Annotated in this window: 60 protein-coding genes (2 of these 60 only partly in view); 59 read left to right on the top strand and 1 reads right to left on the bottom strand. The window is 64.5% G+C overall.

Features of this window, described 5'->3' with window-relative positions; genetic code table 11:
- The 52 genes from rpoB to glmM all read left to right on the top strand — a co-directional run.
- A protein-coding gene (rpoB, locus tag KKR91_RS13565; RefSeq protein ID WP_210228032.1) for a DNA-directed RNA polymerase subunit beta crosses the window boundary here: on the top strand, positions 1-1,698 show its 3' portion. The gene continues 1,803 nt to the left of window position 1, outside the view; the window shows 1,698 of its 3,501 coding nt (coding positions 1,804-3,501); the start codon falls outside the window, past its left edge; it ends in the stop codon at positions 1,696-1,698.
- 96 nt (positions 1,699-1,794) lie between these two features.
- Entirely contained in the window at positions 1,795-5,685 is a 3,891-nt protein-coding gene (locus tag KKR91_RS13560; RefSeq protein WP_210228034.1) for a DNA-directed RNA polymerase subunit beta', read from the top strand.
- Between the two features lie 159 nt (positions 5,686-5,844).
- Positions 5,845-6,609: an IclR family transcriptional regulator gene (locus KKR91_RS13555; RefSeq protein WP_210228036.1), complete on the top strand. Its 765-nt coding sequence runs from the start codon at positions 5,845-5,847 to the stop codon at positions 6,607-6,609.
- A 75-nt stretch (positions 6,610-6,684) separates the two neighbouring features.
- Positions 6,685-7,881, top strand: a complete 1,197-nt coding sequence (locus KKR91_RS13550) for a 4-hydroxybenzoate 3-monooxygenase (protein ID WP_210228038.1) — start codon at positions 6,685-6,687, stop codon at positions 7,879-7,881.
- A gap of 122 nt (positions 7,882-8,003) precedes the next feature.
- Positions 8,004-8,828 carry a protocatechuate 3,4-dioxygenase subunit beta gene (gene pcaH / locus KKR91_RS13545; protein ID WP_210228040.1) on the top strand — a complete coding sequence of 275 codons (825 nt, stop codon included), beginning with the start codon at positions 8,004-8,006 and terminating at the stop codon, positions 8,826-8,828.
- Positions 8,828-9,394: a protocatechuate 3,4-dioxygenase subunit alpha gene (gene pcaG / locus KKR91_RS13540; protein ID WP_210228042.1), complete on the top strand. Its 567-nt coding sequence runs from the start codon at positions 8,828-8,830 to the stop codon at positions 9,392-9,394. Before pcaH ends, pcaG begins: the two co-directional genes overlap by 1 nt.
- 2 nt (positions 9,395-9,396) lie before the next feature.
- Positions 9,397-10,800, top strand: a complete 1,404-nt coding sequence (locus KKR91_RS13535; RefSeq protein WP_237687383.1) for a lyase family protein — start codon at positions 9,397-9,399, stop codon at positions 10,798-10,800.
- Positions 10,801-10,806: 6 nt separating this feature from the next.
- Entirely contained in the window at positions 10,807-11,631 is an 825-nt protein-coding gene (locus KKR91_RS13530; RefSeq protein WP_210228044.1) for an alpha/beta fold hydrolase, read from the top strand.
- A 5-nt stretch (positions 11,632-11,636) separates the two neighbouring features.
- The gene (gene pcaC, locus KKR91_RS13525; RefSeq protein ID WP_273544899.1) at positions 11,637-12,077 is read left to right on the top strand and encodes a 4-carboxymuconolactone decarboxylase; all 441 of its coding nucleotides are present in this window, start codon (positions 11,637-11,639) and stop codon (positions 12,075-12,077) included.
- Entirely contained in the window at positions 12,074-13,276 is a 1,203-nt protein-coding gene (locus KKR91_RS13520; RefSeq protein ID WP_210228046.1) for a thiolase family protein, read from the top strand. Before pcaC ends, KKR91_RS13520 begins: the two co-directional genes overlap by 4 nt.
- 57 nt (positions 13,277-13,333) lie before the next feature.
- Positions 13,334-14,017 carry a 3-oxoacid CoA-transferase subunit A gene (locus KKR91_RS13515; protein WP_210228048.1) on the top strand — a complete coding sequence of 228 codons (684 nt, stop codon included), beginning with the start codon at positions 13,334-13,336 and terminating at the stop codon, positions 14,015-14,017.
- Positions 14,014-14,673: a 3-oxoacid CoA-transferase subunit B gene (locus KKR91_RS13510; protein ID WP_210228050.1), complete on the top strand. Its 660-nt coding sequence runs from the start codon at positions 14,014-14,016 to the stop codon at positions 14,671-14,673. The genes KKR91_RS13515 and KKR91_RS13510 overlap by 4 nt, the downstream gene beginning before the upstream one ends.
- A 20-nt stretch (positions 14,674-14,693) precedes the next feature.
- Entirely contained in the window at positions 14,694-15,485 is a 792-nt protein-coding gene (locus tag KKR91_RS13505; protein WP_210228052.1) for an IclR family transcriptional regulator domain-containing protein, read from the top strand.
- Positions 15,486-15,840: 355 nt separating this feature from the next.
- Complete coding sequence (rpsL, locus tag KKR91_RS13500; RefSeq protein ID WP_104052742.1) at positions 15,841-16,215, top strand: 30S ribosomal protein S12; 375 nt, start codon at positions 15,841-15,843, stop codon at positions 16,213-16,215.
- Between the two features lies 1 nt (position 16,216).
- Positions 16,217-16,687 carry a 30S ribosomal protein S7 gene (rpsG, locus tag KKR91_RS13495; RefSeq protein WP_104052741.1) on the top strand — a complete coding sequence of 157 codons (471 nt, stop codon included), beginning with the start codon at positions 16,217-16,219 and terminating at the stop codon, positions 16,685-16,687.
- A gap of 116 nt (positions 16,688-16,803) precedes the next feature.
- Positions 16,804-18,918 (top strand): elongation factor G, encoded by a 2,115-nt coding sequence (gene fusA / locus KKR91_RS13490; RefSeq protein WP_210228055.1) that lies wholly within the window; start codon positions 16,804-16,806, stop codon positions 18,916-18,918.
- A 224-nt stretch (positions 18,919-19,142) separates the two neighbouring features.
- A complete protein-coding gene (gene tuf / locus KKR91_RS13485; protein WP_210228057.1) occupies positions 19,143-20,333 on the top strand; it encodes an elongation factor Tu in 1,191 nt (396 codons plus the stop codon).
- A 208-nt stretch (positions 20,334-20,541) separates the two neighbouring features.
- Positions 20,542-24,888 carry a hypothetical protein gene (locus KKR91_RS13480; protein ID WP_210228058.1) on the top strand — a complete coding sequence of 1,449 codons (4,347 nt, stop codon included), beginning with the start codon at positions 20,542-20,544 and terminating at the stop codon, positions 24,886-24,888.
- 32 nt (positions 24,889-24,920) lie between these two features.
- The gene (locus KKR91_RS17130; protein WP_273544678.1) at positions 24,921-25,052 is read left to right on the top strand and encodes a hypothetical protein; all 132 of its coding nucleotides are present in this window, start codon (positions 24,921-24,923) and stop codon (positions 25,050-25,052) included.
- A 473-nt stretch (positions 25,053-25,525) separates the two neighbouring features.
- Entirely contained in the window at positions 25,526-25,834 is a 309-nt protein-coding gene (gene rpsJ / locus KKR91_RS13475) for a 30S ribosomal protein S10 (RefSeq protein WP_003803825.1), read from the top strand.
- A gap of 19 nt (positions 25,835-25,853) precedes the next feature.
- Positions 25,854-26,510, top strand: a complete 657-nt coding sequence (rplC, locus tag KKR91_RS13470; protein ID WP_210228060.1) for a 50S ribosomal protein L3 — start codon at positions 25,854-25,856, stop codon at positions 26,508-26,510.
- Between the two features lie 4 nt (positions 26,511-26,514).
- The gene (gene rplD, locus KKR91_RS13465; protein ID WP_210228061.1) at positions 26,515-27,129 is read left to right on the top strand and encodes a 50S ribosomal protein L4; all 615 of its coding nucleotides are present in this window, start codon (positions 26,515-26,517) and stop codon (positions 27,127-27,129) included.
- Entirely contained in the window at positions 27,126-27,431 is a 306-nt protein-coding gene (rplW, locus tag KKR91_RS13460; protein WP_104052736.1) for a 50S ribosomal protein L23, read from the top strand. Before rplD ends, rplW begins: the two co-directional genes overlap by 4 nt.
- Positions 27,432-27,461: 30 nt before the next feature.
- The gene (gene rplB / locus KKR91_RS13455) at positions 27,462-28,301 is read left to right on the top strand and encodes a 50S ribosomal protein L2 (protein ID WP_210228063.1); all 840 of its coding nucleotides are present in this window, start codon (positions 27,462-27,464) and stop codon (positions 28,299-28,301) included.
- 12 nt (positions 28,302-28,313) lie between these two features.
- Positions 28,314-28,595, top strand: a complete 282-nt coding sequence (gene rpsS, locus KKR91_RS13450; RefSeq protein ID WP_104052734.1) for a 30S ribosomal protein S19 — start codon at positions 28,314-28,316, stop codon at positions 28,593-28,595.
- A gap of 38 nt (positions 28,596-28,633) precedes the next feature.
- Positions 28,634-28,999 (top strand): 50S ribosomal protein L22, encoded by a 366-nt coding sequence (gene rplV / locus KKR91_RS13445; RefSeq protein WP_210228065.1) that lies wholly within the window; start codon positions 28,634-28,636, stop codon positions 28,997-28,999.
- Positions 29,000-29,842, top strand: a complete 843-nt coding sequence (gene rpsC, locus KKR91_RS13440) for a 30S ribosomal protein S3 (RefSeq protein ID WP_210228067.1) — start codon at positions 29,000-29,002, stop codon at positions 29,840-29,842. It abuts the gene before it with no gap.
- Complete coding sequence (gene rplP, locus KKR91_RS13435) at positions 29,843-30,259, top strand: 50S ribosomal protein L16 (protein WP_104052731.1); 417 nt, start codon at positions 29,843-29,845, stop codon at positions 30,257-30,259.
- A gap of 2 nt (positions 30,260-30,261) precedes the next feature.
- Positions 30,262-30,594 carry a 50S ribosomal protein L29 gene (gene rpmC, locus KKR91_RS13430; protein WP_152219777.1) on the top strand — a complete coding sequence of 111 codons (333 nt, stop codon included), beginning with the start codon at positions 30,262-30,264 and terminating at the stop codon, positions 30,592-30,594.
- Positions 30,591-30,896, top strand: coding sequence for a 30S ribosomal protein S17 (gene rpsQ / locus KKR91_RS13425; protein WP_210228069.1), 306 nt, complete (start codon positions 30,591-30,593; stop codon positions 30,894-30,896). Before rpmC ends, rpsQ begins: the two co-directional genes overlap by 4 nt.
- Positions 30,897-31,252: 356 nt before the next feature.
- Positions 31,253-31,621 carry a 50S ribosomal protein L14 gene (gene rplN, locus KKR91_RS13420; RefSeq protein WP_055239356.1) on the top strand — a complete coding sequence of 123 codons (369 nt, stop codon included), beginning with the start codon at positions 31,253-31,255 and terminating at the stop codon, positions 31,619-31,621.
- A 3-nt stretch (positions 31,622-31,624) separates the two neighbouring features.
- A complete protein-coding gene (gene rplX / locus KKR91_RS13415; protein ID WP_210228071.1) occupies positions 31,625-31,984 on the top strand; it encodes a 50S ribosomal protein L24 in 360 nt (119 codons plus the stop codon).
- Positions 31,984-32,553: a 50S ribosomal protein L5 gene (rplE, locus tag KKR91_RS13410; protein WP_210228073.1), complete on the top strand. Its 570-nt coding sequence runs from the start codon at positions 31,984-31,986 to the stop codon at positions 32,551-32,553. Before rplX ends, rplE begins: the two co-directional genes overlap by 1 nt.
- Before the next feature lie 90 nt (positions 32,554-32,643).
- A complete protein-coding gene (gene rpsH / locus KKR91_RS13405) occupies positions 32,644-33,042 on the top strand; it encodes a 30S ribosomal protein S8 (RefSeq protein WP_152219769.1) in 399 nt (132 codons plus the stop codon).
- A gap of 18 nt (positions 33,043-33,060) precedes the next feature.
- A complete protein-coding gene (rplF, locus tag KKR91_RS13400; protein ID WP_210228075.1) occupies positions 33,061-33,597 on the top strand; it encodes a 50S ribosomal protein L6 in 537 nt (178 codons plus the stop codon).
- Between the two features lie 2 nt (positions 33,598-33,599).
- On the top strand, positions 33,600-33,983 hold the full coding sequence (gene rplR / locus KKR91_RS13395) for a 50S ribosomal protein L18 (protein WP_210228077.1): 384 nt from the start codon (positions 33,600-33,602) through the stop codon (positions 33,981-33,983).
- A gap of 29 nt (positions 33,984-34,012) precedes the next feature.
- Complete coding sequence (gene rpsE, locus KKR91_RS13390; protein ID WP_210228079.1) at positions 34,013-34,690, top strand: 30S ribosomal protein S5; 678 nt, start codon at positions 34,013-34,015, stop codon at positions 34,688-34,690.
- A complete protein-coding gene (gene rpmD / locus KKR91_RS13385; RefSeq protein ID WP_210228081.1) occupies positions 34,690-34,902 on the top strand; it encodes a 50S ribosomal protein L30 in 213 nt (70 codons plus the stop codon). Before rpsE ends, rpmD begins: the two co-directional genes overlap by 1 nt.
- A gap of 1 nt (position 34,903) precedes the next feature.
- A complete protein-coding gene (rplO, locus tag KKR91_RS13380) occupies positions 34,904-35,368 on the top strand; it encodes a 50S ribosomal protein L15 (RefSeq protein ID WP_210228083.1) in 465 nt (154 codons plus the stop codon).
- Between the two features lie 254 nt (positions 35,369-35,622).
- Positions 35,623-36,933 carry a preprotein translocase subunit SecY gene (secY, locus tag KKR91_RS13375; protein ID WP_210228086.1) on the top strand — a complete coding sequence of 437 codons (1,311 nt, stop codon included), beginning with the start codon at positions 35,623-35,625 and terminating at the stop codon, positions 36,931-36,933.
- Positions 36,930-37,502 carry an adenylate kinase gene (locus KKR91_RS13370; RefSeq protein WP_210228088.1) on the top strand — a complete coding sequence of 191 codons (573 nt, stop codon included), beginning with the start codon at positions 36,930-36,932 and terminating at the stop codon, positions 37,500-37,502. Before secY ends, KKR91_RS13370 begins: the two co-directional genes overlap by 4 nt.
- A 15-nt stretch (positions 37,503-37,517) precedes the next feature.
- Positions 37,518-38,348, top strand: a complete 831-nt coding sequence (map, locus tag KKR91_RS13365; RefSeq protein WP_210228090.1) for a type I methionyl aminopeptidase — start codon at positions 37,518-37,520, stop codon at positions 38,346-38,348.
- A gap of 222 nt (positions 38,349-38,570) precedes the next feature.
- Positions 38,571-38,792, top strand: coding sequence for a translation initiation factor IF-1 (gene infA, locus KKR91_RS13360; RefSeq protein ID WP_055239372.1), 222 nt, complete (start codon positions 38,571-38,573; stop codon positions 38,790-38,792).
- An 88-nt stretch (positions 38,793-38,880) separates the two neighbouring features.
- Complete coding sequence (rpmJ, locus tag KKR91_RS13355; protein WP_012397712.1) at positions 38,881-38,994, top strand: 50S ribosomal protein L36; 114 nt, start codon at positions 38,881-38,883, stop codon at positions 38,992-38,994.
- A gap of 160 nt (positions 38,995-39,154) precedes the next feature.
- Positions 39,155-39,532 (top strand): 30S ribosomal protein S13, encoded by a 378-nt coding sequence (gene rpsM, locus KKR91_RS13350; RefSeq protein WP_210228092.1) that lies wholly within the window; start codon positions 39,155-39,157, stop codon positions 39,530-39,532.
- A 65-nt stretch (positions 39,533-39,597) separates the two neighbouring features.
- Entirely contained in the window at positions 39,598-39,999 is a 402-nt protein-coding gene (rpsK, locus tag KKR91_RS13345; protein WP_104052715.1) for a 30S ribosomal protein S11, read from the top strand.
- Between the two features lie 182 nt (positions 40,000-40,181).
- Positions 40,182-41,192, top strand: a complete 1,011-nt coding sequence (locus KKR91_RS13340) for a DNA-directed RNA polymerase subunit alpha (protein WP_210228094.1) — start codon at positions 40,182-40,184, stop codon at positions 41,190-41,192.
- A gap of 64 nt (positions 41,193-41,256) precedes the next feature.
- Positions 41,257-41,826, top strand: a complete 570-nt coding sequence (gene rplQ, locus KKR91_RS13335; protein WP_210228096.1) for a 50S ribosomal protein L17 — start codon at positions 41,257-41,259, stop codon at positions 41,824-41,826.
- 37 nt (positions 41,827-41,863) lie between these two features.
- Positions 41,864-42,805, top strand: coding sequence for a tRNA pseudouridine synthase A (locus KKR91_RS13330; RefSeq protein ID WP_210228098.1), 942 nt, complete (start codon positions 41,864-41,866; stop codon positions 42,803-42,805).
- A gap of 242 nt (positions 42,806-43,047) precedes the next feature.
- Positions 43,048-43,491 (top strand): 50S ribosomal protein L13, encoded by a 444-nt coding sequence (rplM, locus tag KKR91_RS13325; RefSeq protein WP_210228100.1) that lies wholly within the window; start codon positions 43,048-43,050, stop codon positions 43,489-43,491.
- A gap of 39 nt (positions 43,492-43,530) precedes the next feature.
- Positions 43,531-44,028 carry a 30S ribosomal protein S9 gene (gene rpsI / locus KKR91_RS13320; RefSeq protein ID WP_210228102.1) on the top strand — a complete coding sequence of 166 codons (498 nt, stop codon included), beginning with the start codon at positions 43,531-43,533 and terminating at the stop codon, positions 44,026-44,028.
- A gap of 341 nt (positions 44,029-44,369) precedes the next feature.
- Positions 44,370-45,734, top strand: a complete 1,365-nt coding sequence (gene glmM / locus KKR91_RS13315) for a phosphoglucosamine mutase (protein ID WP_210228103.1) — start codon at positions 44,370-44,372, stop codon at positions 45,732-45,734.
- A 24-nt stretch (positions 45,735-45,758) separates the two neighbouring features.
- Here glmM and coaA read toward each other — a convergent pair whose 3' ends face one another.
- Positions 45,759-46,736 (bottom strand): type I pantothenate kinase, encoded by a 978-nt coding sequence (gene coaA / locus KKR91_RS13310; protein WP_210228342.1) that lies wholly within the window; start codon positions 46,734-46,736, stop codon positions 45,759-45,761.
- A 146-nt stretch (positions 46,737-46,882) separates the two neighbouring features.
- Between coaA and glmS the strand changes: the two genes are divergently transcribed.
- The 7 genes from glmS to mgrA all read left to right on the top strand — a co-directional run.
- Positions 46,883-48,766 carry a glutamine--fructose-6-phosphate transaminase (isomerizing) gene (glmS, locus tag KKR91_RS13305; protein ID WP_210228105.1) on the top strand — a complete coding sequence of 628 codons (1,884 nt, stop codon included), beginning with the start codon at positions 46,883-46,885 and terminating at the stop codon, positions 48,764-48,766.
- 2 nt (positions 48,767-48,768) lie between these two features.
- Positions 48,769-49,119, top strand: coding sequence for a holo-ACP synthase (locus tag KKR91_RS13300; RefSeq protein ID WP_210228107.1), 351 nt, complete (start codon positions 48,769-48,771; stop codon positions 49,117-49,119).
- 9 nt (positions 49,120-49,128) lie between these two features.
- Complete coding sequence (locus tag KKR91_RS13295) at positions 49,129-50,667, top strand: NAD(P)H-hydrate epimerase (RefSeq protein ID WP_210228109.1); 1,539 nt, start codon at positions 49,129-49,131, stop codon at positions 50,665-50,667.
- 81 nt (positions 50,668-50,748) lie between these two features.
- Positions 50,749-52,938 carry a glycogen debranching protein GlgX gene (glgX, locus tag KKR91_RS13290; protein ID WP_210228111.1) on the top strand — a complete coding sequence of 730 codons (2,190 nt, stop codon included), beginning with the start codon at positions 50,749-50,751 and terminating at the stop codon, positions 52,936-52,938.
- Complete coding sequence (treY, locus tag KKR91_RS13285) at positions 52,935-55,268, top strand: malto-oligosyltrehalose synthase (protein WP_210228113.1); 2,334 nt, start codon at positions 52,935-52,937, stop codon at positions 55,266-55,268. Before glgX ends, treY begins: the two co-directional genes overlap by 4 nt.
- Positions 55,265-57,016 carry a malto-oligosyltrehalose trehalohydrolase gene (gene treZ / locus KKR91_RS13280; RefSeq protein ID WP_210228115.1) on the top strand — a complete coding sequence of 584 codons (1,752 nt, stop codon included), beginning with the start codon at positions 55,265-55,267 and terminating at the stop codon, positions 57,014-57,016. Before treY ends, treZ begins: the two co-directional genes overlap by 4 nt.
- 34 nt (positions 57,017-57,050) lie before the next feature.
- Positions 57,051-57,221, top strand: the beginning of a protein-coding gene (gene mgrA, locus KKR91_RS13275) for an L-glyceraldehyde 3-phosphate reductase (protein ID WP_210228117.1). Its footprint extends 876 nt past the window's final position; the window shows 171 of its 1,047 coding nt (coding positions 1-171); the start codon lies at positions 57,051-57,053; its stop codon lies beyond the right edge, outside the window.

Raw genomic sequence — 57,221 nt, 5'->3', positions numbered from 1 at the left:
GGTGCGAACATGCAGCGCCAGGCCGTGCCGCTGCTCCGTTCCGAGCGCCCCGTTGTGGGTACCGGCATGGAGAAGTACGCCGCAGTCGACGCCGGTGACTCCGTTACCGCGGTCAAGCCCGGTGTTGTCACCGAGGTCTCCGCTGAAATGGTCACCGTCATGAACGACGACGGCACCGACACCAGCTACCCGATCATGAAGTTCGCGCGCTCCAACCAGGGCAACGCGTACAACCAGCGGGTGCTGGTCGACGAAGGCGCACGCGTCGAGGTCAACAGCATCATCGCCGACGGTCCCTCCACGGACCAGGGTGAACTGGCTCTGGGTAAGAACCTGCTCGTGGCATTCATGTCATGGGAAGGCCACAACTACGAAGATGCCATCATCCTCTCGCAGCGCATGGTCTCGGACGACGTCCTGACCTCCATCCACATCGAGGAGCACGAAGTCGATGCCCGCGACACCAAGCTTGGTGCCGAGGAAATCACCCGTGACATCCCCAACGTGTCGGAGGAAGTGCTCTCCCAGCTGGACGAGCGCGGCATCATCCACATTGGTGCCGAGGTAGAAGCCGGCGACATCCTGGTTGGCCGCGTCACCCCCAAGGGTGAAACGGAACTGACTCCGGAAGAGCGCCTGCTGCGCGCCATCTTCGGCGAGAAGAGCCGCGAAGTCCGCGACACTTCCCTGAAGGTGCCCCACGGCGAGTCCGGCACGGTTATCGGTGTCCGCATCTTCGACCGTGACAACGACGACGAGCTGCCCCCGGGCGTGAACCAGCTGGTGCGCGTCTACGTTGCGCACAAGCGCAAGATCACCGACGGCGACAAGCTGGCCGGCCGTCACGGCAACAAGGGCGTCATCTCCAAGATCCTGCCGATCGAGGACATGCCGTTCCTGGAAGACGGAACCCCCGTCGACATCATCCTGAACCCGCTGGGTGTTCCGGGTCGAATGAACGTCGGCCAGGTCCTGGAAATCCACCTCGCCTGGGCTGCCAAGCAGGGCTGGAAGATCGAGGGCGAGCCGGACTGGGTCAAGAACCTGCCGTCCCTGCCGCGTGAATCCGGTCCCACCACGGTTGCCACCCCGGTGTTCGACGGTGCCAGTGAAGACGAAATCACCGGCCTGCTCGATTCCACCAACGTGACCCGTGACGGCAACCGCCTGATCGGCGCCTCGGGTAAGGCGAAGATGTACGACGGCCGCTCCGGCCAGCCGTTCCCGGAGCCCATCTCGGTGGGTTACATGTACATCCTGAAGCTGCACCACCTTGTCGATGACAAGATCCACGCACGCTCCACCGGCCCGTACTCCATGATCACCCAGCAGCCGCTGGGTGGTAAGGCACAGTTCGGTGGCCAGCGCTTCGGTGAAATGGAAGTCTGGGCCCTGGAAGCGTACGGCGCTGCCTACACGCTGCAGGAACTGCTCACGATCAAGTCCGATGACATCCATGGCCGCGTGAAGGTCTACGAAGCCATCGTCAAGGGCGAGAACATCCCGGAGCCCGGCGTTCCGGAGTCCTTCAAGGTGCTCATCAAGGAAATGCAGTCGCTCTGCCTGAATGTGGAAGTACTCTCCACCGAGGGCAACACGATTGAAATGCGTGACTCGGATGAAGAAGTCTTCCGGGCCGCGGAAGAACTGGGTATCGATCTGTCCCGCGCAGAGCCCAGCTCCGTAGAAGAGGTTTAGTCGAGCCGGCCGGCCCGCTGACGCGGGCCGGCCTCCGGCAGCCCCTTCCCGTACCCGAGACATTCAGATTTAGAGAACAAGAGAGAACAGGGACCCATGTCCAACGATTCCACGTTCGGCCTTATGCGAATCGGCCTTGCCACTGCGGATGAAATCCGCGGTTGGTCTTACGGCGAGGTCAAGAAGCCGGAAACCATCAACTACCGAACCCTGAAGCCGGAGAAGGACGGTCTTTTCTGCGAAAAGATCTTCGGTCCTTCCCGCGACTGGGAATGCTACTGCGGTAAGTACAAGCGCGTGCGCTTCAAGGGCATCATCTGTGAGCGCTGCGGCGTCGAGGTCACCCGTGCCAAGGTGCGCCGCGAGCGCATGGGCCACATTGAGCTCGCCGCTCCGGTAACCCACATCTGGTACTTCAAGGGTGTTCCGTCGCGTCTGGGCTACCTGCTGGACCTGGCGCCGAAGGACCTTGAGAAGGTCATTTACTTCGCTGCCTACATGATCACCTCGGTGGACGAAGAGAACCGCCACGCCGAACTGCCGAACCTGCAGGCCGAGCACGACCTGGAGCGCAAGCACCTCGTCGACCAGCGCGACTCCGACATTGCCGCCATCGCCAAGGATCTCGAGGGCGAGATTGCCCGCCTCGAGGGCGAAGGTGCCAAGGCAGCCGACAAGAAGAAGGCGCGCGACTCCGCCGACCGCCAGATGGCCAAGGTCCGCCGCGACGCCGACAACAACATCGAGCGCCTCGAGCAGGTCTGGGACCGCTTCAAGAACCTCAAGGTCGGCGACCTCGAGGGCGACGAAGGCCTGTACCGCGAACTGCGTGACCGCTACGGCCTGTACTTCGAGGGCTCCATGGGTGCCGAAGCCATCAAGCAGCGCCTGATGGACTTCGACATGCAGGCTGAGTCCGAGCTGCTGCGCGACATCATCCAGAACGGCAAGGGCCAGCGCAAGACGCGTGCCCTGAAGCGCCTGAAGGTTGTCAACGCATTCCTGACCACGACCAACAGCCCGCTGGGCATGGTCCTGGACGCCGTGCCGGTCATCCCGCCGGAACTGCGCCCGATGGTCCAGCTCGACGGCGGCCGTTTCGCGACGTCCGACCTCAACGACCTGTACCGCCGCGTGATCAACCGCAACAACCGCCTGAAGCGCCTGCTGGATCTCGGTGCCCCCGAGATCATCGTGAACAACGAAAAGCGCATGCTCCAGGAAGCTGTTGACTCCCTGTTCGACAACGGCCGCCGCGGCCGTCCGGTCACCGGACCGGGCAACCGCCCGCTGAAGTCGCTCTCCGACATGCTCAAGGGCAAGCAGGGACGTTTCCGCCAGAACCTTCTGGGTAAGCGCGTTGACTACTCCGGCCGTTCGGTCATCGTCGTCGGCCCGCAGCTGAAGCTGCACCAGTGTGGTCTGCCCAAGCAGATGGCCCTGGAGCTCTTCAAGCCGTTCGTGATGAAGCGCCTGGTTGACCTCAACCACGCACAGAACATCAAGAGCGCCAAGCGCATGGTCGAGCGTTTCCGCCCGCAGGTCTGGGACGTACTGGAAGAGATCATCACCGAACACCCGGTGCTGCTCAACCGTGCACCCACCCTGCACCGCCTAGGTATCCAGGCATTCGAGCCGCAGCTGGTTGAAGGCAAGGCCCTTCAGCTGCACCCGCTCGTCTGTGGCGCATTCAACGCCGACTTCGACGGTGACCAGATGGCAGTGCACCTGCCGCTGAGCCCGGAGGCCCAGGCCGAGGCACGCATCCTGATGCTGTCCTCGAACAACATCCTGAAGCCCTCGGACGGCCGTCCGGTGACCCTGCCCTCGCAGGATATGATCATCGGCCTGCACCACCTCACCACCAAGAAGGAAGGCGTGGCAGGCGAAGGACGTTTCTTCACCTCACCGTCTGAAGCCTTGATGGCGTACGACCTCGGTGAGCTGGACCTGAACGCCCAGATCAGCATGCGCCTGGATGGCTTCGTGCCCTCCGAAGACCGTCCGGCACCGGAAGGCTGGGTTGAAGGCACTCCTGCCCTCATCCAGACCTCCCTGGGCCAGGTCATCTTCAACCAGACCCTGCCGGCGGATTACCCGTGGGTTGAGAAGGTTGCAGACAAGGGCCAGCTGTCCACCATCGTGAACGACTTGGCTGAGCGCTACCCGAAGGTGATGACGGCGGCAACGCTGGATAACCTGAAGGACGCCGGTTTCTACTGGGCCACCCGCTCGGGCGTTACCGTTGCCATCTCCGATATCTCCGCGCCGATCGACAAGCCGGCCATCATGGAGGTTTACGAAGCACAGGCAGCCAAGGTTGAGGTTCAGTACGGCAAGGGCCTGATCGCCGAAGACGAGCGCCGCCAGGAGCTCATCGACATTTGGAACAAGGCAACCAACGAAGTTGCTGCGGCCATGCGTGCGAACATGCCCAAGGAAAACAACATCAACCGCATGGTGTCTTCCGGTGCCCGTGGTAACTGGCTGCAGGTCCGGCAGATTGCCGGTATCCGTGGCCTGGTGGCCAACCCGAAGGGCGAGATCATCCCCCGCCCGATCAAGTCCTCGTACCGCGAGGGCCTGTCGGTGCTGGAGTACTTCATCGCCACCCACGGTGCCCGTAAGGGTCTGGCCGATACCGCTCTGCGTACCGCCAACTCGGGTTACCTGACCCGTCGTCTGGTAGACGTTTCCCAGGACGTCATCGTCCGCGAGGAAGACTGCGGCACCGAGCGCGGCCTGAACGTCACCATCGCGGTTCCGGACTCCAACGGCGAACTGCAGCTGCACGAAGAGGTCGAGAACTCGGCGTACGCACGTACGCTGGCCACCGACGTCTCCGATGCCCAGGGCAATGTCCTGGCCAAGGGCGGCGACGATGTGGGCGACGTCCTCATCGCCAAGCTGTTCGAAGCCGGCGTTACCGACATCAAGGTCCGCTCCGTACTCACCTGTGAGTCCGCCGTCGGTACCTGTGCACTGTGCTACGGCCGCTCCCTGGCCACGGGTAAGACCGTGGACATCGGCGAGGCCGTGGGCATCATCGCCGCACAGTCCATTGGTGAGCCGGGTACCCAGCTGACCATGCGTACCTTCCACACCGGTGGTGTTGCTTCCGCGGAAGATATCACCCAGGGTCTGCCCCGTATCCAGGAGCTCTTCGAAGCACGTACCCCCAAGGGTGTTGCTCCGATCTCCGAGACCGCGGGCCGGGTCACGTTGGAAGAGTCCGACCGCCAGATGCGTCTGGTTGTCACTCCCGACGACGGCTCCGAGGAAATCGCGTACCCGGTCCTGCGCCGTGCACGCCTCCTGGTTGCCGACGGCGACCACGTCGAGGTTGGCCAGCAGCTGGTCTTCGGTGCGGTGGATCCCAAGCAGATCCTCCGTATCCTCGGCCCGCGCAAGGCACAGGAATTCCTGGTGGACGAAGTCCAGCGCGTGTACCGCAGCCAGGGTGTAGGCATCCACGACAAGCACGTGGAAGTCATCGTCCGGCAGATGCTGCGGCGCGTGACCGTGATCGAATCCGGCGATTCGGATCTCCTCCCGGGTGAGCTGGCCGAGCGCCGCCGCTTCGAGAACGAGAACCGCCGCGTGGTTTCCGAGGGCAAGAAGCCGGCCTCAGGCCGTCCCGAGCTCATGGGTATCACCAAGGCGTCGCTGGCAACCGAGTCCTGGCTGTCCGCAGCTTCCTTCCAGGAAACCACCCGCGTCCTGACGCAGGCGGCCATGGAAGGCAAGAGCGATCCGCTGCTCGGCCTCAAGGAGAACGTCATCATCGGTAAGCTGATCCCGGCCGGAACGGGCCTGCCCCGTTACACCGAGGTCACTGTCGAGCCGACCGAGGAAGCAAAGGCCAACCTGTTCACCGGCCCGAGCGCCTTCAGCGACTTCGACTACGCCGGCGTTGACGGCGGTCTGAGCCCCGAGTTCCACGCCATCCCGCTGGATGACTACGACATGGGCAGCGACTTCCGCTAACCTGCTTCCAGCTCGCAGCCTGAGCAACGCAGGAAGGTCCCGCACCGTTTGGTGCGGGACCTTCCTGCGTTTAACCGCGCCGGCCGTTTAACCGCGCCAGCCGTTTAATCGCGCCGGCCGAATAACCGCGCCGGCACGGGGGTGTGCCAGACTTTCAGAATGGCCAATTCCCGCTCCGGAGACTCGGTGACCGATCGGATCGTGCGCATCATCAGCGCCTTCGACGGCGCCCATCCCTCGTTGCCTGTGGCCACCCTGGCCAGGCGCGCCGATCTTCCGCTTTCCACCGCCCACCGCCTGGTGAGCGAACTCCTGCGCCACGGATTGCTCCAGAAGCAGGCCGGCGGCGACGTCAGGCCGGGGATGCGGCTCTGGGAACTCGCCAGCCGCAGCTCGCCGGCCGGAGATCTCAAGGCCGTGGCCATGCCCTTCATGGAGGACATCCAGGCAGTGGTCCGCCAGCACACCCAGCTCTCGGTGCTCCGCGACGACGAGGTGCTGTTCATCGAACGGCTCTCCAGCCGCGGATCGGTGTTGAACCACGCCAAGGTGGCCGGACGGCTGCCGCTGCACGTCTCGTCCTCCGGGATGGTGATGATGGCGCATTCCCCGCGCCACGTGCAGGAGGCCTACCTGGCCCGGGCCTCCGGCCAGGGTTCCGCCCCGCCGCCCGAGGAGCTGCGCCGGCAATGGGCCGTGATGCGCCAGTACGGAGCGGCGAGCCTGCCGGGCATCGTCGTCGCTGACACCACCGGCATCGCGGTCCCTGTCTTCAACGCTTCGGGGATGGCGCTGGCAGCCATCGGCGTGGTGGTACCCACCGGTGAGGAGAACATTTCCGCCACCGTGCCGGCCCTCATGACGGCGGCGCGCGGCATCTCCCGAGGCCTGGGCATACTGCCACCGGGCTTTCCCATTGAATGAGAACCACGTGGCCGCCGGGCTGTGCCCGTAGTCACACTGGAGGCTAGGTTTCCCTTCCCCCTCTAGGAGTACTACATGGTCGCAGCACGCACAGTCCTGAAAACCAAGGTCGGCATCGTGGGTGGCGGCCCGGCCGGACTGATGCTTTCGCACCTGCTGGCCTCTGCCGGGATCGACAACATCGTCGTGGAAAAGCGGGACCACGAAACAATCCGGACGACGCACCGCGCCGGAATCCTGGAGCACGGCTCCGTCCGGATGCTCACCGAAGGCGGCGTCAGCAACCGGGTCCTGACTGACGGTTACAAGCACGACGGCATCGACCTGCGCTTTGGCGGGCAGAGCCACCGGATCGATTTCGAGGACCTGGTGGGGGAGTCGGTCTGGCTCTATCCGCAGAACGAGGTTTTCGTGGACCTGGCGGCTGCCCGGAAGCGCGACGGCGGCGACGTGCGTTACGCCGTCACCGGCACCGAGGTGCTGGATCAGCTCTCTGACACGCCCAAGATCCGCTTCACTGACGCCGACGGCGCCGACTTCGAGATCCACTGCGACATTCTCGTGGGAGCGGACGGCTCGCAGGGCATCTGCAAGCGCTCCATCCCGAAGGACCGGCGAGTCGATAACTTCATCGAGTATCCGTTTGCCTGGTTCGGCATCCTAACGCAGGCCCCGCCGAGTGCTCCGGAACTGATCTATGCCAACTCGGACCGCGGCTTCGCCCTGATCAGCCAGCGCAACGACAACGTCCAGCGCATGTACTTCCAGGCCGATCCCACCGAGGACCCTGAAGCTTGGAACGAGGAGCAGATCTGGGACGAGCTGCAGCAGCGCGTGGCAGGCCCGGATGGATTTGAGCTCAAGCGTGGCCCCATCTTCGAGAAGACCCTGCTGAAGTTCCGCAGCTACGTCTGCGAACCCCTGCGTTACGGCAACATGTTCCTCGCCGGAGACGCCGGCCATACCGTGCCGCCGACCGGCGCCAAGGGGCTGAACCTGGCCCTGGCCGACGTGCGTGTCCTGTTCGAGGCCATTGATTCCTTCTACGCCGCCCGCAATCCGGACCTGCTGGACGGCTACAGCGAGCTGGCGCTCAAGCGGGTCTGGCGGGCCCAGAATTTCTCCTACTGGATGACCTCAATGCTCCACACCCGTTCCGATGCCAGTCCGTTTGAGCGCAAGCGCGCCCTGGGCGAACTGCAGGGGGTCGTCTCGTCGCGCCACGGCAGTGCCTACCTGGCCGAGGCCTATACCGGGTGGCCCAACGGCTAAAGAGTTCGCATTACGAACACCTGTACACCAAATGAACATTCAATGTAGGGTGGTTCCGACTGGCGGGATGGTCGGACAAGGTCCGGGTGCGCCGCAGGCGCCCCCTCGAAAGGAAGATAGCCATGGAAATGGAACAAGAGAGTTTCCAGGACAGCCACGTGCCGCAGGGCCCCGATTCGGCCCAGAGCACTCAGGACGAAATTACTGCCGAGATCTCCGACGTCCACGCCGGATACCGCAAGGGCGTAAGCGACGGACTGCCGCCCGAAACCCAGCCGCGGCTGGACTTCGCCCCCTACCGCAGCTCCATCCTGCGCCACCCCACCAAGGACCCGCACCACACCGACCCGGAAACGATCGAACTGTGGTCCCCGGCCTTCGGCCACCAGGACGTGCATGCCCTGGAGTCCAACCTGACCATCCAGCACAACGGGGAGCCCCTGGGCGAGCGCATCATCGTGCGCGGCCGGGTGCTCGACGGTGACGGACGCCCGGTCCGCAACCAGCTGATCGAGGTCTGGCAGGCCAACTCGGCCGGCCGCTACATCCACAAGAGGGACCAGCACCCGGCGCCGATCGACCCGAACTTCACCGGCGTCGGCCGTGCCATCACCGGTGATGACGGCTCCTACGAGTTCACCACCATCAAGCCCGGTCCCTACCCGTGGAAGAACCACTTCAATGCCTGGCGCCCGGCGCACATCCATTTCTCGCTGTTCGGCACCGACTTCACCCAGCGCATGATCACCCAGATGTACTTCCCCGGTGATCCGCTCTTCGCCCTGGACCCGATCTACCAGTCCATTACCGATCAGAAGGCCCGGGATGCACTCGTGGCCACCTATGACCACAACATCACCGCGCATGAGTGGGCCACCGGCTACAACTGGGACATCGTGCTCAGCGGCAGCAGCCGCACCTGGATGGAAGACGAGGACGCAGAATAATGAGCGAGCAGAAACTTACAGTCACTCCGGCCCAGACCATCGGCCCCTTCTACGGGTACGCGCTGCCCTATGAAAAGGACAACCAGCTGCTGGCCCCGGGCCTGCCCGGCACCATCCGGCTGCACGGCACCGTGCTGGACGGCGCCGGCGAAACCATCCCGGACGCCCTGCTGGAAATCTGGCAGGCCGACGCCCTGGGCACCATCGTGCAGCAGACCGGGTCCCTGGTCCGCGATGGCTACACCTTCACCGGCTGGGGCCGCACCGCAGTGGACAATGCCGGGAACTACACCTTCACCACGGTGAACCCCGGTCCCGTGAAGCCCGGCAGCGCACCGTTTATCTCACTGGTGGTCTTCGCCCGCGGCCTGCTGAACAAGCTGCACACCCGGATCTACCTGCCCGAGGACACTGAGGCGCTGGCCAATGACAGCCTGCTCGCCTCGCTGCCCGCGGACCGTCGGTCCACACTGATCGCCACACGCGAGGCCGACGGCGGACTGCGGTTCGATATCCGCCTGCAGGGTGAAAACGAGACCGTTTTCCTCGCGTACCCGGAGGCGTAGCCGTGGATGTTCCCAGCGGTGACTTCGGCCTGCTCTCCCCGGCCTGGGCCGGGACCCCGGCCGCGGCACTGACCGGGGACACCGCGGCCCTGCAGGCAATGCTCGACGTCGAACTGGCGTGGCTGCACGTCCTCGCCGAAGCGGGTCTGGTGGCTCCGGAGGTTCCCGCCGCAGCGGCTCCGGCGTGCCAGGCCGCACGCTATGACCTGGGCGGTCTCGCCGCTCGGGCGGCCGGCGGGGGTAACCCCGTGATTCCGCTGCTCGCCGACCTGCGTGCCCTGGTGCGCGAGACCTCGCCCGAGGCAGCTGCCGTCGTGCACAAGGCCGCAACCAGCCAGGACATCCTCGACAGCGCGCTGATGCTGATGGCCTCCCGTGCCCTGCAGGTCATCCTCGCCGATGCCCGCAGCACCGTTGACGCGCTGGCGGCGCTGGCGGATGAACACCGGCACACGCCGGCAGTGGCCCGGACCCTCACCCAGCACTCCCTGCCGACAACCTTCGGGCTGCGCGCCGCCCAGTGGCTGCACGGGATCGGGGCAGCCACCGCCGCCCTTGATTCCGCCGCCGCCCGGCTGCCCCTGCAATGGGGCGGAGCCTCGGGCACCCTGGCCGCCCTCAGCACCGCCGCAGCCCGCGGCGGCCCCGGGACGGCCGGGGCACTGGAGCTGTCCGACATGCTGGCAGCCCGGCTCGGCCTGGCCGCAGCGCCGGCCCCGTGGCAGGCGAACCGGCTGCCGGTCACCGGCCTGGGCGCCGCGCTGGCGGACCTGCTCGCCGCGGCCGGCAAGATGGCCAACGACGTCCTGCTCATGAGCCGCCCCGAAATCGCTGAGGTTTCCGAACCCCGGGCCGCCGGCCGGGGCGGGTCCTCCGCCATGCCGCAGAAACAGAACCCCGTCTTGTCCGTGCTGATCCGCAGCGCCGCGCTGGCCGCCCCCGGCCACGGCGTCCAGCTGCAGACAGCCGCCGCGACAGCCGACGATGACCGCCCGGCCGGCTCCTGGCACGTGGAGTGGCAGGCCCTGCGGTCACTGCTTCGCCTGGCCGGGGGAGCGGCAGCCAAGCTGGCTGAGCTCAGTGCGGGCCTGACCGTCCACACCGATTCCCTGCACCGGAACCTCGAAGCCGCCGGGCCGCTGGTCCTCAGCGAGAAGCTGATGTCCACGGTCGCTCCGCTGCTTGACGACGACGGCGGCCCGGGCAGCGGCAAGGCACGCCTGCAGGAGCTGGTCTCCAAGTCCCTGGCTACCGGCGAAGACTTTGCCGGTCTGCTGCGCGATGCACTTCCGGTTACCGTGCTCTCCGACGAGGCCCTGGCCGCAGAACTGGACCCGGCAAACTACCTGGGCGAATCCAGCGCCCTGATCGACCGCATCATCGCCGCCTACCCCGGAAGGAACTAACTCCCTGTGAGTGTCCCCGTTCTCAAAGCCAGCATGCTCAGCAACGCCGGTGCCCACGCGCCGGTGCTCATCGCAGGCCCGTCGCTGGGCACCTCGGCGGCCGCCCTGTGGTCTTCCACGGCTGCCGCCCTGGAAAATTACACGGTCATCGCGTGGGACCTGCCCGGCCACGGTGCGAGCCCGGCCGCCACGGAGCCCTTCACCATCGCGGAACTGGCCGACGCGGTCGCGGGAATCGTCTCCTCGGCCCGCACTGCGGCGGACATCGGCCCCGGACAGCCCGTGTACTACGCCGGTGTGTCCCTGGGCGGTGCAGTGGGCCTGCAGCTGGGCCTGGACCACGGCGGCGACTTCGACGGGCTGGCCATCATGTGTTCGGGAGCCAAGATCGGCGAGCCCGCCGGCTGGACCGAGCGGGCCGAAACCGTCCGCAGCCAGGGCACGCCGGCGGTGCTGATCGGATCGGCGCAGCGCTGGTTCGCGCCCGGCTTCATTGAACGCAGCCCCGAGGCCTCCGCCGCCCTGCTGCATTCCCTGCAGGATGCCGACCGCTTCTCCTACGCCTACTGCTGCCAGGCCTTGGCCGGCTTCGATGTCCGTGAAAAGCTCGGCGACATCGCCGTGCCGCTGCTGGCGGTCGCCGGAGCAGCCGACGAGGTGACCCCGCCGTCATTCGCGGAGCTCATCGCCGAGGGCGCATCCCACGGGACCAGCGCCGTCGTCGCCGGCGCCGCCCACCTGGTGCCGGCGGAAAAGCCGGCCGAAACCGCAGATCTGCTGGGGAACTTCTTCGGAAGCCTTTCCGGCGCCGCCCACTTGGAAGGGAAGTAACTGAAGTGATCCACGACGGCAGCAAAAGCCGGCAGGATGTCTACGACGAGGGCATGGTGGTCCGCCGCGAAGTGCTCGGTGCCGCCCATGTGGACCGTGCCAACGCGGCCAAAGACGACTTCACCACCGACTTCCAGGACATGATCACGCAATACGCCTGGGGCACCATCTGGACCAGGCCGGGGCTGCCGCGCACCATGCGCAGCGCCATCACACTGACCGCGCTGATTGCCCACGGTCACATGGAGGAATTCGCCATGCACGTGCGGGCTGCCCTGCGGAACGGGCTCACCCGCGACGAGCTCAAGGAAATCATCCTGCAGTCGGCCATCTACTGCGGCGTGCCGTCCGCCAACTCCGCCTTCAAGGTGGCCCAGGACGTCTTCGCCGGTCTGGAACCCGACACCGATTCTGATGCTGACACCGATGCCGAGGAGACACCGTGAACCAGGCCTATATCTTTGATGCAGTCCGCACCCCGTTTGGAAAGTTCGGCGGCGCGCTGGCGGGTGTTCGTCCCGACGACCTCGGCGCCCAGGTGATCCGTGCCGCCGTCAACCGCGCCCCCGGCCTGGACCCGGAGCGGATCGACGAAGTGGTGTTTGGCAACGCCAACGGAGCCGGCGAGGAAAACCGCAACGTGGCCCGCATGTCGTCGCTCCTGGCCGGGCTGCCCACCTCCGTGCCGGGCACCACCGTGAACCGGCTGTGCGGCTCCTCGCTGGACGCCGCACTGATCGCGTCCCGGCAGATCAACACGGGCGAAGCGGACCTGATGCTGATCGGCGGCACCGAGTCCATGACCCGTGCCCCCTGGGTGCTGCCGAAAAACGAGAAGCCCTACCCGGCCGGCAACCAGACCCTGGCGTCCACAACCCTGGGCTGGCGCCTGGTCAATCCGCAGATGCCGGCGCAGTGGACGGTTTCCCTGGGCGAGGCCACTGAGCAGCTGCGCGAGAAGTACGGCATTACGCGCGAACGCCAGGACGAGTTCGCCGCCAACTCCCATCTCCTTGCCGCCAAGGCCTGGGACGAAGGCCGCTACGACAACCTCACAGTGCCGGTCGACGGCGTGGACCTGGCCCGCGATGAATCCATCCGTGCCGGCTCCACCGTTGAGAAGCTGGGCACGCTCAAGACAGTGTTCCGGCCCGTGTCCGACGACGCTTCCGGCGGCACGGTCACGGCCGGCAATGCCTCACCCCTGAACGACGGCGCCTCCGCCGCCTGGCTCGGCAGCGAGGCCGCGGGCGACCTGCTTGGGCTGGCACCGCTGGCCCGGATCGCCGGACGTGGAGCCGCGGCCAACGAGCCGCAGTACTTCGGCTACGCCCCGGTTGAAGCAGCGAACACCGCCCTGAAACGGGCCGGCATCGGCTGGGGCGACGTGGGTGCCGTCGAACTCAACGAAGCCTTCGCCGCGCAGTCCCTGGCCTGCCTGGATGCCTGGGATATCGACCCGGTTATCGTCAACGCCTGGGGCGGCGCGGTGGCCATCGGCCACCCGCTCGGCGCCTCAGGCACCCGGATCCTGGGTACGCTGGCCCGCCGGCTCGAGGCCTCGGGGGAGCGCTGGGGAGTTGCCGCGATCTGCATCGGCGTCGGGCAGGGCCTGGCCGTGGTTTTGGAAAACACCGCCCGGTAAAACACCGCCCTGTAAAAACCCGACGAACCAACACCGCATTCCACGAAGAGGAGAACCGTGCTCAACATTGTGCAGGACGTCGATGAGGCCGTAGCGCCGATCCACGACGGAGCCACCGTCATGATCGGGGGCTTCGGTCAGGCCGGGCAGCCGGTGGAGCTGATCGAGGCGCTGCTGCGGCAGGGCGCCAAGGACCTGACGGTGGTGAACAACAACGCCGGCAACGGCGAGCACGGCCTCGCCGCCCTGATCGGTGCCGGCCGGGTGAAGAAAATCATCTGCTCCTTCCCGCGCCAGTCCGATTCGCAGGTCTTCGACGCCAAGTTCCGGGCCGGGGAAATCGAGCTGGAACTGGTACCGCAGGGCAACCTCGCCGAACGGATCCGCGCCGCGGGTGCGGGCATCGGCGGCTTCTTCACCCCCACCGCCTACGGCACGCCGCTGGCCGAGGGCAAGGAAACCCGGGTCATCGACGGCCGCGGCTACATCTTCGAAACCCCGCTGCAGGCCGACTTCGCCCTGGTGAAGGCACTGCGCGCGGACCGCTCCGGAAACCTGGTCTACCGCAAGACGGCACGGAACTTCGGCCCCATCATGGCAGCAGCCGCCAAGACCGCCATTGTCCAGGTCAGCGAGGTCGTCGACACCGGGTCCCTGGACCCCGAAAACGTTGTCACCCCCGGAATTTACGTCAACACCCTGGTCCGCGTGGCCGGGGAAAAGGAGCCGGCAGCAGCATGAGCACTTCCCGCCTGGACAAGAACCAACTGGCTGAACTCGTGGCCCGGGACATCGCTCCCGGATCCTTCGTGAACCTGGGCATCGGACAGCCAACCCTGGTGTCCAACTTCCTGGCCCCCGAACAGAACATCACCCTGCACACCGAAAACGGCATGCTCGGGATGGGCCCCGAGGCCCACGGCGACGAGGTCGACCCGGACCTCATCAACGCGGGAAAAATCCCGGTGACCGAGCTCCCCGGCGCGGCCTACTTCCACCACGCCGACTCGTTTGCCATCATGCGCGGCGGGCACCTGGATGTCTGTGTCCTGGGCGCCTTCCAGGTCTCGGCCGACGGCGACCTGGCCAACTGGCACACCGGGGCTCCGGACGCCATCCCGGCCGTCGGCGGAGCGATGGACCTGGCCACCGGCGCCAAGGACGTCTACGTCATGATGTCCCTCTTTACCCGGGAGGGCGTCAGCAAGCTGGTGAAGGAATGCACCTACCCGCTCACCGGCGTCGGCTGCGTCACCCGCGTTTACACCAACGAGGCGGTCTTCCTCCTGAAGGATGACGGCGTCCACGTCCGCGAGACCTACGGCACCACCTTTGAGGAACTAGCCGCGCAAATGGACATTCCGCTGATCCGCGACCAGGCCGGGCAGCAGGACTGACCACCACCATGGATGAGCGCATGAACGGCACCACAGCGGCCAGCGGCCAGTACGTCCAGTCCCTGGCCCGGGGGCTGGACGTGATCCGCGCCTTCGACGCAGACCACGTCCGGATGACCCTCAGCGAGGTGTCGCAGCAGACCGGACTCAGCCGCGCCACCGCCCGCCGCTTCCTGCTCACCCTCGTGGAACTGGGCTATGTCCGCACCGACGGCCGGTACTTCGAGCTGACGGCCCTGGTGCTGGCCCTGGGGTACTCCTACCTCTCCGGCCAAACCCTGCCGCAGCTGGCCCAGCCGGTGCTCGAGGATCTCTCGCGCGAGATTTCAGAGTCCACGTCGGCGTCCATCCTGGACGGCACGGAAATCGTCTACATCGCGCGCATCCACACGCGCCGGCTGATGCGGGTGGGCATCGCCGTCGGCACCCGTTTCCCGGCCTACGCGACCTCGATGGGCCGGGTCCTGCTCGCCGGGCTGCCGGATGCACGGCTCGAGGACTACCTGGCGGAGGTGGAGCTGCTCCCGTTGACCGAGCGGACCATCACCGACCGGAACCTCCTGCGCGAGGAAGTGCTCCGGGTCCGCGCTGCCGGCGCGGCGGTCGTCGACCAGGAACTCGAAGCCGGCCTCCGCTCCGTAGCGGTCCCGGTCCGCGGCCCCGGGGGAGATGTGGTTGCTGCATTGAATACCTCCATGCAGGCTTCGCTGGGCACCGGCAGCGGTACGCTGGAAGAGGCGGTTGCGCAGGTACTGCCGCAGCTGCAGGCCGCCTCCGCGAAAATCACGGCAGCGCTGGCAGCCCGCGCCTAGCCGCCGGGATGGCCGGCTGGCGACCAGCGGATGTGAGTTCCGCCGCACCTGCGGGAGGCCAGGATTAAGTCTGCTAGACTGATAACCAATTGTTTGTGTGGCAGTGGATGAAGGACGCTCGCAGAATCCCCCGGGATGCTGGTGAAGCGGGCCTGTTTCCGGGTTGCAGGGTTCCTGTGCAACGAATGCCACACTTTTGCACGCCTACGGTCGCTTCCGCGAGAGTATCGGAACTTCTCGCGGGTACTGCGGCAACGACGACTTAAAGCGCATCGCCTCGGCTGTTCCGACAGCTGACAGCGGGGCGGAGCAACCAAGAGAATTAATCTCTCGAGAAAAAACGGAGAACACGAAAGTGCCTACGATTCAGCAGCTGGTCCGCAAGGGCCGGTCACCCAAGGTCTCCAAGACCAAGGCTCCCGCCCTTCAGGGAAGCCCCATGCGCCGTGGTGTTTGCACCCGCGTTTACACCACCACCCCGAAGAAGCCGAACTCTGCGCTCCGTAAGGTTGCCCGCGTGCGCCTCAACGGCGGCATTGAAGTAACCGCTTACATCCCCGGTGTTGGCCACAACCTGCAGGAACACTCCATCGTCCTCGTTCGCGGCGGTCGAGTGAAGGACCTGCCCGGTGTTCGTTACAAGATTGTTCGCGGCGCACTGGACACCCAGGGTGTCAAGAACCGCAAGCAGGCTCGCAGCCGTTACGGCGCGAAGATGGAGAAGAAGTAATATGCCCCGCAAGGGTCCGGCCCCCAAGCGGCCGCTCGTTCTGGATCCCGTTTACGGTTCCCCGCTGGTCACTCAGCTGATCAACAAGGTTCTGGTAGACGGCAAGAAGTCCACCGCAGAGCGCATCGTTTACGGTGCACTCGCTGGCGCTCAGGAGAAGACCGGGGGAGACCCCGTTGCAGCCCTGAAGAAGGCCATGGACAACATCAAGCCGAGCCTTGAGGTCAAGTCCCGCCGCGTTGGCGGCGCCACCTACCAGGTTCCCGTCGAGGTCAAGCCGGGCCGTGCAACTGCACTGGCTCTGCGCTGGCTCGTCGGTTACTCCAAGGCCCGCCGCGAGAAGACGATGACTGAGCGTCTGCGCAACGAGATCCTGGATGCTTCCAACGGTCTCGGTGCTGCAGTGAAGCGCCGCGAAGACACCCACAAGATGGCCGAATCCAACAAGGCCTTCGCACACTACCGCTGGTAATAAGCCTGGCCGACGGCGGCCCCTCCTTCGAGGCCCTGCATTCCGCTTCGGCGGGGTGCGGGGCCCGAAGCAGATAAACGCAGTCGAACCGGCAAACACCAAATAAGGGAGAAACCGTGGCACTTGACGTGCTTACCGACCTGAACAAGGTCCGCAACATCGGCATCATGGCCCACATTGATGCCGGCAAGACCACCACCACCGAACGCATTCTGTTCTACACCGGTGTCAACCACAAGATCGGCGAGACCCACGACGGTGCCTCCACGATGGACTGGATGGCACAGGAGCAGGAGCGGGGTATCACCATTACCTCCGCAGCAACCACCTGCTACTGGGACAACAACCAGATCAACATCATCGACACCCCGGGTCACGTTGACTTCACTGTCGAAGTTGAGCGGTCCCTGCGCGTCCTCGATGGCGCCGTAGCCGTCTTCGATGGCAAGGAAGGCGTGGAGCCGCAGTCCGAGACTGTCTGGCGCCAGGCTGACAAGTACAACGTTCCGCGTATCTGCTTCGTCAACAAGATGGACAAGCTCGGCGCTGACTTCTACTTCACCGTCGACACCATCATCAACCGCCTTGGTGCCAAGCCGCTGGTTATCCAGCTGCCGATCGGCGCCGAGAGCGACTTCGAAGGCGTCGTCGACCTCGTAGAAATGCGTGCCCTGACCTGGCGCGGCGATTCCAAGGGTGATGTCACCATGGGCGCCAAGTACGAGATCGAGCCCATCCCGGCCGATCTTCAGGAAAAGGCTGAAGAGTACCGTGCCGCGCTGATCGAGGCTGTTGCCGAGGCCAGCGACGAGCTGATGGACAAGTACCTGGAGGGTGTTGAATTCACCCTCGAGGAAATCAAGGCCGGCATCCGCCACCTGACCATCAACTCGCTGGTATACCCGGTGCTTTGCGGCTCCGCGTTCAAGAACCGCGGCGTACAGCCGATGCTTGACGCCGTCGTCGCCTACCTGCCGAACCCGCTTGACGTGCCGAACATCAAGGGCCACGACATCCGCGACGAAGAGATCATTCTCGAACGCGCCGCTGATGCCAACGCTCCGTTCTCGGCCCTGGCGTTCAAGGTTGTGACGCACCCGTTCTTCGGCCGTCTGACCTACATCCGCGTGTACTCCGGTCACGCTGCTTCCGGCGCCCAGGTCATGAATGCGACCAAGCAGAAGAAGGAGCGCATCGGAAAGCTCTTCCAGATGCACGCCAACAAGGAAAACCCGGTCGACGAGATCACGACGGGCCACATCTACGCCGCTATCGGCCTGAAGGACACCACCACGGGCGACACCCTGTGCGACCTTCAGAACCCGATCGTGCTGGAATCCATGAGCTTCCCGGAGCCCGTGATTTCCGTGGCCATCGAGCCGAAGACCAAGGGTGACCAGGAGAAGCTCTCCACGGCCATCCAGAAGCTCTCCGAAGAGGATCCGACCTTCCAGGTCTCCCTCGACGAAGACACCAACCAGACGATCATCGCCGGTATGGGCGAGCTGCACCTGGACATCCTGGTTGACCGCATGCGCCGCGAATTCCGCGTCGAGGCTAACGTGGGCAAGCCCCAGGTTGCCTACCGCGAAACCATCAAGCGCGCTGTGGCCAAGCATGACTACACGCACAAGAAGCAGACCGGTGGTTCGGGCCAGTTCGCAAAGGTCCAGATCGCGATCGAGCCGCTGGATACGTCGGAAGGCGTATTCTACGAGTTCGCCAACAAGGTCACCGGTGGCCGTATTCCTCGCGAATACATCCCCTCCGTTGACCAGGGTATCCAGAGCGCCCTCACCGAAGGTGTGCTCGCCGGTTACCCCGTAGTCGGTATCAAGGCAAGCCTGCTTGACGGTGCCTACCACGATGTTGACTCCTCGGAAATGGCGTTCAAGATCGCCGGACGACAGGCTTTCAAGGAAGCCGCCCGTCTGGCGAACCCTGTACTGCTTGAACCGCTGATGGATGTTGAAGTCCGCACCCCTGAGGAATACATGGGTGAAGTTATCGGTGACATCAACTCCCGCCGCGGCCAGATGCAGTCCATGGAAGACGCCGCAGGCGTCAAGGTCATCCGCGCCCACGTGCCGCTGTCCGGCATGTTCGGGTACATCGGCGACCTGCGTTCAAAGACGCAGGGCCGTGCCGTGTACTCCATGTCGTTCAACAGCTACGCAGAGGTCCCGAAGGCAGTAGCCGACGAGATCATCCAGAAGGTGCGCGGCGAATAAAACCCTGGTTGGTGTTCCGGGGGCAACCCCGGAACACCAACCGTGTGCAGCGGGCCATGGCCCAGGCCGGAAGCCCGCTGCATAGCCAAACTGAGCGGCCTCGCTAGGCTGCTGCGGAAAAACGGCAATTTCATCAAATAAACAGCCCCCAGTAGACTTACATCAGTTTCAGCAGCGAGAAGCGCTGTTGAAGATTGAGTCTTCAACCTTTCTAGGAGGAACCCGTGGCGAAGGCAAAGTTCGAGCGGACTAAGCCGCACGTCAACATCGGCACCATTGGTCACGTTGACCATGGAAAGACGACGTTGACCGCTGCCATTTCGAAGGTACTTGCTGACAAGTACCCTGATCTGAATGAACAGCGCGATTTCGCTGCTATCGACTCTGCACCTGAAGAGCGCCAGCGCGGCATCACCATCAACATCTCTCACATCGAGTACCAGACCGAGAAGCGCCACTACGCACACGTAGACGCCCCCGGTCACGCTGACTACATCAAGAACATGATCACTGGTGCAGCTCAGATGGACGGCGCGATCCTCGTGGTTGCCGCTACCGACGGTCCGATGGCACAGACCCGCGAGCACGTCCTGCTCGCCCGCCAGGTTGGTGTTCCCTACCTGCTGGTCGCACTGAACAAGTCCGACATGGTCGACGACGAGGAACTTCTGGACCTCGTTGAAATGGAAGTTCGCGAACTGCTGAGCTCCCAGGAATTCGACGGCGACAACGTTCCCGTCGTGCGCGTCTCCGGTCTCAAGGCTCTGGAAGGCGACCCCAAGTGGGTTGCTGCCGTTGAAGAGCTCATGGACGCCGTTGACAACAGCGTGCCGGACCCGATCCGCGACAAGGACAAGCCGTTCCTGATGCCGATCGAGGACGTCTTCACGATCACCGGTCGTGGAACCGTTGTCACGGGCCGCGCCGAGCGCGGTACCCTCGCCATCAACTCCGAGGTCGAGATCGTCGGCATCCGTCCGGTCCAGAAGACCACGGTTACCGGTATCGAGATGTTCCACAAGCAGCTTGACGAAGCATGGGCAGGCGAGAACTGTGGTCTCCTGCTCCGCGGCATCAAGCGCGAAGACGTAGAGCGCGGCCAGGTTATCGTGAAGCCGGGTTCCATTACCCCGCACACCGATTTCGAAGCCAACGTCTACATCCTGTCCAAGGATGAAGGCGGACGCCACAACCCGTTCTACTCGAACTACCGCCCGCAGTTCTACTTCCGTACCACGGACGTAACCGGCGTTATCACCCTGCCTGAGGGCACGGAAATGGTTATGCCCGGCGACAACACTGAGATGACCGTTGAGCTCATCCAGCCCATCGCCATGGAAGAAGGCCTCGGCTTCGCTATCCGCGAAGGCGGCCGCACCGTTGGTTCAGGCCGTGTCACCAAGATCATCAAGTAATTTCCTTACTTGCTGAATCTTCGGTGAGTTCCAGGCCCGCGGGCCCGGAAACGAACTGAGGGAAGTCCCCGCTGCTGATGCAGCGGGGACTTCCTGCTTTTAAGGACCCCGCAGTTATCCCCAAACCGCCGCCGCGTCAGTAGAGGCCTCCGACAGCACCTAGGATGTGGAGCAGTTCACAGTCTTGCCGACGGGAAGTTGATGCACCATGGGGACAGTCTTGCTGATATTGCTGCTGGTGGTGCTCATACTGATGGGGATCGGGTTTGGCATCGGCTGGTTCTGCCGTGGGCTGAGAATGCCGCAGGCCGCAGCGGTTACCGCACCGGGGTCCGCGGCGGCGCCCGTGCCCGCGCCAGTACCCGCACCCATGGTGACCGTACCGATGGCACCGGCACCGGCACCGGCACCGGCACCGGCACCTGCACCTGCACCGGCGCCGTCCGGCCCGCCCGCGTTGTTCCCGCCGCCGCAGCCGTCGACTCCGCTCCTGCCCGGACCGCTCCCACCCGGACCGGCTCCGGCCCCGTCCGCCGCCGCGCAGCAGCAACAGCCGGCCTTCCAGGTGCCTGTCCGCCCGTCCCACCAGCCGGAGCTGCCGCCCTTGGCGTGGGCGGCCCTCCCGGCCCAGGCTCCGCCGTCCCCGGAGGAGCTGGCCGCGAGGGCGGCCGCCGAGGACGCCCGAAAGCGCCGCCGCGACCTGCGCAACATCAACATCACGCTCTACGCCGCGTGTCTGCTGCTGGTAGCGGCGGCCGCCCTGTTCATCGGTTTGGCCATACCGGAAACGGCGCGGTTCGCCGGCGTCACAACCGTCGCGGGCCTGTTCTATGCGGGCGGGCTGGCGGTGCACGCCCGCAGTCGGCGGCTGCGCCCTGCGGCCGTGGCGTTTACCGGAACCGGGCTGGCCCTGATTCCGGTGGTGGGGCTGGCCCTGCACAACTTCGTGCTGTCCGATGCGCCGCTGGCCTGGCTGGCCACCTCGGTCGCTGGGACTGCGGCTTTCGCCTACGCGGCCGCGAAGCTCGACAGCAAAGTGGTGGCGTACCTGTCGATCACCTTCCTGCTGTCCACGGCCTTGGCCTCCGGCGCCTCGATGCGCTCCGGAATCATCTGGTACTTCCTGTTCACCGTGGTGCTGGCCACTGCCCTTTCCCTGGCGGCGCTGCGCCGCCCGCGCTGGGTCAGCAACATCTACCTCGATGCCTTCGTCCGGTCCCACCGTTTCCTGGTTCCCGCCGCTGCGGCGGCCGCACTGCTCACGGCGGGGGAAATGGGCGGCTGGCAGTTTTCCTTCCTGTTCCTGGCATTCGCCGGCTACTACGCCGTGGTCTTCCTGCAGGCACGGGGGACCGAGCGGCTGGTCAACAGCTATGGCTCCCGGATCACCGCCACGGTCGGTTTGGCTGCACTGACCTACAAGCTCAGCGACGACGACGGCGGCATGCTGGTGCTGGCCGCGTCGCTGGCAATCGCGCTCCAGGCTGCCGGGCTGCTGGCCTGGCGGGCCCGCTACAACGCGCTGGGCGGCAGGACGTACTTCACGGCGGACATAATCGTCCTTTTGAGTCTGCAGGCGCTGGCCGGAGTGGCAGCAGGGCTGTACGCGACGCTTCCGTTCAACCGGGTGGCGAACGGCACGGGGGTCTTCACCGCTACGGCCGTCCTGGTCCTGCTCACGTTCATGGCCGCGGCGTGGAGGGTCGCCGCCGTACCGGCCGCCGCTCCCGCGGGGGCAGTGCTGCTGGGGTTCATGCCACGGGTGGCTGATCCCCGCGACGGGTCGCTCTGGCCGGCGGCGCTGCTCGGAGCCCTGCTCACGGCCTACTTCGTGGTGCGGGCGGTCCGTTCTGCCGGGATGCCGCGTCACGGCTTCGTCCTTGCGGCCCGGGCTGCGGCCACCGGCCTGGTTCCGGTCCTGGCCGTCGCCGTGTGCGAGACCGCAGGCGCCGGCCCGGCGGAAACCGTGCGCTGGGCGCTCCTGCTGAGCGCCGCGGCCGTGTTGGTGAACCAGTTGGTCTCGCTGTACCTCCTGGCCGCCGGCTGGCCGGTGCGCTTTGCTGAGGCTTCATTGGGTGCTGCTGCGGGGTTGGCGGCGCTGCTGACGCTGTCGCTGCGGTTCACAGAGGCACCGGGGTCGGTGTTGCCGCTGTGGGTGCTGTTCGCGTCGCTGGCGGTCAATGTGTTCACGACGCTGGTTTCGCTCCGGGCTCCGGTGGTGTTGGTTTGGCTGGAGTGGATGGCGCCGGCCGGGTTTGTGGTTGCGGCGGGGCTGGGCGCGGGTCTGCTGGGGGTGCGCGGCTACGAGGTGCTGGCCGGTGCTGCGCTGGCGTATTCCGGGTTTATGGCGGTGCGGGGGGCTCGGCCGGGGCAGCGCGGGGTGTATCTGCTGGCATCCCAGTTACTGCTGGCAGCGCTGGCGGCTTTGATCACCGCGGATCTGGACCAGGCGGTCCACGGGGTGTTCACGGCAATTGCCGTGTCGGTGACGGTTCAACTGGTGCTACGGACACTGCTGCAGGACAAATTCGCAGGGTTCGGGATGAACCAGCTGGTGAGCGTGGCGCAGTGGGGGAGCCTCGGGGTGTTGACGCTCCTGCCGTTGCTTTATGCCGAGGTTGCAGTCCGACCCCTGGCCGGCCTGCAGGCCGCCCTGCTGGCGACGGCTGCCGGTGCCGCGGTGTTCCTGCAGGTATCGATGGTGTTCCGGCGGGCCGGGGCCAGGCCCGTGCCTGTTGCGGATGCTTCGCTGGTCGCCGCCGCCTGCCTGGTGCCGCTGGTGACGGTGGTGCTGCGGTTCACGGAGGATCCGGGCACGGTGCTGACTCTGTGGGTGTTGTTTGCGGGGCTCGGTGCCAACGTTTTGATGACGCTGGTTCCGCCGCGGATCGGTGCGGACCGGTCCGCGCTGGAATCGGCCGGGGCGGCCGGCTTCGCCGTAGCGTCGGTCGTCGGCGCCGGCCTGCTGGGCGTGCGCGGCTACGAGGTGCTCACGGCGGCCGCTCTGGTCTATTGCGGCTTCATGGCCCTCCGCCGGGCGCGGGCCGGATTGCGCGGGCTGTATGGACTGGCTGTCCAGGCGCTGCTGGCGACGTTAACGGCCCTGGCCGCAGCCGACCTGGATCTGGGCGTCCACGGAGGGTTCGTCGCCGTCGCAGTCTGCGTTGCTGTGACGCAGGTGCTGCGGTCGCTGCTGCAGGACCGGTTCGACGTCGTGGGACAGGGCCCGTGGGCGGCGGCCGCGCAGTGGGGGAGCGTGGCGGTGCTGGTGCTGCTGCCGTTCGCCTACGCGGTTACAGCCCATGCAGGCGTACAGCGGCACGTCGTGGCCGTGTCGCTCGTACTGCTTCCTGCCCTGTCCCTGGCTGCCTTCCGGCGCACCCGGGACGGGAGGGAGCTCTACCCTGCGGTCTACGCCCTGGGCCTGTTGCCGGTGGTCCTGACTTCCGTGTTCGGCTTCAGCGATGCCGGGCCGCTCGGCGGCGGTCCAACAGGGGCACCGCTGTCGCTCACCGCAGCATGCAGCATCCTGCTGGCCCTGGCCGCAGCCGGGCTGGCCGCGGAGACGCGTGCGGCCGGGACCGACGTCCGGAACCCGGTCCTGATCGGCGCCGGGCTGGCCTGCGTATTGGTGCTGCCACTGGCCGGACTCGCCGGGAACCAGCTGCTGACCGGACTGGCTGTACTGGTGGCCGCTGCCGGTTTCCTCATCGTCTCCTTCACCCGCAGGCAGCCATGGCTGGCGGCAGTCACCGTCGCCGCAGTTCCGGCCGCCGCCTTCCTGATTCATGCCTGGCTCATCAGCGATGTCCTGGTGATCCGGCCGCAGCCCGGGGCCGCGCAACTGTGGCCCGGATTCGCTGCCGCTGTGGTCCTCTACTGCGCGCGATATGTCATGTCGGTCCTGCCCTCGTCGGCCCCGACGGTGCTGCGCGGGCGGATTCTCGGCTCCGGAGCGTCAGTCCTTGCCGCCGCAGCGGCTGTCGCGGCCATGTCATCCGAGAATGCCTCCGCCGTCTACGGATCCGTGGTGCTGATCGCCGCGCTGGCCGCCGCAGTGTGGGAATTTCCGCGGGCATGGCGCGAAAGTGCCGGAGAAGCAGCGGCCCTGGTGGCAGCCCTGGCCGTCGAACGGATTATCTGGCACTTCGCAGACAGCCTGGGCTGGTTCTGGTCCCTGCAGTACTGGGTTGTGGTGCTGGCCGCGCTGGCCGCCTACGAGTTCCGGCGAAACCGCAGCCTGCGCGGCACCGCCGTGCTGTGTGTGTCGGCGGCGATACTCACCGGATCGGGTCTGAGCAGCATCGTCAGCGCCGATGCCGGAGAGCAGATCTGGGCGCTGCTGGGCCACGCCGGGCTCCTGGCCTTCGGGGTCCTCACCAACAGGCGCCTATTCACCGTCTGGGGAGCTGCCGGCGTCGTCCTCGCGGTGCTCTGGTATCTGCGTGGCTATACATTCCTGCTCCTGGCGCTGCTCGCGGCGGCCCTGATCGCCCTGGCCGTCTGGCGGCTGACCCGGGTGCGGGTGGACGCAGCCGACGACCGGGTCCCCTAGGGAGGGGCACCGGGGTGGACTAGTATCGACAGATGGAAATACTGATAGTCCTCGCCGTCGCCGTGGCCCTCGCCGGCGCAGTGGGGTGGGGAAGGCGGCATTTCCGCCGCGAGATCGACCGCGCAAAGCGGATCCGCCGCGCCAACCGCAACGACCGGCCCTAGCCTCGGCTCTCCGGTTACGGCCGGACCGTGATCCCGGACGGCGTTTCCGGACCGGTCCGGTACTGCGCTAGACTGGTAGGCGTTGGCTTCGGCCCGGTCCGACCGATTGGCGGAACGGCCGTAGTTCTGGCAGACTAGAGAAGTTGTTCAAGCGCTTTAGTGCCCACATGTGCCTCGTCCGGTCCTCACGGTCTGGCAGGCAATGTGATGAGATTGCGTCCCGGTCAGGATAATGCCTGATGCAGGGTCGGATCCTTTAGGGAAAAAGCCCATATATAACCCGCCCCCAATCTAGCCCCGGGCGTCGCAGATCCACGATCCGCGACACGCCCGAGCGCGGGGGTCGGAGCCTCGGCAGGGTGAGGAACCCGGATTTATCCGGATTCAGTCTGTTGGAGGAGTGCCAGGCCGTAAAGGCAGCTAGGTACAAAAACTGTACAGAGAGCAATACTCGAAGAAAGAGGCACGACGCCATGGCGGGACAAAAAATCCGCATCCGGCTGAAGTCGTATGACCACGAGGTCATCGACGTATCAGCACGGAAGATCGTTGAGACGGTCACGCGTGCAGGCGCAACGGTAGTGGGCCCCGTGCCCCTGCCCACGGAAAAGAACGTTTACTGCGTTATCCGTTCGCCGCACAAGTACAAGGACAGCCGCGAGCACTTTGAAATGCGCACGCACAAGCGTCTGATCGACATCATTGACCCCACGCCTAAGGCCGTTGACTCGCTGATGCGTCTTGACCTGCCTGCTGACGTGAACATCGAAATCAAGCTGTAGGGGGGGGGAGCGGATACTTATGTCTACTTCACTTACACGCCAGGTCAAGGGCCTTCTGGGCACCAAGCTGGGCATGACCCAGGTCTGGGACGAGAACAACAAGCTCATCCCCGTCACCGTCGTCAAGGCTGACTCAAACGTCATTACACAGCTGCGCAACGCGGAAAAGGACGGCTACACCGCCGTTCAGATCGGCTACGGCCAGATCGACCCGCGCAAGGTGACCAAGCCGCTGGCCGGCCACTTTGAAAAGGCAGGCGTTACGCCTCGCCGCCACGTTGTCGAACTGCGCACCGCTGACGCCGACACCTACGAGCTGGGCCAGGAACTCTCTGTTGAGATTTTCGAAGCCGGCCAGAAGGTCGACGTCACCGGAACCTCCAAGGGTAAGGGTTTCGCCGGTGTCATGAAGCGTCACGGCTTCCACGGCGTCGGTGCCTCTCACGGTGCACACAAGAACCACCGTAAGCCCGGTTCCATCGGTGGCGCATCCACCCCGGGCCGCGTCTTCAAGGGTATGCGGATGGCTGGCCGTATGGGCGCCGTCCGCCACACCACGATGAACCTCACGGTTCACGGTGTGGACGCCGAGAAGTCGCTGCTGCTGATCAAGGGTGCCGTACCCGGCGCCCGCGGCCAGGTCGTCCTCGTACGCACCGCCGTGAAGGGAGCTTAGTCTCATGGCTAACGAAACCACTGTTGAATTCCCCGCAGCGCTCTTCGACGTTCAGACGAACGTTCCTCTTCTGCACCAGGTAGTAGTTGCTCAGCTTGCAGCTGCACGCCAGGGAACGCACAAGACGAAGACCCGCGCAGAGGTGTCCGGCGCAGGCCGCAAGCCGTTCAAGCAGAAGGGTACCGGCCGCGCCCGTCAGGGTTCCATCCGTGCTCCTCACATGACCGGTGGTGGCGTTGTCCACGGACCGACGCCCCGCGACTACAGCCAGCGCACCCCCAAGAAGATGATTGCCGCCGCCCTGCGCGGAGCACTCTCCGACCGGGCACGCAACGGCCGCATCCACGTGCTGGAAACCCTGGTAGCCGGCGAAACGCCGTCGACCAAGGCTGCACGCGACACGCTGCGTTCACTTTCCGACCGCAAGAACATGCTCGTTGTCATCGAGCGCGCCAATGACGTTGCTGCACTTTCCGTGCGTAACCTCACCGATGTTCACGTGATCTACGTAGATCAGCTGAACACCTACGACGTGCTTGTTGCCGATGACGTGGTCTTCACCAAGGCTGCCTACGACGAGTTCGTCGGCAAGAACACTGTCAAGGAGGACGCCAAGTGAGCGCGACCACCGCAAAGGACCCTCGCGACGTGGTGCTGGCACCCGTCGTTTCGGAAAAGAGCTACGGCCTGATCGACGAAGGTAAGTACACCTTCCTGGTCGACCCCCGCTCCAACAAGACCGAGATCAAGCTGGCCGTGGAGAAAATCTTCTCCGTCAAGGTCGACTCGATCAACACCATCAACCGTGCCGGTAAGCGTAAGCGGACCAAGTTCGGATGGGGACAGCGCAAGAACACCAAGCGCGCCATTGTCACCCTGAAGGACGGCACAATCGACATCTTCGGCGGTCCGCTCAGCTAGGGCGGAGACCACTTTAACGAGGAATAAATAATGGGAATCCGTAAATACAAGCCGACTACACCGGGCCGTCGCGGCTCGAGCGTAGCCGACTTCACCGAAATCACGCGGTCGACGCCGGAAAAGTCGTTGGTACGCCCGCTGCCCAAAAAGGGTGGACGTAACAACACCGGTAAGATCACGACCAGGCACAAGGGTGGTGGACACAAGCGTCAGTACCGTCTGATCGACTTCCGCCGCCACGACAAGGACGGCGTCGACGCTCGCGTTGCCGAGATCGAATACGATCCGAACCGTACCGCTCGCATTGCGCTGCTGCACTACGTTGATGGCACCAAGCGTTACATCATTGCTCCGAACAAGCTCAGCCAGGGCGACCACGTAGAGGCCGGAGCCGGAGCTGACATCAAGCCCGGCAACAACCTGCCCCTGCGCAACATCCCCGTGGGTACCACTATCCACGCCGTTGAGCTGCGTCCGGGTGGCGGCGCCAAGATGGCCCGCTCCGCCGGTGCATCTGTTCAGCTTGTCGCCAAGGAAGGCCGCTTCGCCCAGCTGCGTCTGCCTTCCGGCGAAATCCGCAACGTTGACGCACGCTGCCGCGCCACGATCGGCGAGGTCGGCAACGCCGAGCAGTCGAACATCAACTGGGGTAAGGCCGGCCGTATGCGCTGGAAGGGCGTACGCCCGACCGTCCGCGGTGTCGCCATGAACCCGGTCGACCACCCGCACGGTGGTGGTGAAGGTAAGACCTCCGGTGGACGCCACCCGGTCAACCCGAACGGTAAGCGCGAAGGCCGCACACGCCGCCCCAATAAAGAGAGCGACAACCTCATTGTGCGTCGCCGTCGTTCCGGCAAGAACAAGCGATAGGAGCCTGGAAACATGCCACGCAGCCTGAAGAAAGGCCCCTTCGTCGACCAGCACCTGTTCCTTAAGGTAGCGGCCGAAAACGAAAAGGGCACCAAGAACGTCATCAAGACGTGGTCCCGTCGTTCGATGATCATCCCCGACATGCTCGGGCACACGATCGCCGTACATGACGGACGTAAGCACATTCCGGTGTTTGTCACGGAGTCGATGGTCGGGCACAAGCTCGGCGAATTCGCCCTGACGCGGACATTCCGCGGCCATGTGAAGGACGACCGCAAGGGCAAGCGCCGCTAGGCGCTGCTCTTTCGGCAGAAGACGAGAGAAGGAAAGCAATGGAAGCCAAGGCAATTGCGCGTCATATCCGCGTAACGCCTATGAAGGCCCGGCGCGTCGTCAACCTTGTTCGTGGCAAGCAAGCGAATGAGGCTCTGGCAATTCTGAAGTTTGCCCCCCAGGCAGCATCGGAGCCGGTACTTAAGGTAGTTCAGTCGGCCATGGCCAACGCACGAGTCCTCGCGGACCGTGACGGCCTGGCCTTCGACGAGGGTGACCTCTTCATCAGCGATGCATTCGTTGACGAAGGGCCCACCATGAAGCGGTTCCAGCCCCGTGCACAGGGCCGCGCGTACCGCATCAACAAGCGGACCAGCCACGTCACCGTGGTTGTCGCAACCCCCAAAATCGAGGAGGAACGCTAAGTGGGACAGAAGGTTAACCCGCACGGGTTCCGACTCGGCATCACCACTGACCATGTGTCGCACTGGTTTGCTGACAGCAGCAAGCCGGGCCAGCGCTACAAGGACTTCGTCCGCGAGGACATCAAGATCCGTCAGCTGATGTCCACCGGCATGGACCGTGCCGGTATCGCCAAGGTTGAGATCGAGCGCACCCGTGACCGTGTCCGCGTGGATATCCACACGGCCCGCCCGGGTATCGTTATCGGCCGCCGCGGCGCCGAAGCAGACCGCATCCGCGGCGAGCTGGAGAAGCTCACGGGCAAGCAGGTTCAGCTGAACATCCTCGAGGTCAAGAACCCCGAGATGGAAGCACAGCTTGTTGCCCAGGGCGTTGCTGAGCAGCTCTCTTCCCGCGTGGCTTTCCGCCGTGCGATGAAGAAGGCCATCCAGTCCGCACAGCGTGCCGGCGCCAAGGGTATCCGTATCCAGTGCTCCGGCCGTCTGGGCGGCGCAGAAATGAGCCGTTCGGAGTTCTACCGCGAAGGCCGTGTGCCCCTGCACACCCTCCGCGCGCAGATCGACTACGGCTTCTTCGAAGCCAAGACCACCTTCGGCCGCATCGGCGTGAAGGTCTGGATCTACAAGGGCGACGTCACCGCCAAGGAACTGGCTGCACAGCAGGCTGCTGCACCGTCCCGCGGCCGCTCCAGCGACCGTCCGGGCCGCGGCCCGGCCGACCGTGGAGACCGTGGAGGCGACCGTCGTCGTCGTCCCGAGCGTGCTGACAAGGCCGCCGCGCCTGCTGCTGCAGAGGCTCCGGCCGCTGAGGCAGCTGCCCCCGCAGCAGAAGGAGGACAGGCTTAAATGCTTATCCCACGTCGAGTCAAGTTCCGTAAGCAGCACCACCCGGGTCGTTCCGGCGCTGCAACCGGCGGCACTGCAGTCAGCTTCGGCGAGTGGGGCATCCAGGCTTTGACGCCTGCGTATGTCACCAACCGCCAGATCGAAGCTGCACGTATTGCCATGACGCGCCACATCAAGCGCGGCGGAAAGGTCTGGATCAACATCTACCCGGACCGTCCGCTGACGAAGAAGCCGGCCGAAACCCGCATGGGTTCCGGTAAGGGTTCTCCGGAGTGGTGGGTTGCAAACGTCAAGCCGGGCCGCGTTCTCTTCGAGATCTCCGGTGTTAATGAAGAGGTAGCTCGTGAGGCCCTGCGCCTGGCGATCCATAAGCTGCCGTTGAAGGCACGCATTGTGCGTCGCGAGGGTGGTGAATAGAAATGGCAATTGGTTCAAAGGAACTGGCACCGAAGCAGCTGGACGGCTTCGATAAGGACCGTCTCGTCGAGGAACTTCGCAAGGCCAAGGAAGAGCTGTTCAACCTCCGCTTCCAGTCCGCAACCGGTCAGCTGGAAAGCCACGGCCGTCTGCGCGTTGTAAAGCGCGACATCGCCCGCATCTACACGGTGCTGCGCGAGCGCGAGCTGGGGATTCGTCCCGAGGTCGTTGCTCCCGTCGAGGAAGCAGCTCCTGAAAAGGCAGCGAAGAAGTCCAAGAAGAAGGCTACCGAGTCTGAAGCTCCGGCCGAGGTCGCTGAGGATGATGCCAAATGAGTGAAAACAAGAATGAGGCAGCAGTGACAACTGACGCAAACGGAGCCGATGCCCGCGGGTACCGGAAGACCGCACGCGGCTACGTGGTCTCTGACAAGATGGATAAGACCGTCGTTGTTCAGGTTGAAGACCGCGTCAAGCACGCCCTGTACGGAAAGGTGCTTCGCCGCACCTCGAAGCTCAAGGCCCACGACGAGCAGAATGCTGCCGGAGTCGGTGACCTCGTGCTGATCGCCGAAACCCGGCCGCTCTCCGCTACGAAGCGGTGGCGCCTGGTCGAGATCATCGAGAAGGCCAAGTAACAACAGCAGTACATCCGGCCGGCCGCCGGTGAGCTGATCCCCTCGGGGAGGGCTCGCCGGCAACCGCCCACCGGCGACAGGGCCCCGGCCGCGTTATCATCCGATTTCGCATCCGGGGCCTTTTCGCGATAAACTTGAAATCTTGTCTGTGCGGTGCGGAAGTGTGTCCAGTTTGGATGGCGCCTCCTCACCGCCGTATGAGACAAAAGCCCGATAATCTTGTTCGGCACTTTGCCGCGGTCAGCCGCGGCGCAGCCCCTGGCGGGGGAGTGCTGAGTACCAGTATTACGGGGTCCACCCATATCCGTTCCGCAAGGCTCAATTTACGAGAACCGGCGCGACGACAGGAGTTATAAGTGATTCAGCAGGAGTCGCGGCTTAAGGTCGCCGACAACACTGGTGCCAAGGAAATCTTGACCATCCGTGTTCTCGGTGGATCCGGGCGCCGCTACGCAGGCATTGGCGACACCATTGTTGCCACCGTCAAGGATGCAATTCCCGGCGGCAACGTCAAAAAGGGCGATGTGGTCAAGGCCGTCATCGTTCGCACCAAGAAGGAACGCCGTCGCCAGGACGGTTCCTACATCAAGTTCGATGAGAACGCTGCAGTGATCTTGAAGAATGACGGAGACCCCCGCGGTACCCGCATCTTCGGCCCGGTCGGCCGCGAACTTCGCGACAAGAAGTTCATGAAGATCATTTCGCTGGCTCCGGAGGTGCTGTAGTCCATGGCAAAAATCAAAAAGGGTGACCTCGTTCAGGTCATCAGCGGTGCAACTGCTGCCCGCGGCGGAGACCGCGGCAAGCAGGGCAAGGTTCTGAAGGTTTACACCGACACCAACCGCGTCCTGGTTGAAGGCGTCAACACTGTCAAGAAGCACACCAAGGTTGGCCAGTCCTCCAAGGGCTCGAAGACCGGTGGCATCGAGATTGTCGAAGCTCCCCTCCACGTTTCCAACGTCGCAATCGTTGACCCGGAAACGAAGAAGCCGACCCGTGTTGGCTACCGTCAGGAAATCGTCGAAAAAGACGGCCGTGAGCGCACTGTGCGTATCCGCGTCGCCAAGGGCTCAGGGAAGGACCTCTAATGACTGAGACCGTCACCAAGATCGTTCCCCGTCTGAAGACCCGCTACGCAGCGGAGATCAAGCAGACCCTGCAGGACGAGTTCAACTACACGAACGTCAACCAGGTTCCCCGCCTTGTCAAGGTGGTTGTGAACATGGGTGTTGGAGATGCCGCTAAGGACTCCAAGCTCATTGACGGTGCAGTCAAGGATCTGACCCAGATCACGGGTCAGAAGCCGCAGGTCACGAAGGCCCGCAAGTCGATCGCTCAGTTCAAGCTGCGCGAAGGCATGCCCATCGGCTGCCACGCAACTCTGCGTGGAGACCGTATGTGGGAATTCGTCGACCGCCTGGTAACCCTGGCACTGCCGCGTATCCGCGACTTCCGCGGCCTGAACGGCAAGCAGTTCGACGGCAACGGCAACTACACGTTCGGTCTGACCGAGCAGTCGATGTTCCACGAAATCGATCAGGATAAGATCGACCGCGTACGCGGCATGGACATCACCGTAGTTACCACCGCAAAGACCGATGACGAGGGACGCGCGCTGCTCAAGGCGCTCGGCTTCCCGTTTACATCCGAAGATTAATTACTACGTAACAGGTCCGACGGACTCCCGGCCAGGTGCGCCTGAGCCGGATCTCCGCAGGAAACCGTTACGAGGGAGGGCAAGAGCCCAATGACAATGACAGATCCTGTCGCAGACATGCTTACGCGTCTGCGCAATGCAAACTCGGCATATCACGATACCGTGTCCATGCCTTACAGCAAGCTCAAGGCGCGCGTCGCTGACATCCTGAAGGCCGAGGGCTACATCGCCGGCTGGAAGGAAGAAGAGGCCGTAGTCGGCAAGAAGCTGACCCTTGATCTCAAATTCGGTCCGAACCGCGAGCGTTCCATCGCCGGCGTGCGTCGTATCTCCAAGCCCGGTCTGCGCGTTTACGCAAAGTCCACCAACCTGCCGCGTGTTCTCGGTGGTCTGGGTATCGCAATCCTGTCGACGTCGTCAGGTCTCCTGACCGACCGCCAGGCCGCCAAGAAGGGTGTAGGTGGGGAAGTCCTCGCCTACGTCTGGTAGCAGGGAAGGGAAAGAAAAATGTCACGTATTGGACGTCTGCCCATCCCGGTTCCTGCCGGAGTTGAAATTGCCATCAATGGCAATCTTGTTTCCGTCAAGGGTGCCAAGGGCGAGCTGAGCCACACTGTGCCCAGCCCGATCACTGTCACGCTCGACGACAGCACCATCACCGTTGCCCGCCCCAATGACGAGCGCGAATCCCGTGCCCTCCACGGCCTGACCCGCACCCTGATCGCCAACATGATCACCGGTGTGACCGAAGGTTACAAGAAGGACCTGGAAATCGTTGGTACCGGTTACCGCGTCGTGGCCAAGGGCTCGGACCTCGAGTTCGCCCTGGGCTACAGCCACCCGGTTCCGGTAACGGCACCCGATGGCATCACGCTTACCGTCGTGGGTCCCACGAAGGTCACAGTGTCCGGCATCGACAAGCAGCAGGTGGGCGAGGTTTCGGCCAACATCCGCAAGCTGCGCAAGCCCGATCCCTACAAGGGCAAGGGTATTCGTTATGCCGGCGAGATTGTCCGCCGCAAGGTCGGAAAGGCTGGTAAGTAACCATGGCCATCAGCATTAATAAGAAGCGCAATTCCAAGAGCAAGTCGGCTGCCCGCAGCCGCCGCCAGCTGCGCATCCGCAAGCGGATTTCCGGTACGCAGGCTCGCCCGCGTCTGGTCGTCAACCGCTCGGCCCGCCACGTATTCGTCCAGGTTGTCGATGACACCCGCGGCGTAACCGTAGCTTCGGCTTCCACCATGGAAGCCGACCTGCGCGCACTGGACGGCGACAAGACCGCCAAGTCCAAGCGCGTCGGCGAGCTCGTTGCCGAACGTGCCAAGGCTGCCGGTGTAGAAGCCGTTGTCTTTGACCGCGGTGGCAACCGTTACCACGGCCGCATTGCGGCCGTTGCAGACGGCGCACGTGAAGGTGGGCTGTCACTGTGACCGAGGTTAACAAGGAAAAGGAAAACCAGGTGACTGAAGCTACAGCTGCGCAGGCAACTGAGACCAAGGACGCCGCAGCTCCCGCCACTGACGACCGCCGAGGCGGCCGCAAGGGCGAGCAGCGCTCCGACCGTGGAGGCCGCGGAGAACGCGGTGGCCGCGGTGGCCGCGACGGCGGACGCAACGATGAGAAGGACAAGTTCATTGAACGCGTCGTGACCATCAACCGCGTTGCCAAGGTTGTCAAGGGTGGTCGTCGCTTCAGCTTCACCGCCCTGGTAGTTGTCGGCGACGGCAACGGCATGGTCGGTGTCGGCTACGGCAAGGCCAAGGAAGTTCCCTCCGCAATCGCGAAGGCCGTTGAAGAAGCCAAGAAGACTTTCTTCCGCGTCCCCCGCATCGGTGGAACCATCCCTCACCTGGTCCAGGGTGAAGCTGCTGCAGGCGTCGTCCTGCTGCGTCCGGCTTCCCCGGGTACCGGTGTTATCGCCGGTGGTCCGGTCCGCGCCATTCTCGAATGCGCCGGTATCCATGACGTACTGTCCAAGTCGCTCGGGTCCTCCAACGCCATCAACATCGTGCACGCCACGGTTGATGCGCTGAAGCGCCTCGAAGAGCCTCAGGCAGTGGCTGCCCGCCGCGGCCTGCCGCTGGACGAGGTTGTGCCGGCTGCGATGCTCCGCAACATGCAGAAGGCAGGTGCCTGATGACTACTCCTAAGAACATTGCCGTCAGCACGGCAAAGCTCAAGATCACCCAGATTAAGTCCACCATCGGTGGTAAGCAGAATCAGAAGGACACGCTGCGCTCATTGGGCCTGCGACGCATCGGTGCTACCACCGTTCGCACCGCAGACGCCGTGACTGTTGGCATGATCAACACGGTTCCGCACCTCGTGAAGGTTGAGGAGGCGAATTAACATGGCCGAAGATAATAACAACGAACACGCGCTGAAGGTTCACCACCTGCGTCCGGCACCCGGTGCCAAGACGGCCAAGACCCGTGTTGGCCGCGGTGAAGGTTCCAAGGGTAAGACCGCAGGCCGCGGTATGAAGGGCACCAAGGCCCGCTACCAGGTCAAGGCCGGTTTCGCTGGCGGGCAGCTGCCGCTGCACATGCGCCTGCCGAAGCTGCGCGGCTTCAAGAACCCGTTCCGCGTCGAGTTCCAGGTTGTAAACCTGGACAAGATCTCGGAGCTGTTCCCCGAAGGCGGCGAGATCACTGTTGCTGACCTCGTTGCCAAGGGCGCCGTTCGCAAGAACCAGCCCGTCAAGGTCCTGGGCACCGGCGACATCACCGTCAAGGTGAACGTAACCGCCGATGCATTCTCCGCCAGTGCGGCAGAGAAGATCGCCGCAGCAGGCGGAACGACCACGGCGCTCTAAGCACCGTGTGCGTTCCGTGCAGTGACGCCGTACGGCCGGGAAACCGGCCGCCGGTGTTGCGCTGCGCGGTTGGCAGGACAAGAACTAAACTCTTGGCGGGCCGGTTTACGGCCCGCCGGGAGTTTAGTTTCGTTTAAGGCCACTATCGCGCCGCGGCCTTCGTTAACGTTGTACGGGGCTTGAGCGGATAGACTCTGTTTTTGTTACCGGTCCAATCGGGCCACACCTACTTCAGATCTCATTCAGGAGGACGCTTGCTTAGCGCTATTGGCCGGGCTTTCCGGACGCCAGACCTGCGACGCAAGCTGTTGTTTACGCTGGGAATCATCACTATCTTCCGCATGGGTGCTTTTATCCCGGCCCCGGGTGTTGACTACGGCAATGTGCAGCAGTGCTTGGCTCTGGGTACCACCTCGGGTGGTCTCTACGAATTCGTTAACCTCTTCAGCGGCGGCGCCCTGCTGCAGGTCTCCATCTTTGCCCTGGGCATCATGCCTTACATCACCGCCAGCATCATCGTTCAGCTGCTGCGCGTCGTGATTCCCCACTTCCAGGCACTCCATGACGAAGGCGCGCAGGGCCAGTCCAAGCTGACCCAGTACACGCGGTACCTGACGATCGCCCTGGGCCTGCTCAACGCCACCACCGTCGTCTCGCTGGCCCGCACCGGAGCGCTGTTCAACAACGCCTGCTCCGTGCCGATCATCCCCGACGACAACATCATCACCATCCTGCTCCTGATCATTACTCTGACCGCCGGTACCGGCCTGATCATGTGGATGGGTGAACTGGTCACGGAAAAGGGTGTCGGCAACGGCATGTCCCTGCTCATCTTCACCTCCATCGCCGCCGGCTTCCCGAGCTCGCTCGGTGCCATCCTCAGCGCCCAGGGCTGGACTGTCTTCCTGGCCGTCCTCGGCATCGGCATCCTCGTGGTTGCCCTCGTGATTTTCGTGGAGCAGTCGCAGCGCCGGATCCCGGTGCAGTATGCCAAGCGCATGGTGGGCCGCCGCACCGTCGGCGGAACCAACACCTACATCCCGATCAAGGTCAACATGGCCGGGGTCATCCCCGTCATCTTCGCCTCGTCGATGCTCTACCTGCCGTCCCTGGTGGCACAGTTCAATACCCCCTCCACCGGCACCCCGCCGGAATGGGTTGTATGGATCAACAACTACCTCACAAGCGGCGACCATCCGTTCTACATGGCGCTCTACTTCCTGATGATCGTGTTCTTCACGTACTTCTATGTGTCGATCACGTTCAATCCCGAGGAAGTCTCGGAGAACATGAAGAAGTACGGCGGCTTCATCCCGGGCATCCGGGCAGGCCGGCCTACGGCCGAGTACCTCAACTACGTGCTCCAGCGCATTACTTTGCCTGGCGCGCTTTACCTGGGCTTTGTAGCCCTGATCCCGCTGATCGCACTGGTGCTGGTCGGAGCGAACGCGAACTTCCCGTTCGGCGGGACCTCGATCCTCATCATGGTTGGTGTGGGACTCGAAACAGTCAAACAGATCGACGCGCAACTGCAGCAACGTCACTACGAAGGGTTATTGCGATGACAAGAATGCTCATTATCGGGCCTCCCGGCGCCGGCAAGGGAACACAGGCCGCCCGGATCTCGGACCGGCTTGGAGTCACCGCAATCTCCACCGGCGACATCTTCCGGGCCAACGTGAAGAACGAGACGCCGCTTGGCATTGAAGCCAAGAAGTACATCGACGCCGGCAACTTTGTCCCGGACAGCGTCACCAACGACATGGTCCGGGCCCGGCTGCTGGAAGACGACGTCGCCGAGGGCTTCCTGCTGGACGGCTACCCGCGCACTGCCGCCCAGGTCGCTGAACTGGATGACATCCTGGCCGAGAAGGGCCAGAAGCTCGACGTCGTCCTGCAGCTCACGGCGGACGATGAGGAACTGGTTTCACGGCTCCTGAAGCGTGCCCAGGTCGAAGGCCGGGCCGACGACAACGAGGACGTCATCCGGCACCGCCTGGACCTGTACAAGGCCCAGACCGCCGACGTCGTTGCCAGCTACGACACCCGCGGCATTGTGGCGCGGGTCGACGGGCTCGGCGGCATCGACGATGTGACCGAGCGCGTGATGGAAGCCCTCAAGGATATTCGCTAAAGAGTTAGAAGAGATATGTTCGGCCAGCCCAGGATTCAGTACAAAACCAATGCGCAGATGCGCACCATGCAAAAGGCCGGACTGGTGCTGATCAAGGCACTGGACGCAGCTGTCGACGCAGCAGTGGTGGGGGCAACCACAGCTGACATCGACGCCGTGTTCGCCGCGGTGCTCAAGGAAGCCGGGGCCACCTCGAACTTCCTTGGCTACCACGGCTTCCCGGCAACCATCTGCGTGTCAGTGAACGAGGAAGTCGTTCACGGCATCCCGGGGGAGAAGGTCCTGCGGGACGGCGACATCCTGTCCATCGACGGCGGCGCCGTCGTGGACGGATGGCATTCGGATTCGGCCCGCACGGTCATCGTCGGCACCCCTGATCCCGAGGACCAACGGCTCTCCGACGTCACCGAAGAGGCCATGTGGCGCGGCATCGCCGCAGCCGCCAAGGGCCGTTTCGTCGGTGACATCGGCGCCGCTATCGATGACTACGTCTCGGGCGTTCCGGGCAAGCCGCTCGGAATCCTGGAAGACTATGTCGGCCACGGCATTGGATCCGAGATGCACCAGGCCCCGGACGTACTCAACTACCGGACGTCGCACAACGGTCCCAAGCTGCGTCCGGGCCTGTGCCTGGCCATTGAACCGATGCTGGTCCGGGGCAAGATTGAGACCCTCACACTGGACGACGACTGGACAGTGATCACCACCGACGGTTCACGGGCCTCCCAGTGGGAGCATTCGGTTGCGATCCATGAGAACGGCATCTGGGTGCTGACAGCGCCCGACGGCGGCGCGTCCCGGCTTGCGCCGTTGGGCGTGACTCCGGTTCCGATCCCCGCCGACTAGGTTCCGTGGTGCCGGCTTCGAGCTGTTACGGCCTGGGATTTAACTTATCGGGTCCCATCGAGTAGAGTTATCTGTTGGTTGTCTCTACCTTCGTGCCCTTTTATAAGCATGCAGCCGTGTGAAAACGGCTTCTGCCCGTAGATGCGCAGGAAGTACGGGAGAGAACCAAAGACATAAACCGTCCTGCGTGCATACGCACGGACACAGACGTTAGCGGAGGATATGGCCAAGAAAGACGGCGTCATTGAGATTGAGGGCTCGGTCAACGAAGCCCTGCCCAACGCGATGTTCCGCGTTGAGCTGGCCAATGGCCACATTGTGCTTGCGCACATCTCGGGAAAGATGCGTCAACACTACATTCGCATCCTCCCCGGAGACCGCGTTGTAGTGGAACTTAGCCCGTACGACCTCACTCGGGGCCGTATCGTCTACCGCTACAAGTAAAAACCGCTGCTCGGCAGCAACGCATCCTGGACATCAAAGGATGCTGCCCTGCCCGCAGCTTAACCCTGCAACCACGCAAAGGATAACCATGAAGGTCCAGCCGAGCGTCAAGCAGATCTGCGATAAGTGCAAGGTGATTCGCCGTAACGGTCGAGTCATGGTGATCTGCGAGAACCCGCGCCACAAGCAGCGCCAGGGCTAATTTCCTGCTCTCAGGGACAGTCCACGCGTAGTAGTAGTAACTCAATATGGCAGTGCAGCGTTGATACGCGTAACGCATACCCCCGGCCCGGAGGCCGGGGACCTGGCAACAGGGATGCACTGCTTCAGACCTCCGGTGACACAAAAGGAGAACCGCCAATATGGCACGTCTCGCTGGCGTTGACATTCCCCGCGAAAAGCGGGTTGTGATTGCGCTTACCTATATCTACGGCGTGGGCAAGACCCGTGCAGACCAGACCCTGGCAGAGACCGGCATCAGCCCGGAAACTCGCGTCAAGGACCTCACGGATGCTGAGCTCGTTCAGCTGCGTGACTACATCGAGGGCAACTTCAAGGTTGAGGGTGACCTCCGCCGCGAGGTAGCCGCCGACATTCGCCGCAAGGTTGAAATCGGCAGCTACCAGGGTATCCGCCACCGTCGTGGCATGCCCGTACACGGCCAGCGCACGAAGACCAACGCTCGTACCCGCAAGGGCCCGAAGCGCACGGTTGCCGGTAAGAAGAAGGCCGCCCGCTAAACCTAGCGGTGTGAGGCCACGGCCCCCAGTGGGCCACCTAAACCAAACTCTTTGTAGGAGAAGTAATGCCCCCCAAGACTCGTGGAGCGGTCCGCAAACCGCGTCGCAAGGATAAGAAGAATATTGCGCTTGGCCAGGCGCATATCAAGAGCACCTTTAACAACACCATCGTGTCCATCACGGACCCGTCCGGTGCTGTTATCTCATGGGCTTCCGCCGGTGAGGTTGGCTTCAAGGGCTCGCGTAAGTCCACCCCGTTCGCTGCGCAGATGGCTGCTGAAGCCGCTGCAAAGCGCGCCCAGGAACACGGCGTCCGCAAGGTCGACGTCTTCGTGAAGGGCCCGGGATCCGGCCGCGAAACCGCTATCCGCTCGCTCCAGGCCACCGGCCTGGAGGTTGGCTCCATTTCGGATGTCACCCCGAGCGCGCACAACGGTTGCCGGCCCCCGAAGCGCCGCCGCGTATAAGCAGCACTGCGGTACCGGTGTAGTCCGGCGGGCGGTCCACCCTTGGGGGCGGGCCGCCCATCGGACGCCTCCGGCTCCGGGCTGGCTGCTAGCCGTCCAAGACGCCCGCGGAAGACCCGTCGTCGTCGTTTCCACCATTTGTGTTGCGTCATATAGCGGACGCTCGCTGAAAGGAAATGCAAGTGCTCATTGCACAGCGCCCCACCCTCACTGAAGAAGTCGTAGCCGACAACCGCTCGCGGTTCATCATCGAACCGCTGGAACCCGGTTTCGGCTACACCCTCGGCAACTCCCTCCGCCGTACGCTGCTGTCCTCGATCCCCGGTGCCGCTGTAACCAGCATCCGGCTCGAAGGCGTGCTGCACGAGTTCACCACGGTCCCGGGCGTAAAGGAAGATGTCACTGAGATCATCCTGAACGTCAAGAACCTGTCGGTCTCTTCCGAGCACGACGAACCCGTTGTCGCCTACCTGCGCAAGCAGGGTCCCGGCGTCGTGACGGCCGCGGACATTGCGCCGCCGGCCGGCGTGGAGTTCCACAACCCGGATCTGCACATTGCCACGCTGAATTCGAAGGGCAAGTTCGAACTCGAACTGACCATCGAACGCGGCCGCGGCTACGTCTCTGCAAGCCAGAACAAGTCCGGTGACCAGGAAATCGGCCGTATTCCGGTTGACTCCATCTACTCACCGGTCCTGAAGGTGACCTTCCGCGTGGAGGCCACCCGTGTTGAACAGCGCACCGACTTCGATCGCCTGATCGTTGACGTTGAGACCAAGGATGCCATTGCACCGCGCGACGCCGTCGCCTCTGCCGGCACCACCCTGGTTGAACTGTTCGGCCTGGCCCGCGAGCTGAACAGCGCTGCCGAAGGTATTGAAATCGGTCCGAGCCCCACGGATGCCGCACTGGCAGCCGATATGGCCCTGCCGATCGAAGACCTCGAGCTGACCGTGCGTTCCTACAACTGCCTCAAGCGTGAAGGCATCCACACTGTGGGTGAACTCGTTGCCCGCTCCGAGGCTGACCTGATGGACATTCGCAACTTCGGTGCAAAGTCCATTGATGAGGTAAAGGCAAAGCTGGTTGAGCTGGGTCTGTCCCTGAAGGATTCGCCTCCCGGATTCGACCTGGCCGCACGTGCCGCAGCTATTGAAGAGGACGAGTCCGAATACTCGGACGACGAGCTCTAACACACGCTAAATTTTGCCGTCGGGCCCACGGGCACCGTTCGGCACCGTTTGAGGAGAAAATGTAATGCCTACACCCACCAAGGGTAAGCGCCTCGGAGGCAGCCCTGCCCACCAGCGCCTGATGCTGGCGAACCTGGCTGCCCAGCTGTTCGAGCACAAGCAGATCACCACCACGGTGACCAAGGCCAAGCGCCTTCGTCCCTACGCCGAGCGCCTGATCACGTTCGCAAAGCGCGGAGACCTGTCTTCACGCCGCCGCGTCCTGGGTCTGATCTCGGACAAGGGTATTGTCCACGAGCTCTTCACCGACATTGCTCCGGCAGTCGAGAAGCGCGACGGCGGCTACACCCGTATCACCAAGATCGGCAACCGCAAGGGCGACAACGCCCCCATGGCTGTCATCGAGCTGGTCCTGGAACCGGTTTCCGCCAAGCAGGCCGTTGTGGCCGAGGCTGAGACCGCAGCAGCTGTTGCTGCACCGGCACCGGTTGAGGAATCCGCTGAGTCTGCTGACTCCGCAGAGTCCGCTGAGTCTGCTGACTCCGCAGAGTCCGCTGAGTCTGCCGACTCCGCCGAGTCCGCTGAGTCTGCCGACTCCGCCGACGAAGCAGTGGAGACCGAAGAGAAGAAGTAATTCTTCGCTTTGCCACCGTGTCCCTTAATATTGGGACATGAGCATCGAGAGGCCCGCCGTACCTTCACTGGACGGCGGGCTTTTTCGTGTCCGGATGGATTTGTCCTACGACGGCGCCCCGTTCTACGGCTGGGCTGTCCAGGACGACCTGCCCACGGTGCAGGGGATTCTTGAGGCGGCACTGGCTGTCCTGGTCCGCCGGCCGGTCCGGCTGACCGTCGCCGGCCGGACCGACTCGGGTGTCCACGCCAGAGGCCAGGTGGTCCACTTCGACCTCACCGGGCCGGAGTGGGAGGGGCTGTCCCGCGGGGCCGCGCTCACGCCGGAGGAAGCACTGATCCGCCGCATGCGGGGCATCCTCAACAAGGACCTGACCATGCCGCTGCGCAAGGCAAAGGCCGCAAAGCGTGCCATCCATGCCATGGAAGGGGCCATAACGGTCCATTCCGCGGAGCTGGCGCCGGAAGGCTTCGACGCCCGGTTTTCGGCCCTCTGGCGGCGCTACAGCTACCGGATAGCCGACCGGGAAGCCAGCCGCGACCCGCTGACCAGGAGCGTGACGCTGTGGCATGATTTCGCCTTGGACGAGCACCGGATGAATGCCGCAGCGGACGCAGTCCTGGGCATGAAGGACTTCCTTTCGTTCTGCAAGCCCCGCACTGGGGCAACCACCGTGCGGGAGCTGCAGGAGTTCTCGTTCCTGCGCCGGCCCGACGGTGTGATCGAGGCCCACCTGCAGGCGGATGCGTTCTGCCACAACATGGTCCGCTCGCTCGTGGGCGGGGCGATGCTGGTGGGTGCGGGGGACCGGAGGCCGGAATGGCTCGGCGAACGCCTCCTGGCACGGATCCGCGATTCCAAGTCGCTGCTGGCACCCCCGCACCCCTTGATCCTTGAAGAGGTGCGGTATCCGGCTCTGGCATACATGCGGGAGCGGGCAGAGAGCACACGGGCCCGACGGGCGGTGCCGGGCTTTTGACCTCTCCGGGGAAGCAGGCTATTGTTTATAGTCGTTGTGCGTGTCCTACCTCGATAGGTCTATGCCCACGGGAGCGGCTCGGTTGCAGAGCCACCTGGCCCCGGGGAAATAGCCGAGTACATCAGGACCACTGGTTACATCAGTCCTCACCTGACCATCCGGTAAACGCATAGAGAAGCTGCAGTTCGTGTGGCATCCATATGAGCTGCGCCACCTAAGAAGAAGAAACGAAGGCAAAAACCGTGCGTACGTACACCCCGAAGCCCGGCGACATCAACCGCCAGTGGCACGTCATTGACGCCACCGACGTTGTCCTAGGCCGTCTTGCCAGCCAGACCGCAACACTGCTGCGCGGAAAGCACAAGCCGACCTTCGCTCCCCACATGGACATGGGCGATTTCGTCATCATCATCAACGCCGAGAAGGTAGCCCTCACCGGCGCCAAGCTCGAACAGAAGCGTGCCTACCGCCACTCGGGTTTCCCGGGCGGTCTGTCCTCCGTCAACTACGCAGAACTGCTGGAGTCGAATCCGGTACGTGCAGTTGAGAAGGCCATCCGCGGCATGCTGCCCAAGAACTCCCTGGCTGCCCAGCAGATCAGCAAGCTCAAGGTCTACCGCGGTGCAGAGCACCCGCATGCAGCCCAGCAGCCCAAGACCTTCGAAATCACCCAGGTCGCCCAGTAGTTCTGGCCCGCCAACTAAAGAATTAATTCAAGGAGAATCGTGGCTCAGAACACTGAAGAGCTCAATGAAACAACCGAGGAGCTTTCCAGCTACACCTCGGAGTCCCCTGACGCAGCCGAGGCTGCTGTCAAGGAACGCCCGGCCCTGACCGTCTCCGGCTCCGCCGTTGGCCGCCGCAAGCAGGCAATTGCCCGCGTGCGCGTTGTTCCGGGTTCCGGCAAGTGGCTGGTAAACGGCCGCGAACTGGCCGCTTACTTCCCGAACAAGCTGCACCAGCAGGACGTCAACGAACCCTTCAAGATCCTTGATCTTGACGGCGCCTACGACGTTATCGCCCGCATCCACGGCGGCGGCGCCTCCGGCCAGGCCGGCGCGCTGCGTCTCGGTGTTGCACGTTCACTGAACGAGATCGACCGCGACAACAACCGCGCGACCCTGAAGAAGGCCGGCTTCCTGACTCGTGACGCACGCGTCATCGAGCGCAAGAAGGCTGGTCTCAAGAAGGCTCGCAAGGCACCTCAGTACTCCAAGCGCTAATCCGGCGCTTCCCGTTCTGCTGCCGCTGCGCGTCAGCAGAACGGGGCCCTCGCGCCGTCTTGGTGCTTGGCTCCACGCGCTAGTGCGCTTGGGCCACGCGAGTACGGCGTTATGGGTTCACAGAAAGTGCGTCTCCCGGTTCTGGGAGGCGCACTTTCTGTGTTTCTGCGAGTGGTGCAAGTATCCAAGGCAGAGGAAACGCGCAGGTGTTCTTGGACACGGAAACCACCTACTTGCCTGCCACCGCTTAGTGGGCAACGGCTGCGGGGTGGCACAATAGCCCAGTGGGCTGTCCAGAGCGGTCGCCTGCAGCCCTGACCCGAGTTTGAGGATTATGTGCGATGACTAGATTGTTTGGAACCGACGGCGTCCGTGGTTTGGCCAATGGCCTGATCACAGCTGAAGTGGCCTTGGGCCTGTCCCAGGCGGCCGCGGTGGTGCTGGGACACCGGCGTGTGCAGGACGGCCGGCGACCGGTAGCAGTCGTTGCACGGGACCCTCGTATCAGCGGGCACTTCATCTCCGCAGCCGTTGAAGCGGGCCTTGCCAGCTCCGGCGTGGACGTCTTTGATGCCGGAGTGCTTCCCACCCCGGCCGCTGCCTTCCTTGTCGCGGACCTCGACGCGGATTTCGGGGTCATGATCTCCGCCTCGCATAACGCGGCACCTGACAACGGCATCAAATTCCTGGCCCGCGGTGGACAGAAGCTGGATGACGCGGCCGAAGACGACATCGAGCGTGAAATGGCGCTGCCACGCCTGCGGCCCACCGGCGCAGATGTGGGCAGGATCCACCGCTTCGCCGACGCGGAGGACCGCTACATCATCCACCTGCTGCAGACGCTGCCGAACCGGCTGGAGGGCCTGAAAGTGGTCCTGGACTGCGCGCACGGCGCAGCCAGCGGCTGCTCGCCGCAGGTCTTTGCCGACGCCGGGGCCGAGGTAGTGGTCATCGGCGCCGAACCGGACGGACTGAACATCAACGAGGGCTGCGGCTCCACGCACCTGGAAATGCTGCAGGCAGCCGTGCTGGAGCACGGCGCCGACCTGGGCGTCGCCCACGACGGGGACGCCGACCGCTGCCTCGCCGTTGACCACGAGGGAACCATCGTCGACGGCGACCAGATCATGGCGATCATGGCAGTGGCTATGAAATCGGCCGGGCAGCTCAAGGACGACACCCTTGTTGCCACGGTCATGAGCAACTTGGGCCTGAAGCTTGCCCTGCGTGAGGCCGGCGTCAGTATCCGCGAGACCGGGGTGGGGGACCGGTACGTCCTGGAGGCCATGCGCGAAGGCGCTTACAGCCTGGGTGGCGAGCAGTCAGGCCACGTGATCTTCTCCGAGTACGCCACGACCGGTGACGGCGTCCTGACCGGCCTCCAACTGGCCGCGCAGGTCAAGCGGACCGGGCGCAGCCTCAAGGAACTGGCAGGCATCATGAACAAGCTGCCCCAGGTCCTGATCAATGTGAAGGGCGTCGACAAGGCAGCGGCGGGCACCAACGAGGCCGTCCGGCAGGCCGTTGTTGATGCGCAGGCCATTCTGGGAGAGACCGGCCGGGTGCTGCTGCGTCCCTCGGGCACCGAGCCGCTGGTACGCGTGATGGTGGAGGCAGCGGATATGGAAACCGCTGCCTCGGTTGCTGAGAAGCTCGCCGAGACGGTGGAGAACCATCTCGCGCTGGAGCCCTCCGCCAAGGTCTGATCCTCCCTGGGCCGGGAGGCCGCCCTAGGTCTTGCGCAGCAGCATGCGCGTCACCGAATGATCCGCGTCCTTGGTCAGCACCAGCTGGGCGCGTCCCCGCGTGGGGAGGACATTGGTGACCAGGTTGGGCTCGTTGATGCGCTTCCAGATATCCAGGGCGGTTGCCCGTGCCTGCTCGTCGGTCAGCCCGGCATAGCGGTGGAAGTAGGACTCCGGATCAGCGAATGCGCCGCCGCGGAGTGACATGAAGCGCTGGACATACCATTCCTCAATGTAGGAGGTCCGCGCGTCCACGTAGATGGAGAAGTCGAAGAAGTCACTCAGCGCCAGCCCGGCCCGGCCATCGGCCCGGGTACGGGCTGGTGCCAGCACATTCAGCCCCTCGACGATCAGGACGTCGGGACGCCGGACCACGATTTCGGCGTCCGGCAGAATGTCGTAGGTGAGGTGTGAGTACCGCGGCGCCCGGACTTCCTCGGCCCCGCTCTTCACAGCGCTTACGAAGCGGAGCAGCGCCCGGCGGTCATAGGACTCCGGGAAACCCTTCCGGTCCATCAGCCCGCGGCGCTTCAGTTCGGCATTGGGATAGAGGAATCCGTCAGTCGTGATCAATTCCACGTTCGGGGTGTCCGGCCAGCGGCGCAACATCTCCCTCAGCACGCGCGCCGTCGTCGACTTCCCCACAGCCACCGAACCTGCAACACCGATCACAAACGGTGTGCGGGTGGTTTTCTCGCCCAGGAAGGTGGTGGTGGCACTGTGCAGCTGGCCCGCGGCGGCAACGTAGAGGTTCAGCAGGCGTGAGAGTGGCAGGTAGACCTCGCGCACCTCATCCAGGTTCAGTTTCTCGCCCAGTCCCCTGAGCCGCAGGATGTCGTCCTGGTTCAGTGGGGACCGGATTTCGTTGGAGAGCCGGGACCACGTTTGCCGGTCCAGTTCCACGAACGGGCTGAAGCCGCTGTCGGCTCCGTTTGCCGATGAGCCCTTGGCCACTGGATTCAAGCCTGCCTTTGATGTCCGGTCTGTCACTTTACGATTCTGCCCTGCCGCCCACCCAATCCCAAACGCCGCACCGGAGCGCAAAACAGGCCCTGGGAAGCAAGTGGTGTTTTGGCGGTGGGCCGGTACTTCCCGGTAGTCTTAGCCGTATGTGTGGAATTGTTGGATATGCAGGCCGCCGCCCCAGTGCCGCCGCCGAGAGTCATGAGCATGGTGCGCTGGATGTCGTCATGGAAGGACTGCGCAGGCTGGAATACCGCGGCTACGACTCCGCCGGGGTAGCTGTGCTGACGGACGCGGGCATCGAGTCTCGGAAGAAGTCGGGCAAGCTGGCCAACCTCACCGCAGAACTTGCCGCCGCCCCGCTGCCCGCAGCCACCACCGGAATCGGCCACACCCGATGGGCGACGCACGGCGGCCCCACCGACGAGAACGCCCATCCGCATCTGGCAGACGACGGCCGCCTTGCGGTGATCCATAACGGAATCATCGAGAACTTCGCCGAACTCAAGGCCGAACTCCTTGAAACCGGTGCAGTCTTCATTTCCGAAACGGACACCGAGGTGGCAGCTGCCCTGCTGGCTTCGGTTTACCGCGGCGAAGGCGGGGGAGACCTGGCCGTCTCCATGCAGCTGGCCTGCCGCCGCCTCGAAGGCGCGTTCACGCTGCTGGCCATCCACGCCGATTCCCCCGACGTCGTCGTCGCCGCCCGCCGCAACTCCCCGCTCGTCGTTGGACTGGGCGACGGAGAGAACTTCCTGGGCTCCGACGTCTCCGGGTTCATCGACTTCACCCGGCGCGCAGTTGAACTGGGCCAGGACCAGATCGTCACCATCACCCCCGAGCTGGTCGAGATCACCGACTTCTACGGCAACCCTGCCCAGGGCACCGAGTTCAAGGTCGATTGGGATGCCGCCGCCGCGGAAAAGGGCGGATACCCCTCCTTCATGGAGAAGGAAATCAACGACCAGCCGCAGGCCGTGGGCGATACGTTGCTGGGCCGCTCCGATATTGAGGGCCGGCTGACGCTGGACGAGCTGCGCATTGACCCCGAAGACCTGAAATCGATCAACAAGATCATGGTCCTGGCCTGTGGCACCTCCGCCTACGCCGGCCAGGTTGCCAAGTACGCCATCGAGCACTGGTGCCGGATCCCGGTGGAAGTCGAACTCAGCCACGAGTTCCGCTACCGCGATCCGATCGTCGACGAACACACGCTGATCGTCGCCATTTCCCAGTCCGGCGAGACCATGGACACGCTTATGGCCGTCCGCTACGCCAAGGAGCAGGGCGCCAAGGTCCTGGCGATCTGTAACACCAACGGTTCCACCATCCCGCGTGAATCGGACGCTGTGCTCTACACCCACGCCGGCCCGGAAATCGCAGTGGCCTCCACCAAGGCCTTCCTGGCCCAGATCACCGCCGCCTACCTGCTGGGCCTGTACCTCGCCCAGCTGCGCGGAGACAAGTTCCAGGGCGAGATCAAGGACATGCTGGCCGACCTGGCCAAGGTTCCGGCGAAGATCCAGCAGGTGTTGGATTCCTCGGACCAGATCAAGGAACTGGCCGAGCTCATGGCAGACGCCAAGTCCGTGCTGTTCCTGGGCCGCCATGTCGGTTTCCCGGTGGCCATGGAAGGCGCCCTGAAACTGAAGGAACTGGCCTACATCCATGCCGAGGGCTTCGCAGCCGGCGAGCTCAAGCACGGCCCGATCGCGCTGATCGAGGAAGGCCAGCCCGTCTTTGTGGTGGTTCCTTCGCCGCGCGGCCGTGACTCCCTGCACGCCAAGGTGGTCTCCAACATCCAGGAAATCCGGGCACGCGGCGCCAAGACCATCGTCATCGCCGAAGAGGGCGACGACGCCGTCAAGGCTTACGCCGAGCACGTCTTCTACGTGCCCGAGACGCCCACGCTGCTGGCGCCGCTGCTGACCACGGTTCCGCTGCAGATCTTCGCCTGCGCGCTGGCCACGGCCAAGGGCTTCGACGTTGACCAGCCGCGCAACCTCGCCAAGTCCGTCACCGTCGAATAACGGTGATTATCGGAATCGGCGTCGACGTGGTGGACGTGCCGCGTTTCGGACGCCAGCTGGAGCGGACGCCGGGCCTGCGGGCCCGGCTGTTCGTTCCGGCCGAACGTGAACTGAACCTGCGGTCCCTCGCCGCCCGATTCGCCGCCAAAGAGGCGGTAGCCAAGGCGCTGGGAGCACCGGCAGGCATGAACTGGCAGGACTGCCAGGTGGACCTCGACGCCGCTGGCGCGCCACTGGTGAGCGTGCGCGGCACGGTTGCCGCGGCAGCCGAGGCCAAGGGCGTGCGCACCTGGCACCTGTCGCTGAGCCATGACGGCGACGTCGCCACTGCCATGGTGGTCGCTGAGGGCTAGTCTGAAAGCATGATCAGTGCGTACTCCGGCACCGCTGTGCGGGCCACGGAAAAGCCGTTGCTCGACGCCGGACAGGGTCACGCGCTCATGCAGAAGGCTGCGTACGGACTCTATGCGGGCACTGTCCGCGAACTCCAGTCCCGCCGCGGGTCCCTGTACGGGGCGCGCGTGACGGTGCTGGCCGGTGCCGGCAACAACGGCGGAGACGCACTCTATGCCGCTGCGCGTCTCGCCGGCCGTGGTGCCGGCATTAGCGCCGTCCTTACCTCCGACTCGGCGCACCCCGGTGCCCTGGCCGAGTTCCGGCGCCGGGGCGGCAGGACACTAAGCCTGTCCAACGACATCGATGCCTGCCTGCGGCTGTGCACCACCGCCGACGTGGTCCTGGACGGAATCCTCGGCACCGGCGGAAAGGGCGGGCTGCGCGGTCCCGCTGCCCTGCTGGCGCAAACCCTCGCTGCAGCGGAACACCGCCCGCTGGTCATCGCCTGCGACCTGCCCAGCGGCGTGGATGCCGACACCGGTGAGACTCCCGGAGACCACGTCACCGCGGACCTTACCGTCACCTTCGGCGCGGTAAAGACCGGCCTGATGGCCGGGCCGGGGGCGCTGGCCGCCGGCCGCATCGAGTGCGTCGACATTGGCCTGGGGAACATCCCCGCACCGGCCCTGCGCCGGCTGGAACCAACGGACCTTGCGGCGCTGCTGCCGGTTCCACGCAGTACGGACCACAAGTACACGCGCGGCGTTTTGGGCATAGCCGCCGGATCGGTCACCTATCCCGGAGCAGCTGTCCTGGCGACCGGAGCCGCCCTCAGCACAGGGCTGGGCATGGTCCGGTATCTGGGTCCGGAACCGGTGGGCCGTCTCATCAACTCCGTGCATCCGGAAGCCGTCTGCGGCACCGGCAGCGTCCCCGACACCCAGGTGCAGGCCTGGGTTGCCGGCCCGGGAGCCGGGACCGACGAACACCAGCGCCAGCGGGCCCTGGATGCCATGGCCTCCGGGCTTCCCGCCGTCGTCGACGCCGATGCCATCGCCTACGCGCAACCCGGGCTGGGCCCGCAGGTAGTGCTGACCCCGCATGCGGGCGAGCTCACCGCCCTGCTGTCGCGGCTCGGCGAGGACGTCAGCCGCAGCCGGATCGAAGCAGACCCGCTGCGCTTCGCCCGGCGGGCTGCCGCACTCACGGGCGCTACCGTCCTGCTGAAAGGCTGGGCCACGCTCGCCGCTGCCCCCACCGGGGAAACCTTCAGCCAGGCCGAAGCCACGCCCTGGCTGGCCACTGCCGGCAGCGGCGACACCCTGGCCGGTATCCTCGGGGCGCTGCTGGCAACGGACCGCTGGAACCACGACGCCGGGCAGGCGCCGGTGCCGGGCCACTATGCAGCGCTGGCCGCCGCGGCCGCCAGTCTTCACGGCCGGTCCGGAACACTCGCCGCCCAGGCCGGACCAGTGGAGCCTTCAAGGTTGCCGGCCGCCATCCGCACCGTGATCAGGACGTTGCAGGACGCCCGTAATGCGGGGGTAGCAATCCCCGTCGTTTAATGCTGGAGGAACTCTGAGGTAGAAAAGTAAGTAGACATACTACTTTGCCTGTTGTCATCTGGAACTAGTCAGGAGCTCTACATGGAAGTTTGGCCGGGAGAAGCCTATCCGCTGGGCGCGACCTATGACGGAAACGGCACCAACTTTGCCCTCTACAGCGAAGTTGCGGACTCCGTCACACTGTGCCTGTTCGACGACGAAGGCAACCAGGAATGCGTCCGCCTGACCGAGGTGGATGGCTACGTGTGGCACTGCTACCTGCCGCAGGTCCTGCCGGGCCAGAAGTACGGGTACCGGGTGGATGGACCATCCGATGCCGAGAACGGCAACCGCTGCAATCCCAACAAGCTTCTGCTGGACCCCTACGCCAAGGCAGTCTCCGGTGAAATCGACTGGGACCAGGCGCTGTTCGGCTACAACTTCGGTGACGAGAACTCACGCAATGACGAGGACTCCGCCCCGCACATGATGATGGGTGTGGTCATCAACCCGTTCTTCGACTGGGACGGGGACCGCAAGCCACGGATCCCGTACCACCGGACAGTCATCTACGAGGCCCACGTCAAGGGCCTGACCCAGCAGCACCCGGACGTCCCCAAGGAACAGCGGGGAACCTACGCCGGCGTCGCCCACCCGTCGGTCATTGCGCACCTGCAGAAGCTGGGCATCACGGCGATCGAGCTGATGCCGGTCCACCAGTTCGTCAATGACTCCACGCTCCAGGAAAAAGGGCTCTCCAACTACTGGGGCTACAACACCATCGGGTTCTTCGCCCCGCAGAACACCTACAGCGCCACCGGCGACTCGGGCCAACAGGTTCAGGAGTTCAAGGCGATGGTGCGCGCACTGCACCTGGCTGGTATCGAAGTGATCCTGGACGTGGTCTACAACCACACCGCTGAGGGCAACCACCTGGGCCCCACCCTGTCCTTCCGCGGCATCGACAACCAGGCCTACTACCGGCTGATGGACGACGACAAGCGCTACTACATGGACTACACGGGAACCGGAAACTCCCTGAATGTGGGCAACCCGCACGCCCTGCAGCTGCTCATGGACTCGCTCCGGTACTGGGTCACCGAGATGCACGTAGACGGCTTCCGCTTCGACCTGGCCTCCACGCTGGCGCGTGAGTTCTACGACGTCGACAAGCTCTCCACTTTCTTCGAACTCGTGCAGCAGGATCCGGTGGTCTCCCAGGTGAAACTCATTGCCGAGCCCTGGGACATTGGCCCGGGCGGCTACCAGGTGGGCAACTTCCCGCCCCAGTGGACCGAATGGAACGGCAAGTACCGCGACACCGTGCGCGACTTCTGGCGCGGCGAACCCTCCACCCTGGGCGAATTCGCATCCCGGATCACCGGCTCTGCTGATCTGTATGAGTCCTCGGCCCGCCGGCCGGTGGCGTCCATCAACTTCGTCACGGCCCATGACGGCTTCACGCTGCACGACCTGGTGTCCTACAACGAGAAGCACAACGAAGCCAACGGCGAGGACAACAACGACGGCGAATCGCACAACCGGTCCTGGAACTGTGGCGCGGAAGGCCCCACCGACGACCCGGCGGTCCTCTCGCTGCGCGCCCGCCAGCAGCGGAACTTCCTGGCCACCCTGCTGCTCTCGCAGGGTGTGCCCATGATCGCCCATGGCGACGAACTGGGCCGCACCCAGCAGGGCAACAACAACACCTATGCCCAGGACTCCGAGCTGAGCTGGATCAACTGGGAGGCGATGGACACCCCGCTGATGGAGTTCACCGCCGCAGTCAACACGCTGCGGGCCGAACACCCCACGTTCCGCCGCCGCCGCTTCTTTGACGGCCGCCCGGTACGCCGCGGCGAGGGCGACGCCCTGCCGGACATTGTCTGGCTCACCGAGGACGGAACGCCGATGTCCCAGGACGACTGGGATACCCCGGTCAGCCGCTCGCTGGGCGTGTTCCTGAACGGGCAGGGCATTTCCGGCAAGGACGCCCGCGGGCAGCGGATCACCGACCTGAACTTCCTGCTCTACTTCAACGCCCACGACGAGGACGTGAAGGTGACGGTTCCCTCCAAGGAGTACGCGCCGATGTGGGATGAGGTCATCGACACAGCGGGGGAGTACGCCGACTCTGCCCCGATCTCCGCAGACAGCCAGATCACCGTGGCGGCCAAGTCCATGGTGGTGCTGCGCGCCCACGAGGAGGTAGAGGAGCACGACCACTCCGTGGCTGCGTCCCTCGCGGCGCTCGCAGGGTCCAAGGCGCACAGCCCCGAGGCAGACGGATGAGGGCTCCGCACTCCACCTACCGGCTGCAGATCCGCCCGTCGTTCACTCTCTTCGATGCGGCTGACCTGGTGCCGTACCTAGCGGACCTCGGGGTGGACTGGGTGTACCTCTCACCCATCCTGACCGCGGAGGAAGGCTCGGACCACGGGTACGACGTGACCGATATGTCCACCATCGATCCGGCCCGGGGCGGTGCGGAGGGGCTGCAGGCCCTATCCGCTGCCGCCCACGCTGCCGGCATGGGCGTCCTGGTGGATATCGTGCCGAACCACATGGGGATCGCCACGCCGTCCCGGAACCGGTGGTGGTGGTCCGTCCTGGAGCAGGGCCGCGGCTCCCGGTACGCAGAAGCGTTCGACATTGATTGGGACGCCGGCAACGGAAAGCTGCTGCTTCCGGTCCTGGGCGACGGCGAAAACGAACTGGCGGAACTCAAACTGGCCGACGGCGAACTGCACTACTACGGGCACCGCTTCCCCGTGGCGGCAGGCACCGCTGCCGAGGGTGACTCGGCCCGGGAAGTCCACGCCCGCCAACACTATGAACTGGTGAACTGGCGCCGCGCCGACAACGAGTTGAACTACCGCCGGTTCTTTGGCGTGAACACACTGGCAGGCCTGCGGGTGGAGGAGCCCTGGGTGTTCGAGGAGTCCCATGCCGAGGAGAGACGCTGGTTCGATGAAGGGCTCGTGGACGGGCTGCGGATCGACCATCCGGACGGTCTGGCCGATCCCAAGGGCTACCTGGGCCGGCTACGGAAACTCACCGGCGGGGCGTACCTCCTGGTGGAGAAGATCCTCGAACCGGGCGAAAAGCTGCCTGAAGACTGGGAGACCGAAGGGACCACCGGATACGACGCGCTCGCCGACGTCGACCGGCTCTTCGTGGACCCGGCCGGCGAGCAGGCGCTCACAGACAGTGTCCCCACCGAACCGTTCGGGCACATGATCCACGGCACCAAGCGGAACATCGCCGATCAGCTGCTGCATTCCGAGGTGCTCCGCCTGGTCAGGCTGCTGCCCGCAGACAGCGGCCTGGACGCCGGCACAGCCGCCGACGCGCTGGCGGAACTGCTCGCCTGCTTCCCGGTGTACCGCAGCTATCTGCCGCAGGGGGCCGGATACCTGGCTGACGCCGTCCTGGCCGCGAAGGTCCGCCGGCCGGATCTTGCCGATGCCCTGGACCGGCTGCACCCGCTGCTGAACCCGCTGCTCGACGGCGGGGCCGGGGACCGGGACGGCCTGGGAGAGTTGGCCGTGCGGTTCCAGCAGACCTCGGGCATGGTCATGGCCAAGGGGGTGGAGGACACCGCCTTTTACCGCTACCCGCGCCTGACGTCGCTGAATGAAGTCGGCGCCGATCCCGGGCACTTTGCCGTGGAACCGTTCGAGCTGCACACCCGGCTGCTCCGCCGGCAGCTGGAACAGCCCGCAGCCATGACAGCGCTGACCACCCACGACACCAAGCGCAGCGAGGATACCCGCGCCCGGATTTCCGTCCTCGCGGAGACCCCGGACCAGTGGCGGGAAACGCTCACGCAGCTCTCCGCCCTGGCGCCGATGGGCGACCCCGCCATGGAGTCCCTGCTGTGGCAGGCACTCATCGGAGCGTGGCCGCTGAGCCGGGACCGCGCCCACGGCTATGCCGAGAAGGCCTCGCGGGAAGCGTCAACAAGCACCACCTGGACCGACCCCGATGCCGGGTTCGAAGAGCGGATGCACGCCGCACTGGACGCAGCCTTCGACAATCCAGAGGTCAACGCGCTCATCAGCGGAATGGTGGAGCGTATCCGGGTTGCAGGCTACTCGAATGCCCTCTCGGCCAAGCTGGTGCAGCTGACCATGCCGGGCGTACCGGACGTTTATCAGGGAACGGAGTTCTGGGACCGGTCCCTGGTCGATCCGGACAACCGGCGCGACGTGGACTTTGCCCGCCGCCGGGCAGCCCTTGACGCCATGGCCGACGGCGGAGGGCGCCTCCCCGAGGTCGACGAGGAGGGGAAGGCCAAGCTGCTGCTGGTGACCCGCGCCCTCCAGCTCAAGCGCACCCGCCCGGAACTTTTTTCCGGCTATCTGCCGGTGAAAGCCACGGGGGCGGCAGCGGATCATGTCTTCGCCTTCGACCGCGGCGGTGCCGTCACAGCGGTGACACGGCTGCCGCTGGGACTGGAGCGCTCGGGCCGCTGGCGGGACACCGCCGTCGTACTGGAACCGGGCAGCTACCGGGACGTTATCACCGGCAGGACCCACGAAAGCGGCGGCACCGTGGCGGCCGCCGATCTGTTTGGCATCTATCCGGTGGCGCTGCTGGCGCGGGAGGACAAGGCATGAGGACCAACTTCGACGTGTGGGCACCCAACGCCGACACCATGACCCTGGTGGCGGACGGCAGGCACCTGTCGATGAGCCGGGGTGAAAACGGCTGGTGGCACGCCCAGCACGCCGAACTCACCCACGACATCGACTACGGCTTCCTCATCAACGACGCCGAAACCCCGGTTCCGGATCCACGGTCCCGGCGCCAGCCCGGGGGAGTACATGCGCTTTCGCGCACCTGGGATCCGGACAGCTACCAGTGGCACGACGCGGACTGGACATCACGGGGGCTCGACGGCGGCGCTATCTACGAGCTGCATATCGGGACGTTTACGCCTGAAGGCACTTTTGACGCCGCCATCGGCAAGCTGGGCTACCTCGCCGACCTCGGCGTGGAATATGTCGAACTGCTGCCGTGCAACGCGTTCAACGGCACGCACAACTGGGGCTATGACGGCGTGCTCTGGTACGCCATCCAGGAGACCTACGGCGGGCCGGACGGCTACCAGCGCTTCGTTGATGCTGCACACCAGGCAGGCCTAGGCGTCATCCAGGACGTGGTCTACAACCACCTCGGCCCCAGCGGCAACTACCTGCCGATGTTCGGCCCGTATCTTTCCGACGGTGCAGGCAACACCTGGGGCGATTCGGTGAACCTGGACGGGCCGGGTTCCGACACCGTCCGGGAGTACATCGTGGACAACGTCCTGATGTGGTTCCGCGACTTCCACGTGGACGGGCTCCGGCTGGACGCGGTACATGCCCTGCACGACGAGCGCGCAATCCATATCCTCGAAGAGCTTGCTACCGCCACGGACGGCTGCTCCCGCGCGCTGGACAAGCCGCTGTTCCTCATCGCCGAATCCGACCTCAACGACCCGCGGCTCATCACTCCGCGGGAGCAGAACGGCTACGGGCTGGACGGGCAGTGGTCGGACGATTTCCACCATGCGGCCCACACAAACCTCACCGGGGAGAACGGCGGCTACTACGAGGACTTTGATTCCCTCACGGCGCTGGCCAAGGTCCTGCAGGACGGGTTCTTCCACGAGGGGACCTACTCGTCCTTCCGCGGGCGCACACACGGCCGCCCCTTCACCAAGGATGCGCTGAGCGCCCGGCAGCTCGTGACGTTCATCCAGAACCACGACCAGATCGGCAACCGGGCCGCCGGCGACCGGCTCAGCGCGACGCTGGACTACCCGCAGCTTGCCTTGGCGGCCGTGCTGAACCTGACCACGCCCTTCACTCCCATGATTTTCATGGGAGAGGAGTTTGGGGCGTCGACCCCGTGGCAGTTCTTCACCTCCCATCCGGAGCCGGAGCTGGGCAAGGCCACCGCCGAGGGCCGGCTGCGGGAGTTCGAACGGATGGGGTGGGATCCGGACACGGTTCCCAACCCGCAGGATCCCTCAACATTCACCAATTCCAAGCTGGACTGGTCGGAAGCGGGACAGGGAGACCACGCCAGGCTGCATGACCTCTACCGGCGGCTGCTGGACCTGCGCCGCACCCGGCCGGACCTGACGGACCCCGACCTGCACAACGTCCGGGTGGACTTTGACGAGGTGGGCCGCTGGCTGGTCCTGAGCCGGGGGCAGACCGCCGTCGCACTGAACTTCGCCGCCGAACCCCGGGAGGTCCCGCTTCCCTTCGGGGCCTCCCAGGTGCTGCTGGAGACGGAGCAGGCCCAGGTCTACGGCGATGCCGTTCAGCTGCCGGGCTATGGGGCCGCGGTGCTGGCGGCCCAGGCAGAACAGTAGGGCAGGGAGCCGCGGCAATGGCAGGATGTTAGCTATGACATACCTTGCCGCGGACACCCGCTACGAATCCATGCCCTACCGCCGCGTCGGACGCAGCGGGCTTCACCTGCCCGCTGTGTCCTTGGGGCTTTGGCACAATTTCGGCGATGACAAGAACTTCGAAACGCAGCGCGCCATCCTGCGCCGGGCGTTCGACCTGGGCGTC

The organism is Arthrobacter jiangjiafuii (assembly GCF_018622995.1).
GTDB classification, from domain to species: Bacteria; Actinomycetota; Actinomycetes; order Actinomycetales; family Micrococcaceae; genus Arthrobacter_B; species Arthrobacter_B jiangjiafuii.
Note: the sequence above shows the minus strand (reverse complement) of the source record. Positions and strands in the feature narration are given on the sequence as shown.

Excerpts from the sequence above, each read along its gene's own strand:
- KKR91_RS13370 (WP_210228088.1), top strand. The coding sequence starts at position 36,930 with ATGACAAGAATGCTCATTATCGGGCCTCCCGGCGCCGGCAAGGGAACA.
- map (WP_210228090.1), top strand. The coding sequence starts at position 37,518 with ATGTTCGGCCAGCCCAGGATTCAGTACAAAACCAATGCGCAGATGCGC.
- rpsK (WP_104052715.1), top strand. The coding sequence starts at position 39,598 with ATGCCCCCCAAGACTCGTGGAGCGGTCCGCAAACCGCGTCGCAAGGAT.
- KKR91_RS13330 (WP_210228098.1), top strand. The coding sequence starts at position 41,864 with ATGAGCATCGAGAGGCCCGCCGTACCTTCACTGGACGGCGGGCTTTTT.
- KKR91_RS13560 (WP_210228034.1), top strand. The coding sequence starts at position 1,795 with ATGTCCAACGATTCCACGTTCGGCCTTATGCGAATCGGCCTTGCCACT.
- rplC (WP_210228060.1), top strand. The coding sequence starts at position 25,854 with ATGTCTACTTCACTTACACGCCAGGTCAAGGGCCTTCTGGGCACCAAG.
- rpmD (WP_210228081.1), top strand. The coding sequence starts at position 34,690 with ATGACTACTCCTAAGAACATTGCCGTCAGCACGGCAAAGCTCAAGATC.
- treZ (WP_210228115.1), top strand. The coding sequence starts at position 55,265 with ATGAGGACCAACTTCGACGTGTGGGCACCCAACGCCGACACCATGACC.
- rplQ (WP_210228096.1), top strand. The coding sequence starts at position 41,257 with ATGCCTACACCCACCAAGGGTAAGCGCCTCGGAGGCAGCCCTGCCCAC.
- KKR91_RS13510 (WP_210228050.1), top strand. The coding sequence starts at position 14,014 with ATGAGCACTTCCCGCCTGGACAAGAACCAACTGGCTGAACTCGTGGCC.
- rpsJ (WP_003803825.1), top strand. The coding sequence starts at position 25,526 with ATGGCGGGACAAAAAATCCGCATCCGGCTGAAGTCGTATGACCACGAG.
- rpsS (WP_104052734.1), top strand. The coding sequence starts at position 28,314 with ATGCCACGCAGCCTGAAGAAAGGCCCCTTCGTCGACCAGCACCTGTTC.
- rplV (WP_210228065.1), top strand. The coding sequence starts at position 28,634 with ATGGAAGCCAAGGCAATTGCGCGTCATATCCGCGTAACGCCTATGAAG.
- pcaG (WP_210228042.1), top strand. The coding sequence starts at position 8,828 with ATGAGCGAGCAGAAACTTACAGTCACTCCGGCCCAGACCATCGGCCCC.
- KKR91_RS13550 (WP_210228038.1), top strand. The coding sequence starts at position 6,685 with ATGGTCGCAGCACGCACAGTCCTGAAAACCAAGGTCGGCATCGTGGGT.
- rplR (WP_210228077.1), top strand. The coding sequence starts at position 33,600 with ATGGCCATCAGCATTAATAAGAAGCGCAATTCCAAGAGCAAGTCGGCT.
- rpmJ (WP_012397712.1), top strand. The coding sequence starts at position 38,881 with ATGAAGGTCCAGCCGAGCGTCAAGCAGATCTGCGATAAGTGCAAGGTG.
- glgX (WP_210228111.1), top strand. The coding sequence starts at position 50,749 with ATGGAAGTTTGGCCGGGAGAAGCCTATCCGCTGGGCGCGACCTATGAC.
- KKR91_RS13505 (WP_210228052.1), top strand. The coding sequence starts at position 14,694 with ATGAACGGCACCACAGCGGCCAGCGGCCAGTACGTCCAGTCCCTGGCC.
- rplD (WP_210228061.1), top strand. The coding sequence starts at position 26,515 with ATGGCTAACGAAACCACTGTTGAATTCCCCGCAGCGCTCTTCGACGTT.
- KKR91_RS13295 (WP_210228109.1), top strand. The coding sequence starts at position 49,129 with ATGATCAGTGCGTACTCCGGCACCGCTGTGCGGGCCACGGAAAAGCCG.
- rpsQ (WP_210228069.1), top strand. The coding sequence starts at position 30,591 with ATGAGTGAAAACAAGAATGAGGCAGCAGTGACAACTGACGCAAACGGA.
- pcaH (WP_210228040.1), top strand. The coding sequence starts at position 8,004 with ATGGAAATGGAACAAGAGAGTTTCCAGGACAGCCACGTGCCGCAGGGC.
- infA (WP_055239372.1), top strand. The coding sequence starts at position 38,571 with ATGGCCAAGAAAGACGGCGTCATTGAGATTGAGGGCTCGGTCAACGAA.
- glmM (WP_210228103.1), top strand. The coding sequence starts at position 44,370 with ATGACTAGATTGTTTGGAACCGACGGCGTCCGTGGTTTGGCCAATGGC.
- glmS (WP_210228105.1), top strand. The coding sequence starts at position 46,883 with ATGTGTGGAATTGTTGGATATGCAGGCCGCCGCCCCAGTGCCGCCGCC.
- rplF (WP_210228075.1), top strand. The coding sequence starts at position 33,061 with ATGTCACGTATTGGACGTCTGCCCATCCCGGTTCCTGCCGGAGTTGAA.
- rplP (WP_104052731.1), top strand. The coding sequence starts at position 29,843 with ATGCTTATCCCACGTCGAGTCAAGTTCCGTAAGCAGCACCACCCGGGT.
- rpsG (WP_104052741.1), top strand. The coding sequence starts at position 16,217 with ATGCCCCGCAAGGGTCCGGCCCCCAAGCGGCCGCTCGTTCTGGATCCC.
- rplX (WP_210228071.1), top strand. The coding sequence starts at position 31,625 with ATGGCAAAAATCAAAAAGGGTGACCTCGTTCAGGTCATCAGCGGTGCA.
- rpsM (WP_210228092.1), top strand. The coding sequence starts at position 39,155 with ATGGCACGTCTCGCTGGCGTTGACATTCCCCGCGAAAAGCGGGTTGTG.
- KKR91_RS13555 (WP_210228036.1), top strand. The coding sequence starts at position 5,845 with ATGGCCAATTCCCGCTCCGGAGACTCGGTGACCGATCGGATCGTGCGC.
- KKR91_RS17130 (WP_273544678.1), top strand. The coding sequence starts at position 24,921 with ATGGAAATACTGATAGTCCTCGCCGTCGCCGTGGCCCTCGCCGGCGCA.
- treY (WP_210228113.1), top strand. The coding sequence starts at position 52,935 with ATGAGGGCTCCGCACTCCACCTACCGGCTGCAGATCCGCCCGTCGTTC.
- rplB (WP_210228063.1), top strand. The coding sequence starts at position 27,462 with ATGGGAATCCGTAAATACAAGCCGACTACACCGGGCCGTCGCGGCTCG.
- rpmC (WP_152219777.1), top strand. The coding sequence starts at position 30,262 with ATGGCAATTGGTTCAAAGGAACTGGCACCGAAGCAGCTGGACGGCTTC.
- rplE (WP_210228073.1), top strand. The coding sequence starts at position 31,984 with ATGACTGAGACCGTCACCAAGATCGTTCCCCGTCTGAAGACCCGCTAC.
- rpsH (WP_152219769.1), top strand. The coding sequence starts at position 32,644 with ATGACAATGACAGATCCTGTCGCAGACATGCTTACGCGTCTGCGCAAT.
- KKR91_RS13480 (WP_210228058.1), top strand. The coding sequence starts at position 20,542 with ATGGGGACAGTCTTGCTGATATTGCTGCTGGTGGTGCTCATACTGATG.
- rplO (WP_210228083.1), top strand. The coding sequence starts at position 34,904 with ATGGCCGAAGATAATAACAACGAACACGCGCTGAAGGTTCACCACCTG.